At 42.3% G+C, this 57,671-nt stretch carries 57 protein-coding genes and 3 tRNA genes (1 of these 60 cut by a window edge); 42 read left to right on the top strand and 18 right to left on the bottom strand.

Going from position 1 to position 57,671, the window contains the following annotated elements:
* The 3 genes from ACWQ4X_RS07020 to chrA all read right to left on the bottom strand — a co-directional run.
* A protein-coding gene (locus tag ACWQ4X_RS07020; RefSeq protein WP_457903208.1) for an ABC transporter ATP-binding protein crosses the window boundary here: on the bottom strand, positions 1–574 show its 5' portion. The gene continues 311 nt to the left of window position 1, outside the view; the window shows 574 of its 885 coding nt (coding positions 1–574); its start codon is at positions 572–574; its stop codon lies off the left edge, out of view.
* On the bottom strand, positions 574–1,518 hold the full coding sequence (locus tag ACWQ4X_RS07015) for an ABC transporter permease (protein ID WP_457903207.1): 945 nt from the start codon (positions 1,516–1,518) through the stop codon (positions 574–576). The genes ACWQ4X_RS07020 and ACWQ4X_RS07015 overlap by 1 nt, the downstream gene beginning before the upstream one ends.
* 181 nt (positions 1,519–1,699) lie before the next feature.
* Entirely contained in the window at positions 1,700–3,052 is a 1,353-nt protein-coding gene (gene chrA / locus ACWQ4X_RS07010; protein ID WP_457903206.1) for a chromate efflux transporter, read from the bottom strand.
* A 472-nt stretch (positions 3,053–3,524) separates the two neighbouring features.
* On the opposite strand from chrA, the gene ACWQ4X_RS07005 reads away from it, so the two are divergent.
* Entirely contained in the window at positions 3,525–4,403 is an 879-nt protein-coding gene (locus tag ACWQ4X_RS07005) for a homocysteine S-methyltransferase family protein (RefSeq protein ID WP_457903205.1), read from the top strand.
* 9 nt (positions 4,404–4,412) lie between these two features.
* Positions 4,413–5,735 carry a basic amino acid/polyamine antiporter gene (locus tag ACWQ4X_RS07000; RefSeq protein ID WP_457903204.1) on the top strand — a complete coding sequence of 441 codons (1,323 nt, stop codon included), beginning with the start codon at positions 4,413–4,415 and terminating at the stop codon, positions 5,733–5,735.
* Positions 5,736–5,813: 78 nt separating this feature from the next.
* Here the strand turns inward: ACWQ4X_RS07000 and pcaU are convergent, their stop codons facing one another.
* Positions 5,814–6,638 (bottom strand): IclR family transcriptional regulator PcaU, encoded by an 825-nt coding sequence (gene pcaU, locus ACWQ4X_RS06995; RefSeq protein WP_457903203.1) that lies wholly within the window; start codon positions 6,636–6,638, stop codon positions 5,814–5,816.
* A 280-nt stretch (positions 6,639–6,918) separates the two neighbouring features.
* Between pcaU and ACWQ4X_RS06990 the strand changes: the two genes are divergently transcribed.
* The 16 genes from ACWQ4X_RS06990 to ACWQ4X_RS06915 all read left to right on the top strand — a co-directional run bounded on the left by ACWQ4X_RS06990 (position 6,919) and on the right by ACWQ4X_RS06915 (position 25,728).
* The gene (locus ACWQ4X_RS06990; RefSeq protein WP_374527459.1) at positions 6,919–7,599 is read left to right on the top strand and encodes a 3-oxoacid CoA-transferase subunit A; all 681 of its coding nucleotides are present in this window, start codon (positions 6,919–6,921) and stop codon (positions 7,597–7,599) included.
* A 13-nt stretch (positions 7,600–7,612) separates the two neighbouring features.
* Positions 7,613–8,266: a 3-oxoacid CoA-transferase subunit B gene (locus ACWQ4X_RS06985; protein ID WP_457903202.1), complete on the top strand. Its 654-nt coding sequence runs from the start codon at positions 7,613–7,615 to the stop codon at positions 8,264–8,266.
* Between the two features lie 71 nt (positions 8,267–8,337).
* The gene (gene pcaF, locus ACWQ4X_RS06980) at positions 8,338–9,543 is read left to right on the top strand and encodes a 3-oxoadipyl-CoA thiolase (RefSeq protein WP_457903201.1); all 1,206 of its coding nucleotides are present in this window, start codon (positions 8,338–8,340) and stop codon (positions 9,541–9,543) included.
* Positions 9,544–9,577: 34 nt separating this feature from the next.
* The gene (gene pcaB, locus ACWQ4X_RS06975; RefSeq protein WP_457903200.1) at positions 9,578–10,933 is read left to right on the top strand and encodes a 3-carboxy-cis,cis-muconate cycloisomerase; all 1,356 of its coding nucleotides are present in this window, start codon (positions 9,578–9,580) and stop codon (positions 10,931–10,933) included.
* An 8-nt stretch (positions 10,934–10,941) separates the two neighbouring features.
* On the top strand, positions 10,942–11,718 hold the full coding sequence (gene pcaD / locus ACWQ4X_RS06970) for a 3-oxoadipate enol-lactonase (protein WP_457903221.1): 777 nt from the start codon (positions 10,942–10,944) through the stop codon (positions 11,716–11,718).
* A 41-nt stretch (positions 11,719–11,759) separates the two neighbouring features.
* Positions 11,760–13,115 (top strand): MFS transporter, encoded by a 1,356-nt coding sequence (locus tag ACWQ4X_RS06965; RefSeq protein WP_100243157.1) that lies wholly within the window; start codon positions 11,760–11,762, stop codon positions 13,113–13,115.
* A gap of 14 nt (positions 13,116–13,129) precedes the next feature.
* Positions 13,130–13,564, top strand: a complete 435-nt coding sequence (pcaC, locus tag ACWQ4X_RS06960) for a 4-carboxymuconolactone decarboxylase (RefSeq protein WP_100243156.1) — start codon at positions 13,130–13,132, stop codon at positions 13,562–13,564.
* A gap of 27 nt (positions 13,565–13,591) precedes the next feature.
* On the top strand, positions 13,592–14,317 hold the full coding sequence (gene pcaH / locus ACWQ4X_RS06955; RefSeq protein WP_142768988.1) for a protocatechuate 3,4-dioxygenase subunit beta: 726 nt from the start codon (positions 13,592–13,594) through the stop codon (positions 14,315–14,317).
* A gap of 15 nt (positions 14,318–14,332) precedes the next feature.
* Entirely contained in the window at positions 14,333–14,962 is a 630-nt protein-coding gene (gene pcaG / locus ACWQ4X_RS06950; RefSeq protein ID WP_457903199.1) for a protocatechuate 3,4-dioxygenase subunit alpha, read from the top strand.
* 150 nt (positions 14,963–15,112) lie between these two features.
* Positions 15,113–15,973 carry a type I 3-dehydroquinate dehydratase gene (gene aroD / locus ACWQ4X_RS06945; RefSeq protein ID WP_457903198.1) on the top strand — a complete coding sequence of 287 codons (861 nt, stop codon included), beginning with the start codon at positions 15,113–15,115 and terminating at the stop codon, positions 15,971–15,973.
* Between the two features lie 29 nt (positions 15,974–16,002).
* Positions 16,003–17,463, top strand: a complete 1,461-nt coding sequence (locus ACWQ4X_RS06940; RefSeq protein ID WP_457903197.1) for a NosD domain-containing protein — start codon at positions 16,003–16,005, stop codon at positions 17,461–17,463.
* A gap of 60 nt (positions 17,464–17,523) precedes the next feature.
* Positions 17,524–18,840 carry a carbohydrate porin gene (locus tag ACWQ4X_RS06935; RefSeq protein WP_457903196.1) on the top strand — a complete coding sequence of 439 codons (1,317 nt, stop codon included), beginning with the start codon at positions 17,524–17,526 and terminating at the stop codon, positions 18,838–18,840.
* A 179-nt stretch (positions 18,841–19,019) separates the two neighbouring features.
* Positions 19,020–21,449, top strand: a complete 2,430-nt coding sequence (locus ACWQ4X_RS06930; protein ID WP_457903195.1) for a glucose/quinate/shikimate family membrane-bound PQQ-dependent dehydrogenase — start codon at positions 19,020–19,022, stop codon at positions 21,447–21,449.
* Between the two features lie 94 nt (positions 21,450–21,543).
* Entirely contained in the window at positions 21,544–23,682 is a 2,139-nt protein-coding gene (locus tag ACWQ4X_RS06925) for a TonB-dependent receptor domain-containing protein (protein ID WP_457903220.1), read from the top strand.
* 142 nt (positions 23,683–23,824) lie between these two features.
* Positions 23,825–24,859 (top strand): DUF1311 domain-containing protein, encoded by a 1,035-nt coding sequence (locus tag ACWQ4X_RS06920; RefSeq protein WP_457903194.1) that lies wholly within the window; start codon positions 23,825–23,827, stop codon positions 24,857–24,859.
* Positions 24,860–24,948: 89 nt separating this feature from the next.
* Positions 24,949–25,728 (top strand): Rossmann-like and DUF2520 domain-containing protein, encoded by a 780-nt coding sequence (locus ACWQ4X_RS06915; RefSeq protein WP_457903193.1) that lies wholly within the window; start codon positions 24,949–24,951, stop codon positions 25,726–25,728.
* Positions 25,729–25,798: 70 nt separating this feature from the next.
* On the opposite strand, the gene trmB is transcribed toward ACWQ4X_RS06915, so the two are convergent.
* Positions 25,799–26,515, bottom strand: coding sequence for a tRNA (guanosine(46)-N7)-methyltransferase TrmB (gene trmB / locus ACWQ4X_RS06910; protein ID WP_100243162.1), 717 nt, complete (start codon positions 26,513–26,515; stop codon positions 25,799–25,801).
* Positions 26,516–26,729: 214 nt separating this feature from the next.
* On the bottom strand, positions 26,730–28,178 hold the full coding sequence (locus tag ACWQ4X_RS06905) for a SulP family inorganic anion transporter (RefSeq protein WP_457903192.1): 1,449 nt from the start codon (positions 28,176–28,178) through the stop codon (positions 26,730–26,732).
* A gap of 215 nt (positions 28,179–28,393) precedes the next feature.
* Here ACWQ4X_RS06905 and ACWQ4X_RS06900 point away from each other — a divergent pair, with 215 nt between their 5' ends.
* Positions 28,394–29,005 (top strand): glutathione S-transferase N-terminal domain-containing protein, encoded by a 612-nt coding sequence (locus tag ACWQ4X_RS06900; RefSeq protein WP_457903191.1) that lies wholly within the window; start codon positions 28,394–28,396, stop codon positions 29,003–29,005.
* A 46-nt stretch (positions 29,006–29,051) separates the two neighbouring features.
* On the opposite strand, the gene ACWQ4X_RS06895 is transcribed toward ACWQ4X_RS06900, so the two are convergent.
* From ACWQ4X_RS06895 to ACWQ4X_RS06870, 6 genes are all read right to left on the bottom strand, one after another.
* Entirely contained in the window at positions 29,052–29,741 is a 690-nt protein-coding gene (locus ACWQ4X_RS06895) for a hypothetical protein (protein ID WP_457903190.1), read from the bottom strand.
* Between the two features lie 72 nt (positions 29,742–29,813).
* On the bottom strand, positions 29,814–30,599 hold the full coding sequence (locus ACWQ4X_RS06890) for a thiazole synthase (protein WP_457903189.1): 786 nt from the start codon (positions 30,597–30,599) through the stop codon (positions 29,814–29,816).
* A 12-nt stretch (positions 30,600–30,611) separates the two neighbouring features.
* Entirely contained in the window at positions 30,612–30,809 is a 198-nt protein-coding gene (gene thiS, locus ACWQ4X_RS06885; protein ID WP_457903188.1) for a sulfur carrier protein ThiS, read from the bottom strand.
* Between the two features lie 26 nt (positions 30,810–30,835).
* Positions 30,836–31,201 carry a DUF423 domain-containing protein gene (locus tag ACWQ4X_RS06880; protein WP_142768977.1) on the bottom strand — a complete coding sequence of 122 codons (366 nt, stop codon included), beginning with the start codon at positions 31,199–31,201 and terminating at the stop codon, positions 30,836–30,838.
* A 140-nt stretch (positions 31,202–31,341) separates the two neighbouring features.
* On the bottom strand, positions 31,342–32,211 hold the full coding sequence (rpoH, locus tag ACWQ4X_RS06875; protein WP_016167620.1) for an RNA polymerase sigma factor RpoH: 870 nt from the start codon (positions 32,209–32,211) through the stop codon (positions 31,342–31,344).
* Between the two features lie 141 nt (positions 32,212–32,352).
* Positions 32,353–32,586: a sulfurtransferase TusA family protein gene (locus tag ACWQ4X_RS06870; protein ID WP_457903187.1), complete on the bottom strand. Its 234-nt coding sequence runs from the start codon at positions 32,584–32,586 to the stop codon at positions 32,353–32,355.
* A 384-nt stretch (positions 32,587–32,970) separates the two neighbouring features.
* On the opposite strand from ACWQ4X_RS06870, the gene ACWQ4X_RS06865 reads away from it, so the two are divergent.
* Positions 32,971–33,183, top strand: coding sequence for a cold-shock protein (locus tag ACWQ4X_RS06865; RefSeq protein ID WP_005177104.1), 213 nt, complete (start codon positions 32,971–32,973; stop codon positions 33,181–33,183).
* A gap of 98 nt (positions 33,184–33,281) precedes the next feature.
* Complete coding sequence (rhlB, locus tag ACWQ4X_RS06860) at positions 33,282–34,433, top strand: ATP-dependent RNA helicase RhlB (protein ID WP_100243140.1); 1,152 nt, start codon at positions 33,282–33,284, stop codon at positions 34,431–34,433.
* 76 nt (positions 34,434–34,509) lie between these two features.
* Here the strand turns inward: rhlB and ACWQ4X_RS06855 are convergent, their stop codons facing one another.
* Entirely contained in the window at positions 34,510–34,884 is a 375-nt protein-coding gene (locus ACWQ4X_RS06855) for a hypothetical protein (protein WP_457903186.1), read from the bottom strand.
* Positions 34,885–35,082: 198 nt separating this feature from the next.
* On the opposite strand from ACWQ4X_RS06855, the gene ACWQ4X_RS06850 reads away from it, so the two are divergent.
* The 14 genes from ACWQ4X_RS06850 (at position 35,083) to ACWQ4X_RS06785 (ending at position 48,342) form a co-directional block, all read left to right on the top strand.
* Entirely contained in the window at positions 35,083–35,658 is a 576-nt protein-coding gene (locus tag ACWQ4X_RS06850) for a nitroreductase family protein (RefSeq protein WP_457903185.1), read from the top strand.
* Between the two features lie 31 nt (positions 35,659–35,689).
* Positions 35,690–36,763 carry an NAD(P)H-dependent glycerol-3-phosphate dehydrogenase gene (locus tag ACWQ4X_RS06845; RefSeq protein WP_457903184.1) on the top strand — a complete coding sequence of 358 codons (1,074 nt, stop codon included), beginning with the start codon at positions 35,690–35,692 and terminating at the stop codon, positions 36,761–36,763.
* Between the two features lie 118 nt (positions 36,764–36,881).
* Positions 36,882–37,337, top strand: coding sequence for a phosphoglycerate mutase family protein (locus ACWQ4X_RS06840; protein ID WP_457903183.1), 456 nt, complete (start codon positions 36,882–36,884; stop codon positions 37,335–37,337).
* A gap of 27 nt (positions 37,338–37,364) precedes the next feature.
* A complete protein-coding gene (gene gspL / locus ACWQ4X_RS06835; protein ID WP_457903182.1) occupies positions 37,365–38,507 on the top strand; it encodes a type II secretion system protein GspL in 1,143 nt (380 codons plus the stop codon).
* A complete protein-coding gene (gspM, locus tag ACWQ4X_RS06830; RefSeq protein WP_142768972.1) occupies positions 38,507–38,986 on the top strand; it encodes a type II secretion system protein GspM in 480 nt (159 codons plus the stop codon). Before gspL ends, gspM begins: the two co-directional genes overlap by 1 nt.
* Positions 38,987–39,076: 90 nt before the next feature.
* Positions 39,077–40,087, top strand: coding sequence for a quinone-dependent dihydroorotate dehydrogenase (locus tag ACWQ4X_RS06825; RefSeq protein ID WP_457903181.1), 1,011 nt, complete (start codon positions 39,077–39,079; stop codon positions 40,085–40,087).
* Positions 40,084–40,668 (top strand): CvpA family protein, encoded by a 585-nt coding sequence (locus ACWQ4X_RS06820; RefSeq protein WP_142768970.1) that lies wholly within the window; start codon positions 40,084–40,086, stop codon positions 40,666–40,668. The genes ACWQ4X_RS06825 and ACWQ4X_RS06820 overlap by 4 nt, the downstream gene beginning before the upstream one ends.
* 24 nt (positions 40,669–40,692) lie before the next feature.
* Complete coding sequence (gene purF, locus ACWQ4X_RS06815; RefSeq protein WP_100243131.1) at positions 40,693–42,234, top strand: amidophosphoribosyltransferase; 1,542 nt, start codon at positions 40,693–40,695, stop codon at positions 42,232–42,234.
* 100 nt (positions 42,235–42,334) lie between these two features.
* The gene (locus tag ACWQ4X_RS06810) at positions 42,335–44,215 is read left to right on the top strand and encodes a M48 family metallopeptidase (protein ID WP_457903219.1); all 1,881 of its coding nucleotides are present in this window, start codon (positions 42,335–42,337) and stop codon (positions 44,213–44,215) included.
* Positions 44,216–44,312: 97 nt separating this feature from the next.
* Entirely contained in the window at positions 44,313–45,005 is a 693-nt protein-coding gene (locus tag ACWQ4X_RS06805; RefSeq protein WP_457903180.1) for a hypothetical protein, read from the top strand.
* Complete coding sequence (locus tag ACWQ4X_RS06800) at positions 44,998–45,963, top strand: 2-hydroxyacid dehydrogenase (protein ID WP_457903179.1); 966 nt, start codon at positions 44,998–45,000, stop codon at positions 45,961–45,963. The genes ACWQ4X_RS06805 and ACWQ4X_RS06800 overlap by 8 nt, the downstream gene beginning before the upstream one ends.
* Before the next feature lie 120 nt (positions 45,964–46,083).
* Positions 46,084–47,487, top strand: a complete 1,404-nt coding sequence (locus ACWQ4X_RS06795) for a M48 family metalloprotease (RefSeq protein WP_457903178.1) — start codon at positions 46,084–46,086, stop codon at positions 47,485–47,487.
* Positions 47,488–47,539: 52 nt separating this feature from the next.
* Complete coding sequence (locus ACWQ4X_RS06790; RefSeq protein WP_457903177.1) at positions 47,540–47,905, top strand: GFA family protein; 366 nt, start codon at positions 47,540–47,542, stop codon at positions 47,903–47,905.
* A 71-nt stretch (positions 47,906–47,976) separates the two neighbouring features.
* On the top strand, positions 47,977–48,342 hold the full coding sequence (locus tag ACWQ4X_RS06785) for a hypothetical protein (protein WP_457903176.1): 366 nt from the start codon (positions 47,977–47,979) through the stop codon (positions 48,340–48,342).
* A 72-nt stretch (positions 48,343–48,414) separates the two neighbouring features.
* Here ACWQ4X_RS06785 and ACWQ4X_RS06780 read toward each other — a convergent pair whose 3' ends face one another.
* Both ACWQ4X_RS06780 and rpsU read right to left on the bottom strand, forming a co-directional pair.
* Positions 48,415–48,861, bottom strand: coding sequence for a GatB/YqeY domain-containing protein (locus tag ACWQ4X_RS06780; RefSeq protein ID WP_100243125.1), 447 nt, complete (start codon positions 48,859–48,861; stop codon positions 48,415–48,417).
* A gap of 37 nt (positions 48,862–48,898) precedes the next feature.
* Positions 48,899–49,114: a 30S ribosomal protein S21 gene (gene rpsU, locus ACWQ4X_RS06775; RefSeq protein WP_001136722.1), complete on the bottom strand. Its 216-nt coding sequence runs from the start codon at positions 49,112–49,114 to the stop codon at positions 48,899–48,901.
* A gap of 145 nt (positions 49,115–49,259) precedes the next feature.
* Here rpsU and tsaD point away from each other — a divergent pair, with 145 nt between their 5' ends.
* Both tsaD and ACWQ4X_RS06765 read left to right on the top strand, forming a co-directional pair.
* On the top strand, positions 49,260–50,276 hold the full coding sequence (gene tsaD / locus ACWQ4X_RS06770) for a tRNA (adenosine(37)-N6)-threonylcarbamoyltransferase complex transferase subunit TsaD (RefSeq protein ID WP_457903175.1): 1,017 nt from the start codon (positions 49,260–49,262) through the stop codon (positions 50,274–50,276).
* A gap of 541 nt (positions 50,277–50,817) precedes the next feature.
* Positions 50,818–51,168, top strand: a complete 351-nt coding sequence (locus tag ACWQ4X_RS06765; RefSeq protein WP_457903174.1) for a GNAT family N-acetyltransferase — start codon at positions 50,818–50,820, stop codon at positions 51,166–51,168.
* Positions 51,169–51,478: 310 nt separating this feature from the next.
* Here ACWQ4X_RS06765 and ACWQ4X_RS06760 read toward each other — a convergent pair whose 3' ends face one another.
* On the bottom strand, positions 51,479–52,351 hold the full coding sequence (locus tag ACWQ4X_RS06760) for an ATP-binding protein (protein WP_457903173.1): 873 nt from the start codon (positions 52,349–52,351) through the stop codon (positions 51,479–51,481).
* A gap of 181 nt (positions 52,352–52,532) precedes the next feature.
* Here ACWQ4X_RS06760 and ACWQ4X_RS06755 point away from each other — a divergent pair, with 181 nt between their 5' ends.
* The 5 genes from ACWQ4X_RS06755 to ACWQ4X_RS06735 all read left to right on the top strand — a co-directional run bounded on the left by ACWQ4X_RS06755 (position 52,533) and on the right by ACWQ4X_RS06735 (position 55,269).
* Positions 52,533–54,044, top strand: a complete 1,512-nt coding sequence (locus ACWQ4X_RS06755) for a DUF3336 domain-containing protein (RefSeq protein ID WP_457903172.1) — start codon at positions 52,533–52,535, stop codon at positions 54,042–54,044.
* On the top strand, positions 53,950–54,858 hold the full coding sequence (locus ACWQ4X_RS06750) for a serine/threonine protein kinase (RefSeq protein ID WP_457903171.1): 909 nt from the start codon (positions 53,950–53,952) through the stop codon (positions 54,856–54,858). Before ACWQ4X_RS06755 ends, ACWQ4X_RS06750 begins: the two co-directional genes overlap by 95 nt.
* A gap of 107 nt (positions 54,859–54,965) precedes the next feature.
* Positions 54,966–55,050 (top strand) — tRNA-Leu (locus ACWQ4X_RS06745).
* Positions 55,051–55,081: 31 nt separating this feature from the next.
* Positions 55,082–55,155, top strand: a tRNA-Trp gene (locus tag ACWQ4X_RS06740).
* Between the two features lie 29 nt (positions 55,156–55,184).
* Positions 55,185–55,269 (top strand) — tRNA-Leu (locus ACWQ4X_RS06735).
* 312 nt (positions 55,270–55,581) lie between these two features.
* On the opposite strand, the gene ACWQ4X_RS06730 is transcribed toward ACWQ4X_RS06735, so the two are convergent.
* A complete protein-coding gene (locus ACWQ4X_RS06730; RefSeq protein ID WP_100242376.1) occupies positions 55,582–55,785 on the bottom strand; it encodes a hypothetical protein in 204 nt (67 codons plus the stop codon).
* Positions 55,786–56,135: 350 nt separating this feature from the next.
* Positions 56,136–57,302, bottom strand: coding sequence for a methionine adenosyltransferase (gene metK, locus ACWQ4X_RS06725; protein ID WP_100242377.1), 1,167 nt, complete (start codon positions 57,300–57,302; stop codon positions 56,136–56,138).
* Positions 57,303–57,671 lie beyond the last annotated feature (369 nt).

The raw sequence follows: 57,671 nt of genomic DNA, 5'->3' as shown, positions 1-57,671 counted from the left end.
TTTTTTGTCGGGTATGTGGGTCAAGTGCACCAAAAGGTTCATCCATCAGCAAAATTTTCGGTTGATTGACCAGTGCACGGGCAATCGCAACCCGTTGTTTCATTCCACCTGAAAGCTGGTGTGGATACTGATTTTCATATTTTTCCAGCCCGATGATATTGATCCACTCCCGCGCATGTGCTTCGGCAGAGGCATGACTGGCACCTTTCATCAGCGGACCGAACATGACATTTTCTTTCACGGTTTTCCACGGGAACAGGGTATAGCCTTGAAACACCATGCCACGTTCTGGACTTGGTCCTGTAATTGGCTGACCATCCACTAGTAATTCACCACTGTGATACGGATCAAGTCCTGCCACAACTCGGCTAAACGTGGATTTTCCGCAACCTGAAGGACCAATCACACAGATAAACTCGCGTTTATGAATTTTTAAATCCAGTTGATTCAGAATGGTTCTTTGGGTTTTGCCATGCTGAAACACTTGCGTGAGTTGTTTGGCTTCCAAAATGACAGGACGTTGATAGATCTGTTCAAAATACTGTTTGGCATCATAATTTGAGTGGGTTGTCATTATTTTGCTCCTGCTTTCCATTTGAACATGCGTTCGCCCAGTTTCATTAAAATTACGTCACAGACCAATCCAATCACGCCAATAATCAAAATAGCTGCATAGACATTGTCAAAGTTTTGGTAACGCGCTTGTTGGGTAATAAACCAAGTAATCCCCGAAGTGGTGCCAATCAATTCAGACACAATTAAATAAGTCCACGCCCAACCGAGCAGGACCCGTAAATCACGGTAAATATCAGGCAAGGCAGCGGGAATCACCACATGGAATAGGCTTTTCATTTTGCTGGTGCCGAGGGTATAACCTGCTTCAACCAAACCACGATCGACCATGCGTGTGGTATTGGCAATAATCAGGATTTGTTGAAACAATGTACCAATGACAATAATCGCCACTTTGGGTGCATCATTAATCCCCAGAATGGCAACTGCCAGTGCGCCAAAAGCAGGTGCAGGTAAATACCGGAAGAATTCGACAAAAGGTTCAGTCAGTTTTGAAATTTTCAGTGAGAAACCACACAAAATGCCTAAAGGAATCCCAACCAAAGACGACAGGAAAAAAGCAGTAAACACCAGCTTGATACTGTGCCACAGGCTTTGATGAAACCACGGGGCATCGGCTTGAACAGGTGGCGTGGTAAAAGCAGTAAATAATGCGGTTGCAACTTGATCAGGTGCAGGCAGATAAATCGGATTGACCAGTTTGCCTTGAGGTGGCGCATCGCCATGATTGACGGCATTTTGTGCTTCATTATAGAACAGGGTTTTATCAACCCGACTGTCCACTTGGAAGTAAGACACACTGCCAGAATCGGTTATTTGGACTTGAGGATGCCAAATAAACGGTAAATAGCTCACCGCGCACCAGATTAAAATTGGAATAAGAAACGAGCAAAAGCCCAGAATCAGCTTGTTTTTGTGGTTAAGTTCAGTTGCAACATAGCCCATAGTGCTTGCCCGCCTAGTATTACGAATTTTTAAAACCGTAATACTTTTAAGCAAAATGGATGCCAAAGAGTTAAAAAACAAACAAGTGGGTTTACCTCAATGCAGGTTCGGGCAATGTGGAGCCGATGTTTGGTCTAATGTTAGATCTTGGTTGAATGCATGTTTAGACTGAATCCATCCTCTAAACTAGATAAACCAGCAAGCCAAAACCCGCAGAGATGAACAGCACTTTCATCACATTCCATTCAAAATAGAACAGTAAGATGGTTGCCATTAAAGTTAAAAGTAAGGCAATGACATCAAGTTCTGCTGAAAACCCTTGTGGCCACAACACATGGTAGGCAAAAAACAGCGCCAGATTAAGAATCACACCAACCACTGCCGCGGTTATGGCCGTTAAAGGTGCAGTGAATTGAATGTGTTGATGCGTGGATTCAATGATGGGTGCGCCTGCAAGAATAAACACAAAGGAAAATAGGAAGGTAAACCAAGTAGCAATACAGGCACCGATGACCCCCGCTAAAAAGATATGCTCGCTCCCCAGTAGCGCTTGACTAAAGCCGCCCAAGAAACCCACGTAAGCCACAATCATAATTAAAGGACCCGGGGTGCTTTCACCTAAAGCCAGTCCATCGATCATCTGATTGGCACTAAGCCAGCCATAATGATGCACCGCACCCTGATATACATAAGGCAAGACTGCATAAGCACCCCCAAAAGTCAGTAATGCGGCTTTGGTAAAAAACCATGCCATTTGGGTATAGTGATGTTCCCAACCCAAGCTCAGTGTGAGCATAATCATTGGGGTACACCAAAAAATTGCGCCAAACAGCACCACCTTTAACAGTCTTGACCATTTAAAATGGGCGTGTTCGGGTGTAGGAGTATGTTCATCAATATAGGCGGGACCATAATCTTTGCTCTGGGTAGAATGCTGTGGGGCATTCTTTAACCATTGCGGGTAATAACGGCCCAAGAGAAAGCCCACAACTGCGGCACTCAGAATAATCAGCGGGAACGGAATTTTCAGAATAAAAATCGAGATAAAAGCCAAAATGGCAATCATCCACAAGATCTTATTTTTTAAGGAGCGTTTGGCAATCCGATAGGTGGCGTGGAAAACAATCGCTGTGACTGCGGGCTTAATGCCATAAAATAGGCCTGCAATGAAGGGTATATCTCCAAACTGGATGTACACCCAAGATAGTCCAATGATCAAAAATAAAGAGGGCAGAATAAACAGGAGACCTGCAACCAGTCCGCCTATGGTTTTATGCATTAACCAGCCAATATAGGTCGCCAATTGTTGCGCTTCTGGACCGGGCAACAGCATGCAGTAATTGAGCGCATGTAAAAAGCGCTTTTCAGAAATCCAGCGTTTATTTTCTACCAACTCCTGATGCATTAATGCAATTTGCCCCGCAGGACCACCAAAGCTGATCCAACCTAATTTCCACCAAAACTTTAAGGCCTGCCAAAAGGGAATAGCCTGTATATCTGTAATTTCGCTTGGTGGTTGATGAGGTGGATTCATGGGGTTGCCTGAAGGGTCATAACGTGTGATTTAGGTTGAAATATTTTACTTTCTATTGATTTAGCAAGTGTTTCAGTTGGTTGAATACATTCTGCTGCAAGATTCTTTCACTATGAAGAAAAGCAGCTTTCCGATTTCGCCTTTGTCATTATTGTCTCCATCTTATTATTATTCGACATCTTGTATCAGTTCCGATTAGCACCATAATTCATCATCAAGGAACCCTTTATCCAAGCCTTATCCAGTATAGAGAAGTAATATTCCATATCAATCTCATGGAGCTTCCAGCATTATTTTTTGAATGGTAATTTTGAATGAATTAACAGCGTTCTGCATACACATTAACAGCTTTAATTATTAGAAAAATGAATTTTGATTAGCTGAAATAAAGATATTGTTTGGAGGTTTCAAGCATTAATTCTCTTTAGATATTCTCTATAATTGCCATCTTTCTTTAATATAACTTAACTTTATGAAAATTTTAGATGGTGGTTTTGGTCGTGAACTTGCACGTAGAGGTGCACCTTTTAGACAGCCTGAATGGTCGGCTTTGGCTTTAACTGAAGCCCCTGAAATTGTAAAACAAGTGCATTTGGATTTTATTCAGGCAGGTGCAGAAGTCATTACCACCAATAATTATGCAGTGGTGCCATTTCATATCGGCGAGCAACGCTTTGCAAATGAAGTGACGAGCTTGGTAAACGTTGCGGTAACGCAGGCAAAAAATGCCGTTGCGGAAAGTGGTAAATCGGTTCGCATTGCGGGGTGTTTGCCGCCGTTATTTGGTTCTTACCGTGCCGATCTATTTAAAGAAGATGAAGCAAAAGCTTTAGCAACCCCCATTATTGCAGCACTTTCGCCAGATGTTGATTTTTGGCTGGCAGAGACACAATCTTGCCTTAAAGAAGTTGAAACAGTGCATGCCTTATTACCTAAAGATGGGCGTGAATTTTGGGTGTCATTTACCCTGCAAGATGAAATTCAGCTTGAACATCCGTTATTGCGTTCGGGTGAAAGCCTTGAACAAGCTGCTGAGCTGATTACACGTTTAAATGCCAATGCCGTATTATTTAATTGCTGTCAGCCAGAAGTGGTCTTACAAGCTATTCGAGAAATTAAGGCGCTCTTGCCTGAGACAGTGCAAATTGGCGCTTATGCCAATGCCTTTCCACCACAAAACAGCGAAGCCACAGCCAATGATGGTTTAGATGAAATTCGTGCCGATCTGAATCCTGAGTTGTATCTGAATTTTGCTAAGCAATGGCAAGGTGCGGGTGCAACTTTAATTGGGGGCTGCTGTGGTATTGGTCCTGAACATATTGCAGAACTTTCTCAATTTTTTAAACAGTAATACTTTCTTATGTCTACAGCTAAAATTGGCTTACTTTCCCTGACCGCCTTAGTGTTTAGTTCGATGGTGGGTTCGGGGGTATTTAGTCTCCCGCAGAATATGGCGGCAGTGGCAAATGGTCAGGCATTATTAATTGCTTGGCTCATTACTGGCGTCGGTATTCTTTTTCTGGCTTTTGCACTGCTATTTTTAACACGACAACGCCCAGATCTTGATGGTGGTATTTATAACTATGCCCGTGAAGGTTTTGGCGAGCTGATTGGCTTCTGCTCTGCGTGGGGCTATTGGTTATGTACCACCATTGGCATTGTCGGTTATGTCGTGATTGCTTTCTCTGGTTTGGGTTTATTTACTGATAGTCCAGAACATGTCTATTTTGGTGAAGGCAATACACTCTATGCGCTGATCGGTTCATCCATTTTTGTCTGGATTGTGCATTGGCTGGTCAGTCAGGGCATTAAAGAAGCAGCATTGGTGAACTTGATTGCAACCATTGCCAAGATTGTACCTTTGGTCATCTTTATTGCTTGCAGTTTTGTTGCGTTCAAGCTGGATCTATTTAGACTCAATTTTATTGATTTCACTTTGCAAGTACCAGTTTGGGAGCAAGTCCGTAATCTGATGCTCATTACCTTATGGGTGTTTACAGGGATTGAAGGGGCGGTGGTGTTATCCTCGCGCGCCAAGAACCGAAGTGATATTGGTCGTGCCACCGTGCTGGGGGTGTTGTTGGCGCTGAGTTTCTATGTGATGGTGACGGTGCTGGCTTATGGGGTAACAGGGCGCGCTGAAATTGCCAATATGCATAATCCGTCTATGGCAACCATTTTGGAGCAACTGATTGGGCTGCCAGGCACCATTATTATTACCCTTGGTTTGATTATTTCGGTAAGTTCATCTTATTTGAGTTGGACTTTGTTCGCTACGGAAATTCCATTCTTAGCAGCGAAAAACAAAGCCTTCCCAGCCGTGTTTTTAAAGACCAATACCAATGGTGTGCCGATTGCATCGCTGTGGTTGACATCAATTGTGGTGCAGGTTTCGCTTATTGCCGTGTGTTTCTTTGACAAGAACTACACCCAATTGTTGCTGATTTCATCGGTGATGATTCTTTTGCCTTATTTCTTGGTTTCAGCATTCTATTTAAAAGAATCGGTCAGGAATAAACGCAGCAAGCATATTTGGATTGCCTCAGTCGCTGTGATTTATGCTGCATGGTTGTTGTATGCAGCAGGTGTTTCATTGCTGTTATTGTCAGGGTGTCTATATTTACTGGGCCTATTGATCTTTTTCTATAGTCGATTGAGCCATAAAAAAGTGGCATTCGAGTAAAACTAAAAAGACCGCTTAAAGACGCGGTCTTTTTTCTTTTTAATGAATCATCAGCATCACAATCAGAGTTCTGGATTTTTATAAGATATTGCGTAATTCGCGTGCTGTTTCCTGTAGTAAAGGCAGAATATGTTGAATCAGATACTCCTTGGTGGTGCGGGTAGTAGGAGACACGATATTGAGCGCGGCAATGACTTTGGATTTTTGCTCATAAATAGGGACCGCCAGCGCATGTACACCCAGTTCATGTTCTTCACAGGAATAGCACCAGTCTTGCTCTTTAATTTCATGCAGCAAGTTTAAAAATATTTCATTGTCGGTATGGGTATATTTAGTCAAGCGTTGCAGCGGATATTTTTCTAACCATTCCCGTTGTTCATGCGGCTCTAAATGTGCCAATAAAATTTTGCCTGCTGATGTCGCATGTGCAGGCAAGCGGTTGCCTAAATGCAGGCCATAAGGATTAACACGGTCAGTCTGTTGATGGGCTGCACTACGGGCAATGGTAATCGCTTCATAACCATCCAGCACCATCACAGAAAAAATTAACGAGGTTTGATTGGTGAGCAGATTCAACAAAGGCTGAGAGATTTTGGGAAGTTGAGCACCACCAAGATAGGCACCTGAAAATTTCAGAATTTTAGGGGTGAGATAAAAATAATGTCCATCCGACTCTAAATAGCCCAAATATTCAAGGGTCAGTAAGTGACGCCGTGCTGCAGCGCGGGTCATACCTGTGCGTTCAGCCGCCATGGAAATATTCAAACGATGACGGTCGGCACCAAAACAGTCGAGAATTGCCATGCCTTTACTAATGCCTGCCACAAAGTCTTCATGTCGAATGATTTTTTTATTGTCTTTATTTTCAAGAAGTTTCTCTGTTCTCTGCAATTCCTCATCCATCTTAATGATTCCCTTCAGTGCTGTTGTCTTTATATTTTTTACTATAGCGTGAAATCAGACTGAAAAAATCAGGTTTTGTTCGATAGTAAGTGAAAAAGTTCGATCATCGAACAAAAGCTGGTCTGACCATCTAGTCTTATGTAGGGAAATGATAAAAAATGAACACATAAGGAAATCAAACTAAAAGACTAGGGAATGTTGTTTTAGCTGAATTGTTCTCCAGTATACGTGAGGTTTCCGCGCCTTTTCAAATTTGCATGATGCACAATGGAGTTATCTAATGATAGATAAAAGTGCAGCGACCTTAACGGAAGCGCTCTCCCAAATCACCGACGGCTCAACCATCATGATTGGTGGTTTTGGTACAGCAGGACAACCTGCAGAACTGATCGATGGCTTAATTCAACTCGGCATTAAAGACCTCACCATTGTCAGCAACAACGCAGGCAATGGTGATTACGGTCTGGCGAAACTGCTTAAAGCGGGTGCCGTGAAAAAAGTCATCTGTTCTTTCCCGCGTCAGTCAGATTCTTGGGTTTTCGATGAACTCTATCGTGCAGGCAAAATCGAACTGGAATTGGTACCTCAAGGCAATTTAGCCTGTCGTATTCAAGCTGCGGGCATGGGACTCGGTGCAGTCTTTACCCCAACAGGCTACGGGACTTTATTGGCTGAAGGCAAAGAAACCCGTCACATCGACGGTAAAGATTATGTGTTGGAATATCCCATCAAAGCCGACTTCGCTTTGATTAAAGCACAGCAAGGCGACCGTTGGGGCAATCTGGTCTATCGTAAATCTGCACGTAACTTTGGTCCAATCATGGCCATGGCAGCAGGTGTGACCATTGCGCAAGTCTCGGAAGTGGTGGAGCTCGGTGAGTTAGACCCAGAACATATCATCACCCCAGGCATCTTCGTTCAACATGTGGTGCAGGTACAACCTGAACCTGTTGCTGTGTAAGTAGGAGACTTTCATGAGCTATCAAAAACTCAGCCGCAACCAGATTGCTGAACGTGTGGCACAAGATATTCCGGATGGTGCCTATGTGAATCTTGGGATTGGTTTACCGACCAAGATTGCCAGCTACCTTCCAGGCGACAAAGATGTGTTCTTACATTCTGAAAATGGCTTATTGGCTTTTGGTCCACCACCAGCCGCAGGTGAAGAAGATCCTGAGCTGATCAATGCCGGTAAAGAATATGTAACCATGCTGCAAGGCGGTGCCTTTTTCCATCATGGTGATTCTTTTGCCATGATGCGTGGCGGACACTTAGATATTGCAGTATTGGGGGCTTTCCAGATTGCGGCCAATGGTGATTTAGCGAATTGGCATACCGGTGCGCCTGATGCAATTCCTGCTGTAGGTGGTGCCATGGATTTAGCTGTGGGTGCCAAGAAAGTGTTTATCACCACCGATCATGTCACCAAACAAGGTGAACCAAAGATCGTGGCGGAACTGACTTATCCAGCAACAGGCTTGAAATGTGTTGATCGGATCTACACGGATCTATGTGTGATTGATGTTACGCCTGAAGGCTTAAAAGTAATTGAAAAAGTGGACGGCTTGAGCTTTGCAGAATTGCAGGCGATGACGGGTGCTCCGCTGATTGATGCGACACAGGGATAATTAATCTCCCCTAACCCCTCTTTAAGAAAGAGGGGGAAATATAAGGGGGGATTCACAGGACAAGATTAAACATGAAAGACGCTTATATCATCGATGCCATCCGTACCCCATTTGGTCGTTATGCTGGAGGTTTAGCCCCAGTTCGTGCCGATGACTTGGGTGCATTGCCTATTCAAGCCTTGATGCAACGTAATCCAAGCGTAGATTGGAAACAGGTGGATGATGTGATCTACGGCTGTGCCAACCAAGCCGGTGAAGATAACCGTAATGTCGGTCGTATGTCGGCATTGTTGGCAGGTTTGCCAGTTGAAGTTCCTGCGACCACCATCAACCGTTTATGTGGTTCATCTTTAGATGCGATTGCGATTGCAGCCCGTGCCATTAAAGCGGGTGAAGCCAATCTGATAATTGCAGGCGGTGTGGAAAGCATGTCACGTGCGCCCTTTGTGATGGGTAAATCGGAAAGTGCTTATGGGCGTAGCCAGAAGATTGAAGACACCACCATGGGCTGGCGTTTTATCAATCCAAAACTGAAAGCCATGTATGGCGTAGAAACCATGCCACAGACCGCAGAGAACGTGGCACAACAATTTAATATTGATCGTGCAGATCAAGACCAGTTTGCCTTGACGAGTCAAAAGCGCACAGCAACCGCGCAAGCTCAAGGCTTTTTTAAACACGAGATCATCCCAGTGAGCATTGCTCAGCGTAAGGGTGATCCGATTGTGGTGGACACCGATGAACATCCACGTGCATCGACCACACTCGAAGGTTTGGCGAAACTGAAGCCAGTCGTCACAGCAGAAGGCACCGTCACAGCGGGAAACGCGTCAGGCATAAACGACGGTGCTGCTGCTGTACTGATTGCTTCTGAACAAGCGATTCAAGAGTACAACCTTAAACCGCGTGCCAAGATCATTGCTTCTACGGCTGTGGGCGTAGAGCCACGCATTATGGGCTTTGCTCCAGCACCTGCCATCAAGAAATTGCTGAAACAAGCCAATCTCAGCATCGAGCAGATGGATGTGATTGAATTGAATGAAGCCTTTGCTGCACAAGCTTTAGCTGTTACCCGTGATTTAGGTCTGGCCGATGACACGACTCAAGTGAATCCAAATGGTGGTGCGATTGCGATTGGTCATCCACTCGGTGCATCGGGTGCACGCTTAGTGACAACGGCACTGAATCAATTGGAACAAACGGGTGGGACTTATGCCCTGTGTTCAATGTGTATTGGTGTCGGTCAAGGCATTGCAATGATAATTCAGCGCGTTTAATTGGAATAGCAAAGCGGATTAGGGAAAGACAAACATGAGCCAGTTATATGCCAGCTTATTTTACCAAAATGAAGTGACTGAAATTTTCAGTGATCGCGCTTTGGTATCTTACATGATTCAAGCTGAAGTCGCGTTAGCGCAAGCTCAGGCTCAAGTGGGTGTTATTCCAGAATCTGCTGCAACAGCAATTTCAAACATTGCAGCAACTGCACTCGATCAAATTGATTTTGATGCTTTGGCTGTGGCAACAGGCTTGGCGGGCAATATTGCGATTCCATTTGTAAAGCAATTGACCGCAATTGTGAAACAAAGCGATGAAGATGCTGCGCGCTATGTGCACTGGGGTGCAACCAGTCAGGACATTTTAGATACCGCATGTATTTTGCAATGCCGTGCAGCAATGACGCAGGTTGAAGCCTTAATTCAACAATGTTATCGCGCTGCTTTGGCTCAAGCAGAACAGTATCGTGCACAAGTCATGATTGGTCGTACTTGGTTGCAGCAAGGTTTACCAATTACCTTGGGTCATAAATTAGCGCGTTGGGCTTCGGCATTTCATCGTGATTTAGCCCGTATCGAAGCCATGAAAACGCGTGTGTTTACTGCTCAATTGGGTGGTGCAGTCGGTTCATTGGCATCTTTGCAACATCAAGGTACAGCCGTGGTTCAAGCCTTTGCAGCACAGCTACAACTTTCAGTTCCAAGCTGTACGTGGCATGGCGAGCGTGACCGTATTGTCGAAGTGGCAAGTGTGGTTGCCATGGTGACAGGCAGCTTGGGCAAAATGGCACGTGATTGGTCGTTGATGATGCAAACCGAAATTGCAGAAATCTTTGAGCCTACTGCAAAAGGTCGTGGTGGTTCATCCACTATGCCACATAAGCGTAATCCAGTTGCGGCGGCATCGGTATTGGCAGCGGCGAACCGTGTACCTGTGTTGATGTCGAGCTTGTACCACAGCATGGTGCAGGAACACGAACGCAGCTTAGGTGCTTGGCATGCAGAATGGCTGGCGATTCCAGAAATTTTCCAACTTTGTGCAGGTGCTTTAGCGCGCACATTGGATGTATTGCAGGGGATGCAAGTCAATGCCGAGAACATGCAGCGTAATTTGGAATGTACCCAAGGCTTAATTATGGCAGAAGCCGTGATGATGGCTTTGGCACCCCATATGGGACGTTTACAGGCGCATCATGTGGTGGAAGCTGCCTGTAAAACAGCGGTTGCCCAAGGTGTGCATTTAAAAGATGTGATTGCAGAATTGGATCAAGTCAAAGATTTGTTTAGCGCAGCGCAGATTTCAGAAATTTTTAAACCCGAATCTTATCTTGGCAATATTCAAGACCAGATTGATGCGGTGTTGCAGGAAGCAAAAGGAGAGGCAAAGTGAATATTACGATGACCAATCGTCAGGGCAAATGTTTGGCTGTGCAAATTAGCGGTCAAGAAAATGCACCTGTAATTGTATTTTCAAATTCACTCGGCACAGACAAGGGCATGTGGCAACCTCAAGTTGCGGCATTTGAACAGCATTTTAAAGTCGTGACCTATGACACTCGTGGTCATGGTCATAGCGATGTAATTGAACATACGACTGTACAAAATCTTGCTGAAGATGTGATTGATATCCTCAATGGTTTGAATATTGAAAAAGCCCATTTTTGCGGGATTTCCATGGGTGGTATGACCGCGTTATGGTTAGGTATTCATCATGCAGCGCGTTTTCATAGCATTACTGTAGCGAACTCGGCAGCCAAAATCTGGACTGCGGAAGGCTGGAATGCACGTGCAGATGCTGTGACTGAAAACGGTGTTGCGGACTTGGTTAAGACGACGCATACCCGTTGGTTCAGCGAACAGTTTGATTATCAACACGATGCTTTGGCACAACGCACGATTCAGTCTTTAGCAACGACCCCAGCATTGGGTTATGCAGAATCTTGCCGTGCATTGGCACAAGCAGATTTGAGCAACGAGATTCAAAACATTCATATTCCAACTTTAGTGATTGCAGGAGCATTCGATCCTGTGACCACGGTTGCTGATGGCATTTTCATGCAACAACAGATTCAAAATAGTGAACTCGCGGTGATTGACGCATCGCATCTTTCCAATATTGAACAACCTGAGCTGTTTAATCAAACCCTCAGTCAATTCATTGGTTCGCTTCAATAGTTTAAGGATTTAAAAAGGACTTTCAGCCTAAGGAGGCAGGTATGGCGTCTCAGGAATACGCTACTCAAAAAACGAGTATAGACGCACAGGCACTGATCAATGATGCACCTCTAAGTAAGTATCAGTGGCTTATCGCAATTGTATGTTTTTTCATTGTTTTTGTTGATGGTATTGATACTGCAGCAATGGGTTTTATTGCGCCAGCCTTAGCACAAGACTGGGGTGTAGACCGTTCACAATTGGGTCCTGTGATGAGTGCGGCATTAGGCGGCATGATTATTGGGGCTTTGGTGTCTGGTCCTACGGCTGACCGTTTTGGTCGTAAAGTGGTGTTAAGTGTTTCAATGCTGATTTTTGGTGGTTTTACGCTGGCATCTGCTTATGCACCTGATTTAGATACTTTGGTGGTACTGCGCTTTTTAACGGGTATTGGCTTGGGTGCGGCAATGCCGAATGCAACCACATTATTCTCTGAATATTGCCCAAAACGTTCACGTTCTTTACTCGTAACCTGCATGTTCTGCGGTTACAACTTGGGTATGGCAACAGGTGGATTTATTAGTAGTTGGCTTATTCCAGCATTTGGATGGCACAGCCTATTCTTGCTTGGTGGCTGGTCGCCGCTAATTTTAATGCTTTTGGTGATTTTCTTCTTACCTGAATCGTACCGTTTCTTGATTGTAAAAGGTGGCGATAACGCCAAAGTTCATCAAATTCTGTCACGTATTGCGCCTGCTCAAGTTCAGGGTGTGACTGAATTTCATGTACCTGAAGAAAAAATTGATGGTGCAGAGAAGAAAGGCGTATTTGGCATGCTGTTCTCTAAGCAATATGTCAAAGGGACGGTTTTACTTTGGCTCACCTATTTCATGGGTTTGGTGATGATCTATCTACTCACCAGCTGGTTACCAACCTTAATGCGTGAAACAGGCGCAACCATGGAGCGTGCAGCATTTATTGGTGGTTTATTCCAGTTTGGTGGTGTACTCAGCGCTTTATTCATTGGCTGGGCAATGGACCGTTTCAATCCAAACCGAATTATCGCGGGCTTCTACATGGTGGCTGGTTTGTTTGCTGTTGCCGTGGGTCAGAGCTTAGCGAATCCAACCTTACTTGCAATTTTAGTGCTCTGTGCAGGTATCGCAATTAATGGTGCACAGTCTTCAATGCCAGCTTTAAGTGCTCGTTTTTATCCAACGCAATGTCGTGCAACGGGTGTAGCGTGGATGTCAGGGATTGGTCGTTTTGGTGCTGTGTTTGGTGCTTGGATTGGTGCGGTATTACTCGGCAACGACTGGTCATTTACTGCAATTTTAAGTTTGTTGATGATTCCTGCAACCGCAGCAGCTGTCGCAATTTTTGTTAAATCACTTGTTGCTCATACTGATGCAACTTAATTGAGGTTTCTCCCATGAATGATGAACAACGCTATGAACAAGGGATCAAAGTTAGAACTGAAGTGCTGGGTGAAAAGCATGTGAATCGTTCGATTGAGAACCTGAATGACTTTAACGCAGATTTTCAAAACTTCATCAGCCGTTTTGCTTGGGGTGAAGTGTGGTCTAGACCAGGTTTACCACGTCATACCCGTAGTTTAGTGACCATTGCGATTTTATTGTCGCTCGGTCGTGAAGACGAATTGCGTATGCATTTACGTGCTTGCTTTAACAACGGTGTGACCAAGGACGATTTAAAAGAGTTGATTCTGCATTGTTCATTGTATGCAGGTCTACCAGCAGCAAACGCAGCCATGCATATGGCAGAAGAGGTTTTTGCGGATTTGGGTATTGCACCCCAAAAACTGAGTGAAAAGCAGTTAAACCAAGAACAAACCAACCAAGAGTAAATGGAACAAGTTTAAGAGGGACTTCACATGTCGCAACTTATTTTAGGTGCATACGCACAACGTAATACCGATGATCATCCGCCAGCATATACACCCGGCTATAAAACCAGTGTATTGCGTTCGCCTAAAAATGCATTGATCTCAATTGCAGAAACTTTAACTGAAGTCACAGCACCACATTTTAGTGCAGAGCAGTTTGGTCCTAAAGACAACGATTTGATTTTGAACTATGCCAAAGAAGGTTTACCAATTGGTGAGCGCATTATTGTGCATGGCTATGTACGTGACCAGTTTGGTCGTCCAGTCAAAAATGCCTTGCTTGAAGTTTGGCAAGCCAATGCTTCAGGTCGTTACCGTCATCCAAATGACCAGTATATTGGGGCAATGGATCCGAACTTTGGTGGTTGTGGTCGCATGATGACTGATGCCAATGGTTACTTTGTATTCCGTACCATTAAACCAGGTCCTTACCCATGGCGTAACCGTATTAATGAATGGCGTCCTGCGCATATCCATTTCTCTTTGATCGCCGATGGTTGGGCGCAACGTCTTATTTCGCAGTTCTACTTTGAAGGCGATACCTTAATTGATTCGTGTCCAATTATTAAAACCATTCCTTCGGAAGAACAACGTCGTGCACTAATTGCTTTAGAAGACAAGAGCAATTTCATTGAAGCAGACAGCCGTTGTTACCGCTTTGACATCACTTTACGTGGTCGTCGTGCGACTTATTTCGAAAATGATTTGACTTAATTCAGGGAGAACAACATGAACAATTGGAATTTTCAAGAATTACATGAAACGCCATCTCAAACAGGTGGACCATACGTACACATTGGTTTATTACCCAAACAAGCCAATATTGAAGTCTTTGAAAATAACTTTAACAACCAGTTGGTTAAAGAAAATACTTTAGGCGAACGTATTCGTTTAGAAGGTCAAGTCTTTGATGGTTTAGGTTTGCCATTACGTGATGTGCTCATCGAGATCTGGCAAGCGGATGCCAATGGTGTATACCCAAGTGCTGCAGATAGCCAAGGTAAACAGGCTGATCCTCATTTCCTTGGTTGGGGACGTACAGGTGCAGACTTTGACACAGGTTTCTGGAGTTTCAACACCATTAAGCCGGGTGCAGTACCCGGGCGTAAAGGCACAACTCAAGCACCACATATCGCCCTGATCATTTTTGCACGCGGTATCAACATTGGTTTGAACACACGTGTTTATTTCGATGATGAAGCAGAAGCCAATGCGCAAGACCCAGTGCTGAAAAGCATTGAGTGGGCACCACGTCGTCAGACTTTAATTGCCAAGCGCGAAGAGCGTGATGGTGAAGTGGTTTATCGTTTCGACATTCGCATTCAAGGCGAAGATGAAACGGTGTTTTTAGATATCTAAACTCCCGAAAGCTTGTTGCAAGTCATTTTGTACGAGCCGAATAGATAAAAGTTTATACGTGGTGATTCCATGTCCCATTACATGAATCCCACGTATGTTTGCGGCTGATGACTAAAGTCAGGCAATAGTTTGAAAATACAAGGAACTGTAATGATTACCATCAAAAAATTAGCAATGCAATTATGCTTAAGCAGCGCTGTTCTTGCAACAATGCCAGCGACCTTTGCCGCTGAAGTGGCTCAATCAAACGCACAACACTATATGGTGAAAAACGTCAATATTGGCGACTTACCTGTTAAAACCATCGTACCGATTACCGCAAAAACGGTTGAACAAGCGATTGCACAAGCCAAAGTGATTGCCAACAATCCTGATGTCGATTTGGCTGAATTCCGTATCGATTTACTCGAATTTTCTGCTGACACGAAAAAAGTCATTGCACTTGGTCAGCAACTCAATCAAATTTTAAAAGACAAACCGCTGATTGCCACCATTCGTACCCATAACGAAGGCGGAAAAATGACGGTGTCTGATCAAGACTATGAAAAAATTTATCGTGAATATCTCAAAGCTCCATTTATGCAGTTGCTGGATATCGAGATGTTCCGTGATGCAGGAAGTGTCGCAAAATTGACCAAATTGGCGCATGATAAACATGTGTTAGTGATCATGTCGAATCACGATTTTAATAAAACTCCTGAGCAACAAGAAATTGAAAACCGTTTGCTGAAACAAGACCAAATGGGCGCAGATATTTTGAAAATTGCGGTGATGCCGAAATCTAAACAAGATGTCTTTACCCTGATGAATGCAACGCTTGCTGTAAGCCAAAAAAGTCAAAAACCATTACTGACCATGTCGATGGGGCAATTGGGCACGATCTCACGTGTCGCTACTGCGAATATGGGTGGCAGCCTCAGTTTTGGCATGATTGGTGAGGCGTCAGCACCGGGTCAAATTGATGTGACTCAACTTAAACAGTTGCTTAAAACTGTGCAGCCTACACCTTAAGACTTGAAGATATAAAAAAGGATTTGAACATGAAATTATCAGCTTTACGTTTAAGCACACTGGTTTTAAGTTTGGCGGCTTCTGGTGTTGCCAGTGCGGAAACTTATATTGTTGACCGCTATAAGGACGATAGTGCCAAGGGTTCATTACGTTGGGCAATTGAACAATCCAATGCCAATGCTGCGCAAGAAAATGAAATTCAAATTCAGGCAGTGGGCAAAGCACCTTATGTCATTAAGCTGAATCAAGCTTTACCGCCCATCAAATCTTCCGTGAAAATTATTGGTACGCAGTGGGATAAAACTGGTGAGTTTATTGCCATTGATGGTTCAAACTACATTAAAGGTGAGGGTGCTAAAGCTTGCCCGGGTGCAAACCCTGAACAGTATGGCACCAACGTCCGTACTATGACTTTACCGGGTCTGGTACTGCAAGATGTAAATGGCGTGACTTTAAAAGGTCTGGATATTCACCGTTTCTGTATCGGTGTCTTAGTTAACCGTTCAAGCAACAACTTGATTCAGCACAACCGTATCAGTAATAACTATGGTGGTTCAGGCGTGATGTTGACAGGTGATGATGGTAAGGGGAATCCAACCTCAACCACCACCAATAACAACAAAGTCTTGAATAACTTGTTTGTGGACAATGGTGATGGTTTAGAGCTAACGCGTGGTGCGGCATTTAACCTTGTTGCCAATAACCTGTTCACTTCAACCAAAGCTAACCCAGAGCCATCTCAGGGCATTGAAATTCTTTGGGGCAATGACAACGCGGTAGTCGGCAACAAGTTTGAAAACTATTCTGATGGTTTGCAAATTAACTGGGGCAAACGTAACTACGTCGCTTATAACGAACTGACTAACAACTCAATTGGTTTTAACCTCACGGGTGATGGCAACATCTTTGATAGCAACAAAGTGCATGGTAACCGTTTAGGGATTGCTATACGTTCTGAAAAAGATGCCAATGCACGTACTACCTTAACCAAAAACTCAATTTGGGATAACGGTAAAGATATTAAGCGTTGTGAAGCGGGCGGTTCATGTGTACCCAACCAACGTTTAGGTGCCATTGTCTTTGCTGTGCCAGCACTTGAACATGCAGGTTTTGTCGGTTCTCGTGGTGGTGGTGTAGTGATTGAAGATTCAAAACTTCAAAAAACTTGCACACAGCCAAACCAAGAAGGCTGTAATGCGATGCCTAACCAAAACATCCAAGCACCGCGTTTAAACTATAGCAAAGGACAAATTACCGCGACAGTTCAAGGTCAACCAAATCAGCGTTATCAGGTTGAATTCTTTGCCAACCATCAAGCGAATAGTCAAGAAGCAGAACAGTACTTAGGGGCTCAAGTGTTAACCACCAATGCACAAGGTCAAGGTCAAGCCTCTTGGAAAGCACTGAGTGGTGCTGCCAGTGTGACAGCCAATGTAACTGACCATTTGGGTGCAACTTCTGAACTTAGTACAGCCGTTCGCATTAAATAATAAAAACCGCATGGAATGCTCACTTGAGTTGAGCTTTCCTCACAAAAAAGGATGTTTGGTATGCAACAACTATTAAAACTTGGCACATTATCTTTGGCACTTTTAACTTGCCAACTGGCTTCTGCAAATGAATTTTATTCGGCTGATCGTCAATGGTTATTTGGGGATTGGAATGGTGAACGGAAGCAGCTGGAAGATCAAGGTTATAAATTTACAGCAGCCATTATGAGTCAGGCGGCAACCAATCTGGATGGTGGTTATAACGATGACAATACTTTGGAAAATGCAGGGCAGTTGACCTTAGGTGCTAATTTTGATTTGAACAAAATTGCGGGTTGGGAAAATACCACAGCAGGTTTAATGATCACCAAACGTGACGGTAATTCTTTAACGCTAGAGCGTATTAAAGATCCGCGTGCCAGCACATTAGGCAATACCCAAGAAATTTACGGACGCGGAAAAATTTGGCGCCTTACTCAAGCATGGATCAAAACTGGATTTGATGACAATAAAGTCCAATTCAAGATTGGTCGTATGGGCATGTCGGATGACTTTAACAGCTCACAATGCGAATTCCAGAACTTGCTGCTTTGTGGCGGTCAGTTAGGTAAATCGATTGGTTCAATCTGGTACAACTGGCCTGTCGGGGTTTGGGGCACAAACCTGAAGTATCAATTTGCCCCTGCATGGTCACTCGGTTTGGGCGTGTATGAAGTCAATCCTGACAATGTCAAAACACAATCCAACAGCGATGGCTTTAACCTCGATATGGACAATGTTGAGGGTGCCACCATTCCTTTAGAGTTGGCTTGGAAACCTAAGTTAGCGGCATTTAATAGCTTACCAGGAGAATATAAAGTTGGTGCTTTGTACTCTACTGCTGAAGCAAAAGATATTCGCAGTGGTGAAATGCAGGATGGCAAATACAGTTTCTGGCTGAATGCTCAGCAGCAACTCACGCAACACAGCACCGATCCGAAGCGCGGTTTATACATCAGCTTTAATGGCGTTGTGAACGATAAAGCCACGACTTCAGTGGAAAGTACACAACAACTGGCACTTTGGTATAAAGGTCCATTTGATAGCCGTCCGAACGACTCGATTGGTCTAGGCTTTGCAAATTATGTGGTCAATGATCGCGTAACAGATAAACAAATTGCCACCAATGAAGGTCGTGGTTATTACAGTTACGATGCCATTGCCAGCGACTATGTTCCGATTCAACGTGACGAGCTGAATGTCGAGCTGAACTATACCTATCAATGGTCACCAGCGGTCATGCTTAGACCGAACCTGCAATACATCTACCAACCCACAGGGGTTAAAGAAGTAGAGGATGCTTGGGTGGCGGGTTTAAGTATGAAAGTTAATTTTTAACAGCACTTAGATTAGAAAAATGCTTAAAATATAAACAGTAGTGCTGTTTTGTTTAAACACTTAAGTCATGGCTTTCGTAACCCAGTTGCGAAAGCACAAGAATTTATTCGTGAAGATAAATGATACTCAAAGGAGAGAGGGAGTGATCATTTAAACGCACGGCACTTGGAGTAAGATGTATGTCTGAAGCTCAATCTAAGCCAGGACCCATATTTAAAATATGGTGCTTTGTCCTTGGCTTGGCCTTATTATTAACAGGCCTATTTTATTTAATTGGCGGCGGAAAGCTTATCAGTTTAGGTGGCTCTTGGTACTTCTTTATTGCAGGCTTAGTGACCATCGTTTCAGCGATTTTCATTTTTAGAAAAAAAGCCCTTGGGGTTGGATTATTCAGTTTAGTCTTTATTGGCACTGTCATTTGGGCATTGATGGATACTGGCTTTGAATTCTGGCCACTGCATTCACGTTTGATGTTCCCAGCAGGACTCTTTGCAGCAGTACTGTTTACGCTGCCTTCTATCCGTAAATACCAGCAACAAGATGCAATGAACGCGCCGGCTTATGTCGTCGGTGGGTTAACCGTTCTGGGTATGATCGGTGGTTTGTATGGCATGTTTATTCCACATCCAACCGTTGAAGCATCGGGTCAAGAATTACCGCTTGTGCCTGTGGAACCAAGTAAACAGCAAGTGAATTGGGATCATTATGGCAGTGATGCAGGCGGTCGCCGTTTCGCTGCGCTTGATCAAATTAACCGTAATAACGTGTCTAAGCTCAAAGAAGCTTGGCGTTTCCAAACGGGTGATATGACCACAGGTTCGGGTAATGGTGCAGAAGATCAAATGACCCCATTACAGGTGGGCAACAAAGTCTTGTTGTGTACCCCGCATAACAACATCATTGCTTTGGATGCAGACACGGGTAAGCAAATCTGGAAAGCCGAAGTCAACTCTAAAGCGGATGCGTGGGAACGTTGCCGTGGTGTGGCTTATTTCGATTCGACCCAAGCATTGGTTCAGCCAACTTTGGCAGGTGCAACAGCCGTGACTGCTGTCGCGACCAATACAGCATGTCCACGTCGTGTCTATACCAATACCCCTGATGGTCGTTTAATTGCAGTGAATGCCGATACAGGTGAACGTTGTAAAGACTTCGGTGTCGATGGTACGGTAAATCTACTTGAAGGCTTAGGCGATGGCACCAAAGCGCCACGCTTTGAAGTCACTTCAGCACCGACCATTGCAGGAACCTCCATTGTCATTGGTAGCCGTATTGCCGATAACGTGGGTGCAGACATGCCGGGCGGTGTGATTCGTGCATACGATGTCATTACAGGTCAGTTGCGTTGGGCATTCGATCCGCGTAATCCAGATCCAAACTATGTGTTAAAGCCAGGTGAAACCTATAAGCGTAGTTCAGCCAACTCATGGGCTGCCATGTCTTATGACCCGCAAATGAATACTGTGTTCTTACCAATGGGAAGTTCTTCGGTTGACCTTTGGGGTGCAAACCGTCAGCCGCTGGATCATAAATACAATACGTCGGTATTGGCTTTAGATGCGACCACAGGTAAAGAGAAGTGGGTTTATCAAACGGTTCATAATGATTTATGGGACTTTGACTTACCAATGCAACCAAGTTTGGTGGATTTCCCGCTAAAAGATGGTTCGACTAAACCTGCTGTGGTGATTGGTACTAAGTCTGGTCAGTTCTTTGTGCTTGACCGTGTGACAGGTAAACCATTGACCAAAGTCGTTGAACAACCTGTTAAAGCCGCGGATATTCCAAACGAACAATATAGTTTGACCCAACCACGTTCAGTTGAAATGCCACAAATTGGCAATAGCACTTTAACTGAATCTGACATGTGGGGTGCAACGCCATTCGACCAATTGATGTGTCGTATCAATTTCAAATCGATGCGTTACGAAGGTCTATTTACTGCACCAGGCACGGATGTGTCATTGAGCTTCCCAGGTTCGTTGGGTGGTATGAACTGGGGTTCTATCGCATTCGATCCAACCCATCGCTATATGTTTGTAAATGACATGCGTCTAGGACTTTGGATTCAGTTGATCAAACAAACCCCTGAAGACTTGGCGATTCAAGCCAATGGCGGTGAGAAAGTGAATACGGGTATGGGGGCAGTACCAATGAAAGGTACACCATACAAAGTGAACAAAAACCGTTTCTGGTCAGCATTAAGCATTCCTTGTCAGAAACCACCATTTGGTACCATGACTGCAATTGACATGAAAACACGTCAAATTGCATGGCAGGTTCCGTTGGGTACTGTAGAAGATACAGGTCCTATGGGCATCAAAATGGGCTTAAAAGCACCGATTGGTATGCCAACCATTGGCGGTCCAATGGCGACACAAGGTGGTTTGGTGTTCTTCGCTGCAACACAGGATTACTACTTACGCGCTTTCAACTCTTCAAATGGTAAAGAGGTATGGAAAGCACGTTTACCAGTGGGGAGCCAAGGTACGCCAATGAGCTACATTTCACCAAAAACAGGTAAACAATATGTGGTTGTTTCCGCTGGTGGAGCACGTCAGTCACCTGATCATGGCGATTATGTGATTGCCTATAGCTTAGGCGAATAATCAACAACAAGACACGGAAAGCCCTTCTGTACTAGAGGGGCTTTTTACACTCTACCAGATGATAAGAAAAGGATATCTTGTGAGATTACTTAATATGACTCCATTTCCCTTTCAATATGCATTATTGACTGCTGTGATATTGCAATCGATGGCACTGCATGCGCAAGACACGACCGAATACCAGCAACTTCCCGTGATTAAAGTGCAAGCGGTGCGTACGGATAGTGAATTGTTGCAGACCTCAGCCTCAGTGCAGAAAATTCAAGTACCGCAGATGCAAGAAAATACCAATGTCAATCTTTCTGAAGTATTGCAAGGTGTCGCGGGCTTACAAATCAATAATCGTGAAAACTACGCGCAAGATTTGCAAATCTCCATGCGTGGCTTTGGCGCCCGTTCCACCTTTGGGGTACGCGGTATTCGCTTGTATGTCGATGGTATTCCTGCCACCATGCCAGATGGTCAGGGGCAAAGCTCCAATATTGATTTAGACAGCTTAGACAATATTGAAGTTTTGACCGGTCCATTTTCTGCCATTTATGGCAACTCATCTGGTGGAACCATTTTGACTCAGACCAAAGAAGGTCAAGGTCAGGACTCGATTCAAGTCGGTTTCAATGCAGGTAGCCATCACAAGCAGCAGGCCAATATTCAATTGCAAGGCGGTTCTGAGCAAGCCAATCAGCCTGCTTATGTAATTAGCTCTTCCTATTTTGATACAGACGGTTTCCGTGATCATAGTGCTGCGCGCAAAGTATTGAATAATGCCAAGCTCACTTGGAATTTGGAGGATGGCAGTAAAATTAATTGGCTGACGAACCGCACGAAAATTGAGGCAGATGACCCACAAGGTTTAAATCGAAGCCAATGGCAAGCCAATCCGGAACAGGTCAATGACAGTAACAATACTTATGATGTGCGTAAAAGTATTGATCAGACCCAAACAGGGCTGACATGGAGCAAACCGCTGAATGATCAGAACGAACTCTATGCCATGTTCTATTTGGGTAATCGTCAAGTGCTGCAATATCAGTCGATTCCAAGAAGTACCCAAGAGGCAAATGAGCGACATGCAGGTGGTGTGATTGATTTTGATCGGGACTACTACGGTGCTGATTTACGTTGGACAGGCAAAGACTTGTTACCAAATACCACTTTCATTGCAGGCTTGGCATTCGATCAAATGCGGGAAGATCGTCAAGGCTATGAAAACTTCGATTCGTCTGGTCGTTATGGTGTGAAAGGCGCGCTACGTCGTGATGAAATCAATACCTTATGGAATCTAGACCCTTACCTCCAAGCCTCGTGGCAGTTTTTACCCCAGTGGCATTTAGATGCAGGTTTGCGCTATAGCAATGTGCATTATGCATCGGATGATTATTACATCGTCGGTGAAAATGGCGATGATAGTGGTTCAACGGATTATCAAAAACTCTTGCCTTCGGTTGCTTTAGGTTGGAATGTATTACCTGAGTTGTATGCTTATGCTAGCTATGGCAAGGGTTTTGAAACGCCTACTTTTACTGAAATGGCGTATAACACAGATCCAGCTCTATCAGGTATAAACTTCGCGTTAAAAGCAGCGAGTAGCGATAATTATGAACTTGGATTGAAGTCGCAAAATTCCTTCGGTTTGTTTACTTTTGCAGTTTTTCAAACAGATACTAAAAACGATATTGTTTCTGCAGGTACACGAGATGGTCGAGCAACTTACCGTAATGCAGATAAAACAACTCGACAAGGTTTAGAACTCTCTTGGCAGCAACAGGTTTGGAAAGAACTAAGCTTACGATCTAGTTTTAGTTATCTCGATGCGGAGTTTGATAGTAATACACCAGAAATTGCGAACCCAAATAATCCAACTAAGCCATATGCGAAAGCAATTAATAAAGGAAATAAGATTCCTGGCATAGCTCAAAATCAGGCTTTTGCAGGTTTGGCGTGGCAACCAGAACAGGGCTTTCAGGCGGGTCTAGAAGCGCATTATATGGATAAAATCTACGTCGATGATATCAACTCGGATACTGCACCAAGTTATACCGTTGTAGCGGCAAACGTGGGTTATTTATGGGTGAATCAAGACTGGAAAATTAATACCTACGCGCGCGTCGATAATTTGTTTGACCGTAACTATGTCGGTTCAGTGATTGTGAATGACAGTAACGGACGCTATTTTGAACCTGCCGATGGACGTAACTTCAGTGTCGGTATGAGTGTAAACAAGACCTTTTAATTGAAACTTAGCTGGAACACAAAAGGGGCTAAGTTGCCCCTTTGTTATGGTTGAAAATCTTTCATGGCGGAGGTGCTCGTTTTTTTATTACAAATTTGCTTAAATACGCCTCGAAAAATAACAAACAGACATTAGGCTTTATATGAATAAATTTGCCAATACTTTGGTTTTTGCAACATTGTGTAGCAGTATGCTTTTAACAGGGTGTGATTTCTTTAAAGGAAAGAAAGACAGCGCTGAAGCAGAACAAGCTGTACCTGCAGTCAATGAATGGGACTGTAGCAATGAAGCAAAATTAAAAGAGATAAAGGCTGCGCTACAGCAAGACTATCTGAAAAAACTGGATAAAGCTTTACGTGACTCTAGTTACTATCAGGCAGATAAAAACCTGACCGATACCATCACCCAAAACATTCATTTTGAAGTGAAAAGCGTTACTACAGTGACTGAACAACCAGAAACCGCAAAGCAACTGGAATGCCGTAGCGAGCTGATTGTGAAAATGCCGAAAGGGTTGCAGCAACGTGCTGAAAATGGTTATGAAGCAGAAAGTTGTGATGATTGTGATCGCTATGGCACCTTGAATGATTTACTGGAAAGTGAATCGTATGGTTTGAGCTTGCAGAAAGATCAGTTGAAAGGATCATTTAATTATCAGTTGATTAAAACAGATAAAGAAGGTATTCAACTTCAGTTACCTAAAGAAAATACAGTGTTAAATGGTTTAGTCTATATCACTGAAAAAGCAGTTCAACTTGCCGCTTATGAAGCTGAAAATCGAGATATAGCTGAACGCCAAGACGCTTATGGTCAGCAACATGCTGAACAACAAGAACTGGCGCAGAAATCTATGGATATCCGTCAAAAAGAGCTGAATGATGACCAGTCGAAAGTGGTGGAACGCTTAAATCAAACTTGGGATCATTTTACCAGTGAGCAAAAAGCGCAGTTGCAACAAGATCAGTCCGATTGGTTTGAAAAACGGGATGTCGATTGTAAAGTGATTGCACAAGCAAGCATTTACAATATCCCTGAAAAGGATCGAGAAACCTACCAACAGCATTATAGCTATTGGGATGAGCAAATGAAGGAACAAAATCAGGAAATGCAATACACCAAATGTTTTAATCAAAAAACTTCAGAACGTATTGTTTATCTGAACAATGTTTTTAACTGATCAGAAACTACATTGAAATGGAAAGGACGAATTGCTTCGTCCTTTTTTTATTGGCATGCTTGCAGCAGACATGAAGAGTAAGAGCAGACATGCGAATTAGTTTTATTGGTGCAGGACGCGTTGCCTACCATTTGGCGTCCGTTTTGAAGCAGCAACATCAAATCGTACAGATTTATAGTCGGACTTGGGAAAAAACACAGCGTTTGGCAGAGCATGTGGCTGCACAAGCGTGTCCATCGCTTAGCGAGTTAAATCCAGAGATTGATCTGTTGATTCTTGCGGTGAGTGATCAATCGATTGCCACTGTGATTGAGGAAGTGGCACCGTTATTGCCAAATGTGCTGATTGTGCATACTTCTGGTAGTACTGATCTACAGCGATTGCAGCAATATCACCCACGTTCAGGTGTGTTTTATCCTTTACAGACTTTTAGCTTGGAACGCGAGATTGACTGGAAGCAAACACCGCTCTTTGTGGAAGCAGCAACTGAAGAGGATCAACAGTGTTTATTGCAACTGGCACAACAGCTTAGTGAGCGTGTCTATGCTTATAGTTCACAGCAACGTTTAAGTCTACATTTGGCAGCCGTGTTCGCCTGTAATTTTGCCAATTATTGTTATGACATGAGCAAGCAAATTGTCGATCAGACGCAGGTAGATTTTAGCTTACTCTATCCCTTGATCTTGGAAACAGCCGCTAAAGCCACACAGAATGATCCTAAAATCATGCAAACAGGACCAGCAGTACGTAGGGATGTAAATATTTTACAGATGCATCAGTCGATATTGGCGGATTTACAACGACCAGATTTGGCTGAAGTGTATGCCTTAATCAGTCAGCAGATTATGCAACGACATCAAACCAAGTAAATGACTGGATCTTGAGAAGGGAATCTCAAGCATGCATTGATCATGCTTGAGAAAATTTTACTGAAATGAATTACTTAATTTTCTTGAAAATAAAGTCATTAATTTTGTGACCAGCTTCCAAACCACGACGTTCAAATTTGGTTTGTGGACGCCATTCAGGACGCGGGTAGCTATTGCCTTTACCTGCCAGATTTTCAAGATTTGGACGGTTGTCTAATACATCCAGCATCCACTCTGCATACGGTTCCCAGTCAGTTGCTGCGTGGAATGTACCACCCATTTCCAACTTTTGCTCAACCAGCGGCATACGGTCATGTGAAACGAAACGACGTTTGAAATGACGTTTTTTCTGCCAAGGGTCTGGGAAATACAATTGTACGCAGTTAATGCTGTTGTCAGGCATCTCACGTAGTACTTGAATCGCATCAGCATCTAAAACGCGGAGGTTTTTCAGTTCAGCCATGCCTGCTTCATACACGCATTGTGCGATACCAGGAATGTGCACTTCAATCCCGACAAAGTTGCGTTCTGGGTTGGCTTTAGCCATTAGTACCAATGAGCGACCCATACCAAAACCGATTTCAACGGTCAAAGGACGTTCAGGATGTTCAAAATGCTGACGCAAATCACCTACTGGATATTCCAAAATTAAGTGACCATATTGTTCAAGCGCAGTACGTTGAGAAGTATTCAGCGGAGCAGAGCGACGCATATACGTCACAATTTCACGATGCTCATTTAAGTTGTCTAGCTCGACGACTTGCGGTTCTAATAGATCGGTTGACATAACTTTGGCAAATGTAAAAATTCGAAAGCGGTATTTTAAATCCTGAGACTGGCAAGTCAAATTTTTTACCGTTATTTCGGCAATTAAATTGTTTTTGATTTTGTCAGGGTAAATTTCAGGTCTAGGAAATTCACCCTGAGTATGATTTTCGATGATTAATTTTCGCAATGAAAAAGAGCTGGATAACCAGCTCTTTCCTCATACATCGTAAAATTTACAGTGGGTTGTAACGATCAATCAAGGTGCTACTGGCTTCATTTAAACCAACCACTTCAATCTCGATGCCCTGATCTCGAAACTTTTGTACGACAGTATTCAACATATTCACCGAAGTAATATCCCAGACATGCGCATGGGTTAAATCCAGAATGACACGCTTTGCAGAAGTTGAAAAATCAAAGAATTGATAGAATTTTTCTGAACTGCTAAAGAAGATCTGTCCTGAAATCTGGTATTGCAGCGTTTCAGTATTCAGTTGCTGAGCTTGCACCTTCACTTCACTTTCCAACTTGTTCACAAGGAACAGGGCAGAAAGACAGACCCCGACAAATACACCGAGTGCCAAATTGTGCGTTGCCAATACAATCACCACTACACTTAACATGACGATGTTACTTTGTTTAGGATGTTTACTAAACTGCTTGACCGAATCCCAGTTAAAGGTGGTAAACGACACCATAATCATAATCGCAACCAGCGCTGCCATTGGAATGTACGCCAGCCAGTCTTTTAAAAATACCACCAGACACAGCAAGAACACACCTGCGACAAGGGTCGAGAGTCGTGTGCGGGCGCCAGAACTCACGTTAATAATCGATTGACCAATCATAGCACAACCTGCCATACCGCCCATAAAACCACTGACAATATTGGCATAACCTTGACCACGACATTCTTTATGGCGGTCGCCTTCAGTACCAGTAACTTCATTGACAATGGTGGTGGTCATCATGGTTTCCAGTAAGCCCACAGTTGCTAAAGTCATGGCATAAGGGAAGATGATTTTTAAGGTGTCCAGATTCAGCGGAATATCTGGAATTAAAAAGGCAGGTAGTGTGTCTGGGAATTGTCCTAAATCACTAACGGTACGCATGTCTGCACCAAAAACCAGTGCCACTAAGCTCAGTAAAATGATACAAACCAGTGGGGCTGGCAGCAATTTGCCAATTTTAGGGATATAAGGGAATAGATAGACAATCACCAAGCCTAAAGCGACAAAGCCATAGCCGATATAGTCCATTTTTTGTATTTCAGGGATTTGCGCCACAAAAATCAAAATAGCTAAGGCATTCACAAAGCCGTAAACAACTGATTGCGAAACAAAGCGCATCAGTTTCGCGACTTTAAAATAGCCTGCAATAATCTGAATCAGACCAGTCAAAATGGTGGTTGCAAACAGGTACTGTAATCCGTGATCTTTCACAAGGGTAATCATCAGCAACGCCATGGCGCCTGTTGCCGCAGAGATCATGGCAGGGCGTCCACCAAAAAAGGCAATACTAACGGCTATACAGAATGAGGCATATAAACCCACTTGAGGGTCAACACCCGCAATGGCGGAGAAAGCAATCGATTCGGGAATAAGGGCTAAACCAACAACAATACCCGCAAGTACATCAGTACGAATATTTGATAACCATTCTGATCTTTTAAGGCTAATCACTACAACATTTCATTAAATTTAAAGAATGTGTATGTTAAAACATCTAACAATAAAAAAGCACACGAGATTGTCTTGAAAAATTGTAAAAATTGAACAATATTCAAGAAGTACTATTTATAAGTCGTTACGCTTTTTTGCAATTTACAGGTCTGAACGCTTGAAAGTTTGTCTGAAGGCATTTAAAAAATTAAAGAGTTAGATAACAAGGATTATATATGAAGCTTTATTATTCCCCAGGCGCTTCTTCATTGGCATCACATATTATTCTAAATGAAATTAATGTCGATTTTGATCTGGTTCGTGTAGACCTTAAGACTCATAAAACAGAAAAAGGCGAAGATTATTATGCCATTAACCCAAAAGGTTATGTACCTGCACTGGAAATTAATCCAGGGTTAATTCTTACTGAAAATGTTGCAATTTTACCGTTTCTAGCACAGCACGATCCAAAGCAAGACTTAATTCCACCATCAGGTTTAGGGCGTGCCAAAGTACTGGAATGGTTGGGTTATTTGAATTCTGAACTGCATGATGCCTATGCGGTGTTCTTCTGTGGAGCATTGTCGGATGAAGCTAAAACCAAAGCCTATGCTGAAATTGACCGTTTATTAACCCATATCGATCAAGCCATTGCGGAATCGGATCACGATTATTTGGTAGATGACAATTTTGGACCAGCAGATGCATACTTATTCGTACTGACAAACTGGTCAAACTACATTCATCATGATTTAACGCCGTATACGAATATTATCGCAATTCGCAATAAAGTGGCTGAACGTCAGTCTGTGCAAATGGCGATGCGCGATGAAGGCTTAACTCCTTAATTGCCTAAAAGTTTGGTTTAAAAAATGCCTCGTGAAGAGGCATTTTTTATTGATATTCAGCATATTCACTAAAATCTATGTCTTGTACTTGAATCTGATATTTATTTTTAAGTGTGCTCCACTGAACTTTCACAGGTTGTGAAGTGTCTGCAAATTCATTTTTACCTGTGGTAGTTTTCACTTTGCCAGTAGAAAAATTAATGCTCTTCTCGGTGATGTCACCTGAGGCTCGATGAAAATCATTGCTATCGAAACCAATCAAGCCCAAGTTGTTATTTTGATAGCGGAAAGTATAGCTGTTATTGGTAACGTACCATGAGCCACAACTTAACCAATAATGCAGGTTTATCTTGAGTAATCCTTTGGTTATGGACATGCCTCCATCTTCCAGTGGGTCAGCAAGGCAAGGGGATTCTTCGTCATTCTCAGTGGGAAGCGAGTCATTTTCAGTAATCAGTTGATAACCTTGCATTGTTTGAAAGAGGATTAATAGTTTTCTTGGATTCAGATTTAAGCGATCACTACCTAAACCATCATGGCTTTTGATATTGTTTGGGTTATTTTGCTGAATAATGAGCGCAGTATCTATTTTGCCATCACGGTTTAAATCGCCAGAGGCTGTTTCTAAAACGGTCCAGCCTTGGGGAACAAACTTTGCATAAGCTGATTTGTCTGGAACTGCTAAGGTGACTGTGCTGAAACAGATTAAAGTCAGTGGAAGTATTGTTTTTAGCATGTGATTCATAGCTTTATTATAAGAAACGTTTAAAGAAAAAATGGATTCCGAAGAATCCATTTTAGTCATTCATTATTTAAAGAAATAACCCGTTTCAGGCGAGCTGGCATTTGCCATACGCTTGCGTGGCATACGTCCCGCAAGGAAGGCTTCACGTCCTGCTTCAACGGCTTTTTTCATGGCAGATGCCATTAAAATCGGATTCTGTGCAGCAGCAATTGCCGTATTCATCAGCACGCCGTCACAACCAAGTTCCATCGCAATCGCTGCGTCACTAGCAGTACCTACACCAGCATCGACCAACACTGGAACTTTGGCATTTTCTTTAATAATTGAAATGGTGTGTGGATTTAAAATACCTAGACCTGAACCAATCAAACTCCCTAAAGGCATAATTGCGACACAGCCCATGCTTTCCAACTCTTGCGCCACAATTGGGTCATCCGAGGTGTAAACCATAATTTCGAAACCATCATCAATCAGGGTGCGTGCAGCTTTCAAGGTTTCGGTAATATTTGGATAAAGTGTTTTCTCATCACCTAAGACTTCCAGTTTCACCAGATTGTGACCATCTAAGAGTTCACGTGCCAACATACAGGTACGGATTGCACTGTTGGCATCAAAGCAGCCAGCTGTATTTGGTAAAATGGTGTATTTTTCAGGCGGAATGACTGAAAGCAAATTAGGCTGATCAGGGTGCTGTCCAATGTTGACACGACGAATCGCCACCGTGACAATTTCAGCACCACTGGCTTGAATGGCTAAAACAGTTTCGTTTAAATCTTTATATTTCCCCGTGCCCACTAATAGACGTGAGTGAAATGTTCTTGAACCTACAATAAGAGGGGTATCTTCCATGGGAGCTCCGAATTAGCCGCCACCAACGGCATGAATAATTTCAATGCGATCTTGATCACAAATGGGGGTTTGCTCGAGTTTAGATTTAGAAATAATCATTTCATTTTGTTCGACAGCAAAGCGTTTGTCTTCCAGTTCTAATTCTTGAACCAGTTGTAAAAGATTCAGGCAAGAAGTCTCTTGTGCTTCGCCATTTAGAAAAATTTGCATGTTTTAATTCCCAACAATCTGCGACTTTATTTGGCGTATTTATAAGCATTCCAAGCCAGAATCAGCCATCCAGCAATCATCAACGCACCGCCAATTGGTGTAATGGCACCCAAGCCGCGAGGTAAACCCAAAGCCATGACATACAAAGAACCGCAAAAGAAGAAAATTCCAATTTGAATGAGGGCGAAACTCACTTTAATTGGAAGTTGAGGAACGACTTTTGCCAAAATGGCGAGCGCCAATAAGCCCAATGCATGGTAGAAAAAATAATCTGTTGCAGTCTGCCACCAAGCCAATTGAGCTTCGGTTGCACGGGCTTTTAAACCATGAGCACCAAAAGCGCCTAACATGACAGCAATTGCTAAATTAAGTGCAGAGATTGCGATCCACATAAGCCATGATGACCTGAACAAATTTGCGCATAACCTTAGCATATTCTGCGTAGGGTAAAAAAGCGAAATGTGACATTGTTCAAAGCGTTCATACAAAAAGGGCACAACATGCAAGTTGTGCCCTTTAAGGATAGAAAGAATTAGTTGGATGACATCGCAACTTTAATTTTTTCCATCGCATTTTTCTCTAACTGACGAATACGCTCAGCCGAAACATTATATTCTGCGGCCAGTTCATGCAGAGTCGATTTATCATCATCTAACCAGCGGCGCTGCAAGATATTACGCGAACGATCATCGAGCTGTTCCATGGCTTCATGTAAAGCCGAGGTGCTTTGTTCTTCGTAGTCTTCACTTTCAACCAAACGTGCAGGGTCGTAGCGATTATCTTCTAAATACAAGGCAGGCGCGACATGAGTTGAACCCTCATCGTCATCATCGCCTTGGGCTTCAAAAGCTGCATCATAAGCCGTTAAGCGACCTTCCATTTCTAGCACTTGTTCTGGGGTCACGTTCAAATCATTGGCAATTGATTGAGCTTCCTCGAGCGTCAATTTTTTGCTGGATTTTTTCAGGCTACGTAAATTAAAGAACAATTTGCGTTGTGCTTTGGTGGTCGCAATTTTGACAATACGCCAGTTACGAATCACGTATTCATGAATTTCTGCTTTAATCCAATGCACAGCAAAGGAAACCAAACGCACGCCCATATTCGGATCAAAACGTTTAACGGCTTTCATTAAGCCGAGGTTTCCTTCCTGAATAAGATCACCTTGCGGTAAACCATAACCTGCATAACTGCGTGCAATATGTACCACAAATCGTAAATGCGACATGACCAGCATTTTTGCAGCATCAAGGTCTTGGTCGTAGTAGTAACGTTCAGCCAACTCTTTTTCTTGTTCGGCTGTTAAAATAGGAATCTGATTGACAGTACTAATATATGCCCCAAGGTTTACACCTGGTGCAGATAATGACAGGGGCATCAATTGATTGCTGCTGTCACTCATAGGTACTCCTTAATAAAATTGGACATTGATGTTCCACTACCTTTCATCTTAATGCCTATAGGCTCACACATTAAGGAAATTTGGGTAGTGTTATGTAATTTTTTATGCCAAATTGAAACCATCTAGTCTAATTGAAAATAATTAAGATTCAATTAAGTAATGGTATTCATGCTCTGAAATTTTTTGCACAACACAAGCCATTTGATACATTTGACAATATCGAGTGACATCAATTTGACTATGCGGATCGGAAGATTTAAGCAAGACCCGACCATGCGGAGAATTTTTTAAAGCACGCTTCAGCATGAGTAAGGGCATAGGGCAAGGCTTACCCATTGCATCAATGATGAGGTCGCTTTCGCGTTGATTCGACATATGTAGTGAGTAGTCTCAGAAAACACCGCCAAATCTTAGCAAATTTGATGCCAAATCCCAACTTAAAACACAGTAAAACTATATTTATGTTTATCTTGGTGTTAAATAAGTATCGAAAAAAAATTACTTAATTTGATGTGGAATAAGTAAAAAAAATTCTATTAATTGTCATAAACCCATGTTAAGCTCGATGCCGTATTGAGGATTTATCACAACTATAAATTGTTTTAAACCCATGCTCTACAATTGGATGTAACCGGGATTTTGTTAATAGTTATACAGAATGATTACAAGCTTAGAAATAATAAATGTTTTTAAACCTTGTTTGCTCTGCTGTTTGCAACACCGGGTGGTCCTTCTTTTAAATACAATGAGGATTAACTTATGACAGCTCGTGAACAAGGCGTAGTTAAATGGTTCAACGACACTAAAGGTTTTGGTTTTATTCAACGCAATGGCGGTGACGATGTATTCGTTCACTTCCGTGCTATTCAAGGCGAAGGCCACCGTTCACTTCGTGACGGCCAACGTGTTGAATTCAGCGTTGTAAAAGGTCAAAAAGGCTTCCAAGCTGAAGAAGTTCAACCTTTAGACTAATACGCTAAAGATTCTTCGAAACGCCTCAATGTATATTGGGGCGTTTTTTGTTTATAATGACCATGTTTTTCTATATTCATTAGTTTGAGCAAGTATTTATGTCATCTGGTTTTGAAACCCTAAATTTACATCCTCAACTTAAACAAGCGATTGATGCTTTAGGGTTTAAGGAAATGACGCCAATCCAGCAAAAGGTGCTCAAATTTACTTTGGCTGGGCATGATGCAATTGGTCGTGCACAAACTGGAACGGGAAAAACAGCCGCCTTTCTAGTCAGCGTGATTAATGACTTGTTGAATAATCCAATTCAAGAACAGCGCTTCCGTGGTGAGCCGCGTGCCTTAATTTTGGCGCCAACACGTGAATTGGCTTTGCAGATTGAAAGTGATGCGAAACATTTAACCAAATTTTCCGACTTGCATTTGGTGACGTTATTGGGTGGGGTGGATTTTGATAAGCAAAAAGCACAACTCGATAAAAAACCAGTTGATATTATTGTCGCGACACCAGGGCGATTAATTGATTTTGTAGAGCAAAAAGAAGTTTGGTTAGATCAGATTGAATTTTTGGTGATTGATGAAGCTGACCGTTTATTGGATATGGGCTTTATTCCATCGGTTAAACGCATCGTGCGTTATTCACCACGTAAAGAACAACGTCAAACCTTGATGTTCTCTGCAACCTTTAGCTACGATGTTTTGAATTTGGCACAACAATGGTTATTTGAACCTGTGACTGTTGAAATTGAGCCAGAAAAGAAAACCAATGCGGATGTAGAACAGCGTGTGTATATGGTGGCGAAGTCGGACAAATATAAATTGCTGCAAGATATTCTGCATGATGAGCCGATTGAAAAAGTCATGATTTTTGCCAATCGCCGCGATCAAGTACGTAAGTTATATGACAGCTTGAAGCGTGATGGTTATAAAGTGGTGATGCTTTCGGGTGAAATCGCACAAGATAAGCGTCTGAAAATGTTGGACCAATTTAAGAATGGTAAACATAACATCATGATTGCAACCGATGTGGCAGGACGCGGCATTCATGTGGATGGCGTATCACATGTTGTGAATTTCACACTACCTGAACAGTCTGACGATTATGTACATCGTATTGGTCGTACAGGTCGCGCGGGTACACGTGGTGTCAGTATCAGTTTCCTTTCGGAAGATGATGCATTCCACTTGCCAGAAATTGAAAAGGCGATTGGTCAGAAATTGCCATTAACCCGTTTGGAAGGTTATTGCTAATTTCATCCTTCGCGTCAAAAAAAGGTTAGTTTAAATACTAACCTTTTTTATTGCTTAGACATTCTGCTGCCTAGACTTAACTTTTACAGTAAAACGTCACCACGGTTTGATAATCGGTATCTTTGGCAATACTGGTATTGGTGCCTGCAATACTGCCAATCACATCTGCGGCAGATTGAATCATTTGCCCAGTTTGATCATCGACCATGCCTTTGAGTGCACCATTGTATTCAGTTTTGTCACTCACAATGATCGGAGTTGAGTTTTTACAGGTTTTATTCGCAGCCTCTATCGCATTGTTTTTAGAGATAATGCTGGTTTTGCCCAAGCCTGTAACTTCAAATTGATTATTCTCTTTCTGAATTACTGTCGAAGAAGTTGGCGTAGATGCACAGGCAGAAAGTAAAAGTGTGAAGAATGCTGTGGTGCCTAAAGTTAAAATTTTATTCATCTTTTCCCCATTCATTAGAACTAAGTACTGCCGAATAGTGTTAATGATTAATCATCATGGTGTTGTATAAAAAATGCAGTTTTATTTTATTGCTATGTGAAAATAACCGTTGAAATGACTATTTATTCAGTGGGCTAGAGCATTCGGAAAATATTGTGATACTCTTGCTAAAGTATTTATGTATAGATCTAAAAGTCAATGACGGATTTAACAGCAGACCTTATTCATCAAAATATTCATCAACGTCAGTCTATTGGACATTTGGTTGAACCTGCACCGAATGCAGCGCAATTAGAGTTAGCATTTCAGGCAGCCTTGACGGCACCGGATCATCATCGTTTAAAGCCTACAAAATTTGTGGTGATTGAGTCGGAACAGCGTGAAGCATTTGGTCAGCTATTATCACAAGCACTTGCTGATTTGGGTGAGCAAGATCAGGTGCAGTTAGATCGCGTTAAGCAACATCCATTTCGTGCACCGTTGTTAGTTCTTGCGCTAACAAAGTTCCAAGAGCATGCCAAAGTACCTAATTTTGAGCAGACCCTAAGTACGGGTGCGGCGATTCAGAATTTCCTATTGTCTTTGCAGGCACAAGGTTTTTCGACCATGTGGCGTAGTGGAGCAGTGGTTGAATCCAAACTATTAAAGCAAGCTTTGGGACTGACCGAGCAAGATCTGATTTCTGGCATAATCTATGTTGGTACAGCAGCAAAAGCCATTCCGCCTCGTGCTGAGATCAATACTGTTGACTATGTAAGTACTTGGAATAAATAAGTTGAATCCATGCTTTGGGATATAAAAATAAATGTCTGAATTAAATTTTAGTGATTTCGTTGACCCTGTGATTATTGATCGCAAAACTGCTTTACGTGTAACGGTGTTGGGTGGGGGAAGTTTTGGCACTGCCATGGCGAATACCGCTGTCCGCAATGGCTGCGATACCAAGATTTGGATTCGTGACGAAGCAGTTGCTGAAGAAATTAATCGTACTCATGTCAATCAGCGTTATTTACCAGACTTTCAACTTGAGACTGGCTTGGTTGCAGTATCGGATGTAGAACAAGCAGTACGTGATCGCGATATTATTTTGGTGGCAATCCCGAGTCATTCATTTCGTGATGTGCTGAAGCAGATTCGTCCATTTATCAGTTCGCAAGCGGTAGTTTCGCTAACCAAAGGTATTGAAGCAAATACCTTTTGCTTTATGAGCGACATTATTCAGCAAGAATTACCTGAAGTACCTTTTGGAGTGCTGTCTGGTCCTAACTTGGCAAAAGAAATCGTTGCAGGTCAACCCGCAGGTACGGTCATTGCCAGCGATTCGGAATTGGTGCGCTATGCCGTACAGCAATCCTTGCACAGTGCTTTATTCCGTGTCTTTGCCAGTGATGATGTACACGGAGTCGAGTTGGGTGGTGCGCTTAAAAATATTTATGCAGTCGCTATGGGGATGGCGGCTGCCTATAATGTAGGTGAAAATACCAAGAGTATGCTTTTAACCCGAGCTTTGGCTGAAATGAGCCGTTTTGCTGTGAAGTTGGGGGCAAATCCTTTAACTTTCTTGGGCTTATCGGGTGTGGGTGATTTATTTGCTACCTGTAACAGTCCACTCAGTCGAAACTATCAGATAGGTTTCGCGTTGGGTAAGGGAAAAACTTTGGAGCAAGCCACCAAAGAGTTGGGGCAAACTGCGGAAGGGATTAATACCGTGGTTCAGGTGCGGGCGCGAGCAGAAGAGCTAGATGTGTATATGCCAATTACCTGCGCACTCTACGATGTGATTTTTGAAGGTGCACCACCTTTATCTATTGCGGTTTCTTTAATGAAAAATGGTCATCGTAGCGATGTGGAATTTGTTTTGCCACATCATGAAGTCTAAGTTTAATTTATTGAATGCATTAGAATTGTCATAAATATTGTATATACTTCAAAACTGAGCACCTGCTGATTTTAATTTTACAATACAGCGGTGTGCTCTGAAATAATAAGGAAATTTTATGCAACTTACTTTGGTCCGTCATGGTGAAGCTTCGCCAGCACTGGATGGAAATGATGTCAAGCGCCCGTTAACAGCACGTGGTCATCAGCAAGCTCAAGAAACCGCAAATTATTTAAAAGATTTGGTTCAGCCTGATATTTTTATTGTGAGTCCATTATTAAGAGCCCAAGAGACACTCGCGCATATTCAAACCCATTTTAAAGGCGTGCCTGTTTTATTGTGTAATGCGATTAAACCAGATGATGATGCGCGCGTTGCTGTGGAATGGTTATCGCATCTGCCTTATGAGTCGATAGTAGTCGTTTGTCATATGAATGTTGTGGCGCATATTGAAGAACTACTCACCAATGAGCCATTTCATCCCTTTGCGCTGGCTGAGGCACGTTGTTACGAGCAAACGGTGATTGCGGCTGGTTTATCAACAGTACAAAAGCGTTTTATTCCTCAAGCTTAAATGATACCGAACGGCAGATAAAAATAAATGTTGTATATATGGATGCCAGAAGCGAATGAGGCGTGGCAGTGGTCGCTGGGGGAATCTTGGCAAGCTGCTGCAAGTCTTGAACAATTGATTCAGGACTTACAGCCTTTTGCACAGCAAGAAGCGACGGTTTTTTTCCCGAGTCGCCATGTGCAAATGCTGCAACAGACATTGAACAAAGTGCAATATAAGCAGTTGGGGCAAGAAGGCATTAAATATCTGTTGGAGGAATATATCGTATTTCCAATCGACAGTATGAAAGTCTTGCATCACTTTCAAAATCCAGACCAGTTGACCTTATTGGGTATTTCGCAGCATCTGGTTGAAACATGGCAGCATTCGCTTTCATTATTGCCAATCAAGATTGTAGCGCTTATTCCAGATTTTTATGCAGCGCCGCAGCCTGTGAATGAGGATCAAACCGTTCTACTTCATTTACATGGTCGTTTACTGGCACGTGAAAGCGAGTGGATGGGCTGCTCTATAGATGATTTGCCACTGTATTTGGACTATCAGCTCGCTACGCATCATTATCAAGTGTCGAATATCAGTGATACAGAGTTGAATAGTTTGCAAGCTCGATTGACTCAAGATCAAATTACGAGTTTTCAATACACTTTTGAACCATTAAAGAAGACCAAACAACACCCTTTTAATGTATTGCCAAAATTGAAGTCAGATACTCAGTTTTCGGGATATTGGAAGGCTTGTGCTGCTATATTTTTGACAATTTTAGTGGTTCAGTTTGGTTATGATGCCAGTCGTTGGTATAAGAATAAAAAAGTCGCAGATGAAACGGCTGTTCAGGCTGTCTCTCAATTTAAATACTGGTTTGGGCAAAATTACCCAGTGACGGAACAGACCTTGAAAAGTCAGTTTGAATTTCAGATGCGCAGTAATCAAATGGGGCGAAATGCAGGACTGCAATTGCTCAGTCGGGTCGGTCCTGTGTTAATGCAGAATAAAATTATTGCGGATCGTGTTTCTTACGATGCTAATGTGCTGAATTTAGATCTCAAGGCAAATTCATCGGCTGTTTTACAGAATCTGACACAACAACTGACTCAACAAGGGTTTAAGGTAGAGTTGGGGAATATTCAGCCGAATGGTTCGGGAGTCATTGGCTTGGTGAAAATACAATAATGAAAGCATTAGAAAAAATTCAAAGCTCTTTCGATTCATATGCAGAGCAAATTGCACAATATTTAGAGCGCTTGTCACTTCGTGAACGCATTATGGTGATCTTTACCGTCATCTTTGTTTTGGTTGCAGCTGTTGGTTCGGCGTTGTGGTACATGCATAAGGCTGCGGAGTATCAGCAACAGCGGGTGAGCGAGCTAAAAGATTTGGTGGTATGGATGCAAAGTAATGCCGTGACCATGAAACCAGCAGGGGATGTCCAGTTAAGTGCGGCAGACAAAGTACAGCGTGCTGCACAGCAGCAAGGCTTAGGTGTGGCTTCGCAACAAATGGGTGAACAAATTCAAGTGGTTGTAAGTCATGCCAATTACGCCATTCTTGCAAATTTTCTAACGCAATTGGCGCAGATGGGCTTAAGCATTGAAAAAATGGAATTTCAGTCCAATGCAGGACAGATTAAATTAACAGCGACACTACAATAATAGGTCAAAATAAACAGTTGCCAAGCATGGCGTTTTTGGTGGGCTACGCCTATAATATACCGACTTAAAAAGCCGTAGACTTTTCTAGATATGTTGTATTCTCTAGCCCGCCCTTTGTTGTTTTCTTTAGCACCAGAGCGTGCACATGAGCTAACATTATCCTTACTGAAATCAGCCCATGCGATGGGGATGATGCGTCAGCATGTTGCAGCTAAACCTGTGACCTTTATGGGTATTGAATTTCCAAATCCTGTAGGATTGGCTGCTGGTTTAGATAAAAATGGTGCTTATATTGATGCCTTAGCTGCACTTGGCTTTGGCTTTATTGAAATTGGAACCATTACCCCACGTCCACAAGCGGGCAATCCGCAACCTCGTCTTTTCCGTTTGCCACAAGCAAAAGCCATTATTAACCGTATGGGCTTTAATAATGATGGTGTGGATAAACTGATTGAAAATGTCAAAGCGGCAAAATTCAAAGGTGTACTTGGGATTAATATTGGTAAAAATGCCGATACTCCTGTAGAAAATGCGGTAGATGATTATCTAATCTGTTTGGAAAAAGTCTATAACTATGCTTCATACATTACCGTCAATATTTCTTCTCCAAATACAAAAAATCTACGTAGCTTGCAAAGTGGTGATGCGCTGACTGAGTTGTTAGTTACCTTAAAGAAACGTCAGCTTGAATTGGCGGATGAACACCAGCACTATGTACCTTTAGTGCTTAAAGTAGCTCCAGATTTAACTCCAGAAGATATTGCATTTATTTCGCAGCAACTGATTGCCAATAAAATTGATGGTCTGATTGTGACCAATACTACTTTGTCACGCGAAGGCGTAGAAAATCTACCACAAGGTGATGAAGCGGGTGGTTTATCTGGTGCGCCAGTCTTCGAGAAAAGTACGGCGTGTTTATCGGCTTTTGCTCAAGCATTAAATGGTCAAGTCCCACTGATTGGTGTTGGTGGAATTTTGGCGGGTGAACAAGCGCTGATTAAACAAAATGCAGGGGCAGCACTTGTACAAGTCTACAGTGGCCTCATATATACAGGACCTAAACTGATTAAAGATTGTGTCGATGCTATGCTTGCAAAATGAATACCATTGATATATTCATCCTGATCATTTTGCTCATTGGAGGGCTAAACGGTTTGCGACAAGGATTTGTTAAAGCCTTTGCGAACTTGGTGGGTTGGATTTTTGCACTGATTGTCGGTGCTAAATATGCCGCACTCATTGCTCCTTCAATGGGGGTGCTCAGTCAAGATCCAGTGGTTCAGAAAATAGCAGCATTTGCATTCATTGTCTTGGTCATCATCGTATTTACTTGGTTAGCCACAGCATTGTTAAATGGTGTGTTAAGCACCTTGAAGTTGGGTCCGCTCAATCGCCTTGCGGGTGGAGCGTTTGGAACACTGAAAGGGTTGATGGTGGTTTTAATTACTATGCAGGGCTTAAGTCCATGGGTGGAAAGTTCTCCACATTGGAAGCAGTCCAAAGTCGTTCAATCCTTATTGCCTTATGCGCCATGGGCTGCCCAGTTATCGAAAGACGCAGCGCACGAAGCGCTTGAACATATTCAGTCGGAAGGTACACAGCAATCTTCCCACTCCTTGTCTGAACCAACGCCAAAAGATCATTCGCGTTCAGGCAATTCAACAAATAATCCTTTTTATTAATCCTAGCTTGTCTGCGAGGTTGCTATGTGTGGAGTTGTTGGTATAGCTGGTAAATCACCCGTTAACCAAATGTTGTTTGATGCATTAACGATGTTACAACATCGTGGACAAGATGCAGCTGGGATCGTAACTTGCCACGAAGGACGTTTATTTCTTCGCAAAGACAATGGCATGGTGCGTGATGTTTTCCATACTCGTCACATGCGTGCCTTACTGGGTAACTATGGTATTGGCCATGTGCGTTATCCAACAGCAGGTTCTTCGAGCAGTGCTGAAGCGCAACCATTTTATGTAAACTCACCTTACGGTATTACTTTGGCACACAATGGTAACTTGACCAATGCTGAAGAAATTCATGATGACCTGTTTAAAACAGATTTACGTCACATGAATACCGATTCGGATTCAGAAGTGTTACTTAACGTTTTTGCGCATGAGTTGCAAAAGCGTAGCAAATTAGTGCCGACTCCTGAAGATATTTTCCATGTAGTTTCGCGTGTACATGAGCGTTGTAAAGGTGCTTATGGCGTGGTTGCGATGATTACGGGTCAAGGTCTGGTTGGTTTCCGTGATCCAAATGGTATTCGTCCACTCATTTACGGTTCTCGTGTAACAGAAACGGGTGAGATGGAATATATCATTGCATCAGAATCTGTTGCGATTACGGCACTTGGCTTTAAAGTTGAGCGTGATATTGCACCTGGTGAAGCGATTTTCATCAACGCAGATGGTGAAATGTTCACACAGCAATGTGCTGAAAATCCACAATACCGTCCATGTATTTTTGAATATGTGTACTTCGCGCGTCCAGATGCAACGATTGATGGTATTTCTGTGTATAAAGCCCGCTTGAAAATGGGTGAGAAACTTGCGCACAAGATTCTGAATGAATGGGGTCAGGAACACGACATTGATGTGGTCATTCCTATTCCTGATACTTCACGTACTTCAGCATTAGAGCTGGCTAATACGTTGGGTGTGAAATTCCGTGAAGGATTTATGAAAAACCGTTATATCGGTCGTACCTTCATTATGCCAGGTCAACAGCAACGTAAAAAATCTGTTCGTCAAAAACTTAACCCTGTAGAGCTTGAGTTTAAAGGTAAAAATGTGTTGCTGGTGGATGACTCGATTGTACGTGGTACGACGTGTAATGAAATCATTCAAATGGCACGTGATGCTGGTGCTAAAAAAGTATTCTTCGCTTCAGCAGCGCCAATGGTGAAATATCCAAACGTTTACGGTATTGATATGCCTGCGAAGAAAGAGTTGATTGCTTCTGAACGTAGTGTTGAAGAAATCCGTGAAATTATTGAAGCAGATCGCTTAATTTTCCAAGACTTGGAAGACCTTAAAGCGGCAATCCGCACCAGCAAAGTACCAGATTTACAAGAATTTGACTGTTCTGTATTTGATGGTGTATACGTGGCTGGCGGCATTGATACTGCGTATCTGGATGAGTTGGAACAAAAGCGTAGTGACACAGCGAAAAAATCGAAAGATGGCTATATTGATGTCAACATCGATGCGGCTTCAGTAGATTTGACGGGTGTGACCGAGCAATAATTTTCAAAGGTTATGCGTGAAAAAGGTGGGTAATTCCCGCCTTTTTCATTTATGATGTGGCTGAATTACAATGTAATAAAGGAACTTTACATTGAAAGAAATGGGTGGCTTTTTGATCAAAAATAAAAATATGATGTGGTCTGCCAGTATCTGTGCATTGGCTGTTCTTTTGACCATGTTTATCCTCAATACAGTGTTGGGGTTGTTGGTCTATTATTTTGATCAAAGCCAATCTATTTTTTGGCATGAACTCAGTCCCTATGTCATCGCTTTATTGTTGCTGATCATCGGCTCTTCTATTCTGTATGAATTCTATGTCTTTCGTTCTGGTGGTCATTCACTGGCGAAACAATTGCGTGCAAGACGTTTAAGCCTAATTGAAAGTACACCTGAAGAATTTGCAGCGCTCAAAATTACCGAACAACTCTCCGAACGTTTTCTCATTGATACACCTGCTGTTTATGTGCTGCCTGATGAAGTGGGGGTGAATGCACTGACTGCGGGTTTCTTGCCTCGCGATATTGCAATTATTTTGACTTGGGGGGCATTACAAAATTTGGATGAGTCTGAATTGTTTGGCTTATTAAGTCATGAGTTTAATCAGATTTTGTCAGGCGAAACTACGGACAATACCCGATTGAAAATTTTGTATAGCGGTCTCACAACCTTTAGCCAATGGGGTAGTAAAGTTGCGAAATTGGGCTTCAGTCGTCAGGGTTATGATCAACCGCAAAAATTTGAAACCATTTTAGTGGCTTTGGGTGGTGTGATTTGGCTGGTTGGGAGTATGGGGGTGTTAATGACGCGCTTCATTAAATACCTGACGCTAGGCAGCCGTACCTTTAGAAATGATTTAAAGACCAAACGTCTGATTCAGAACGATGCCAATATTCAAACCTTGTTGCGTATTTATGTGCATCATGCGGGTTCGCAAATTCACAGCGAATATTCAGAATCGATTTCACATATGTGTTTTGCTAACTCATTGAGTCCGCAAAGCTGGATGAATATTCATCCAGATATTGAGCAACGAATTTATGAGTTGAATCCTGGTTTGGTGCAAGACCTACAATTGGAAAATCTAAAAAGATTAAGAAATCAGCCATTATTTAGTCTGTTTCGTTCATTGGAAGAAACCAATGCGGAATATTATACCCCGTGGAGTTCACCGCAACCCTTGCCTTTATTGCGTTTATCTCCAATAAGCTTTGCAATTAAAGATGCGATTAAGCCTTTAAATCCAGAAGTGCGCAGCACCATGCAGCGCCCAGAGTTGATTGAGCGTGCATTACAAACTGCCACGGGTTCGCGCGAGGTGATGGTGGCGATTTTGATGATTCGTCAATATCGCGAGTTTATTCCTGCTGAAGCTGAAGTTAGTCGTGCCATTATTGATGCATTGCTACATTTAGATGGTCGAGTCCATTTATCTATTTTTCATGAAGCATGTGCCAACATTGGTGGTATGCCAGCAACCATTGCACGACAATTTGTGACTAAGCTTGCGCGGATTATTCAGGAAGATGGAGAAATTGGCTTGTTGGATGCGTTGTTGTTGGAGCGGGTTAAATTTGAATTAAACCTGTTACCAGTACATACCCCAACGGCCTTGGATGAAGTAAAACCGCAAATTGTACGTTTGATTGATGCCTTACTGCATGTCCAGCAGATTAATAGCGATAACCAACTTACGGTGCGTGAGCGCATATTAAAAAAGATTCTGACCATAGATGAGTTGGATATTTACGAAGAAATATCTGATGAGCCGATTGATCTTGCTGAGATCGTGCATGATATTTCGGGGTTGCTGTTGCGCGATCGTCTCATTATTTTGGGCATTGCAGAGCTGTGCCTATGGAATGACCGTATCATTACTCAAGATGAATTGGATGTTTTGGAGCTGTTGTATTGGCGATTTGGCTTTGAAACTTCAGAAATTGTCGAGCAGATGCAGAAGAAAAATAGTTTAATGATTATGTGATTAAGGTATAAATGTAGAGTTTAAAGGTATCAATAAGTGTTTTAATAAAGCACAGCAAAATAATGCGAATGTCGTTAGAATAGCGACAAAGATTGAGATGTTGAACATAAAGATGATGGGGCACCAGCGAGATATATTGGCAACAATGGGAATCGATATTTGGATTCCTAGAACTCTCGCGCGTGTACAACACTTTCAGCCATCTGGTTTATGGCGCGATCAAGCGCAACCCGAAATTATTACTGAGTTAGCCCTAAGTCAAGTTGAGCTTCCTGTCTCTGGTGAATCTGATATTCCTGAAATAGATGATGCTTTAACTCAGTTTGTTGAAATTGAAAAGGAAAATGCTCAACAAACACCTAAGCCAGTCACTCCAGTCGCAGCCGAATTACAATCACAACCTGCTATTCAAATTGAAGCTTTTGAATTACAGGCAGTAAGTCTTGCTACCTGTCTCATCGTGTTGGATGCTTCTCAGTTAACTGAAGCTCAGGCAGAACTTTGGGCTAACATTCAGCAGGCTATCCCCGTAGAATATCATGAATTAAAGTGGCCATTTCCTTTGCTTGAAATGCAAGATGGACGAGGCGCTGGCAGTTATGTGCAGGGCTTTATCGATGCAATTGGTGTAGACAAAGATCTGATTGCGTTGGGGGATATCCCTCATTTACAACAGGTGGAGTTACATCGTTTGGCGAGCTTGCAGGAAATGCTGGAGCAGCCCATTTTGAAAAAACGGTTGTGGCAGTTCATGCAAAAATCACTCAATACACGGATGAATGATGAATAAAAAAGTTGTTGTTTTTAGCCAAATTGACCCTGAAATTTTAACCCGCTTACAAGCTCAATATGATGTGGTGGTGATTGATCCGAAGCAAGGCGACGTCAATCAACAGATTCAACAGCATGTTCAACATGCGGATGGCATGATCGGGGCTGGGCGTTTGCTCAATGAAAGTAATCTCGCTGGCGCACAACAACTTAAAATCATCTCGAGTGTCAGTGTGGGTTATGACAACTATGATGTGGGTTATTTAAGTCAAAACCAGATTTGGTTAAGCCATACGCCGCATGTTTTAACGGAAACCACTGCAGATTTGGCGTTTACATTATTAATGAGTGCGGCGCGTAAAGTGCCGTATTTAGATCAATGGACCAAAACAGGCGAGTGGAAGCGTACCGTTTCTCAAGCTCAGTTTGGACAAGACATTTATGGGAAAACACTGGGAATTATAGGTCTAGGCAATATTGGTGCTGCGATAGCACGTCGCGGCTTATACGGTTTTAATATGAATATTCTGTATCATAACCGTCGTGAAAAATTAGAAATGGCACAGCCGTTGAATGCGCAATACTGTAGCCTTGATGAATTATTGCAACAGTCTGACTTTGTCATGGTTGCGGTAGATTTGAATGCAGAATCAAAAGCATTAATTTCTACTGAGCAGTTTGATTTAATGCAGCCACATGCGGTGTTGGTGAATATAGCCCGTGGTTCTGTTATTGATGAGCAAGCCTTAATTCAGGCACTGAAAGAACGCAAAATCTTTGCTGCAGGATTGGATGTATACGAAAAAGAACCACTACAAGATTCAGAGTTATTCCAACTAGATAATGTGGTGACCTTGCCACACGTGGGTTCAGCCACTACGGAGACGCGTAAAAAGATGGCGGAACTAGCTTATCGTAATTTGGTTGATGCTTTGGAAGGGCGTCAGCCAGCTTATTTGGTCAATCCTGACTTTTAAAATATTGATAACACATCATTGCAAATCCCTTGCTGTTTCAATGTTATAGTCTGCTCAGAACGAATAAGATTTTGAGATGTAGTATTGAAACGGTTTTTCGTCATTGGTAGTTTGTGTGCAATGGCTCATATCACATGGGCGGATGCAATGCATTTTTCATCTAGCCCTCAGTTTAATGTTCCTGAAATTGGCAGTGGAATAGGCTTAATTGATCGTCAAAATGAAAAAATGATTGGCGAAAAAGTCTATCGTGAAGTGCAGCATCAGTTACCGATTGCACATAATGCTTGGCTGGAAGATCAGCTCTTATTGGTATTTTCAAATATTCTCAGCCAGACCCAGCTCGGGCAGCCGATTGGTTTGGTCTTGGTCAATGATGCTCAAATTAATGCTTTTGCTGTGCCTGGTGGTTTGTTTGCATTAAATACTGGCATGATTACTTCTGCACGTAATATGGATGAGGTTGCAGGGGTGATGGCGCATGAGATTGCTCATGTGACCCAGCGACATTACAGTCGCTCACAGGAAGCATTTAAGGGGCAAAGTCTGTTGGCCTTGGCAGGTATTATTGTGGGGGCTTTGGTCGCCTCACAAGCCGATGGTAATGCGGGTGCTGCAGTGATGATGGGGTCGCAAGCTGCATTGCTAGATAATCAGTTAAGCTATAGCCGTAACCAAGAACGCGAAGCTGATCGTATAGGTATGCAGTATATGTACGCAGCGGGTTATAACCCTCAAAGTATGGCGGATTACTTCGAGGTGATGCACCGTGCCACCAGTCGAGTCAGTTTTCTGCCTGATTTTTGGCTGACGCATCCTCTTACGACTGAACGAATGAGTGAGGCACGTCTTAGGGCGAATCAGTTGCCACAAGTGAAAGGCAGTATGCGCGATGAAAATTTTGAAATATTAAAGTTGTACACATTGGTGGTGTCAAATCAGGCGACAGAACAGCAATTACAAAACTTGGCGAAGCGTGGGGATTTTGCAGGACAATTGGCCTTGGCTGCATTTTATAGCCAGCAAGGTGATTTTGTATTGGCGCAAGCACAATTGGATCAACTTAAAAAACAAAATAAGTTACACAATTTACTCACTTTAATTCAAACAGATGTTTATCTTGGGCAAAATAAATTAGATGATGCTTATCAGATTATTGCTTCGCCTGCACGGATTATGCCTGAAAACCGTGCTTTAGCCTATAAACTGGCGGAAGTGCTGATTCGTCAAAAGCAACCCGCACAAGCCAGTGCACTGGTACAAAACTTTGTGAACCAAAATCCACGTGATATCACGGGATGGCGCTTACTGCAACAAGCGGCGAATATTGATGTGGCTTCACCTTTGCGTGCAGTGAATGTATTGCGTTATCGTGCAGAGGTGGAGTACTGGAGTGGATTGGAAGAAGGTGCTATAAAATCATTATTGCATGCACAGCGTTTAGCGAAGGACAATACGGCAATGTCTGAGCTGCTCAAGCAGCGAATTGATCAGATGCAAAAGGAACGCCAGTTAAAGATTTAAGCATTAAATAGACATCATCCTTGTATAACATAACAACAAGAGGAGAGATAAAATGATTGAAGGACAGTGTTTATGTGGTACGGTCAGTTACCGTTATCATGGGGAAATTGAAAAAACAATTCTATGTTATTGTCAGCATTGCCAACGAGCACAAGGTGGTTTTGCAGGGTGGAACAGTCCATTGCAAAAGTCACTGTTTGAAATTGTGCGTGGTGTAAAAGTATTGAAAGAGTATTTTCATAGTCCAAATAAGGCGCGTGTTTTTTGTCAGGAGTGTGGCAGTCCTATTTTTTCATACCGTGTAGACTTGCCTGATGTGATTCGATTACGCTTGGGCACAGTAACTCTGGGGAAGATTCCTGCGCCCACTGAAGAGGCATATAAGCAATATAAGCCTGAATTTATTCAAATAAAATAATCAGCGCTAGTTTTGCATGAGTCCGCGCTGTATCATGATGTTCAATCATTTTTTTGATTTTAATGGTTCTAATGAAGAATAAAGTCCAGTTTCTAGCAGCACTTTGGCTTGCTGTTTCTTGTGGTTCAGCTTTTGCAAGTGTCGAAGATTATGTGGTTGCAGTGGATAAAATTAATCGCACATACAAGGCAGATGTTCGTCAGTTTTTTGGGCAACTTAATCCGCATCAAACCAGTTTTACCGCAGAGCAACAAACACGTTATTGTGGCATTGTGGGGCGTTATGTTGATCAGCTTTATACTGCGGCAGATAAAAATAGAAGTTCTTTAGATGCGCAATATCGTAATTTGACTAAGCGAGATGTAATTCAACAGGTTATGTCATCAAAAGAAATGATGATTTTAAAGAAATATAATGTGCAGTGTAATTTGACTTAAAAGGCTGTTATCTATGAACTGTCTTGTTTACGTAAAGGCAGTTCAACGATAAAGAAAGAGAGTTTTGAAAGATTAAGCGAGTTTTGCTTTGATTTTTGCAGAAACTAAAGCAGGATCGGCGCGCCCGGCTATGAGCGGACGCAGAGAGTTCATCACCTTACCCATATCTTTCATGCTAGTAGCTTCTTGAGCAGTAATTGTTTGCCCAATGATAGAATCAAGCTCTTCCTCAGTCATAGCTTCTGGTAGAAATTGAGATAAAACATCAATTTCGGCTTGTTCCTTACTAGCTAAATCATCACGACCAGCACCTTCAAAGGCTTTGATCGATTCTTTACGTTGTTTGATTTGCTTTTCAATGACCGCAAGAGTTTGAGCATCGTCAAGCTCTTTGCGCTCATCGACTTCGATTTGCTTGATTGCTGCTTGTAGACTACGAATGACCGTTAACTTATCCATTTCTTTAGCACGCATAGTTGCTTTTAAAACTTCAGTTATTTGGTTTTTTAAAGTAGTCATTTATTTTTCCAAGTCGTCAATCAATCACAAATTAATCTTAGTAAAGGCGTGTAGTACGAACTGATTCGCGCGCCAATTTCTTTTGGTAACGCTTAACAGCAGCAGCTTTTTTGCGCTTACGTTCTTGAGTTGGTTTCTCATAGAATTCACGCTTACGAACGTCAGCTAAAACACCTGCTTTTTCGCAAGAACGTTTGAAACGACGGATAGCTACGTCTACTGGTTCGCCTTCTTTCAATTTAACTTGTGGCATGAAGAATCCTCATTAAGTTATGGATAAGATCTCGGCATGATTGCCTTGATCACAAGTGAAGGTCAGTATTTTACTCATTTACATCTCATACCACAAGTCTATAATAGGTTTCGCTTTGGATTTGATATAGGTTGTAGGCAGTTTAATGATCGTTTTAGGCTTAGAAACATCGTGTGACGAAACAGGTTTGGCACTGTATGACAGTGAAAACGGCTTACGCGGGCAAGTTTTATATAGTCAAATTAAGCTGCATGCAGAATATGGTGGTGTCGTACCAGAATTGGCGTCACGTGACCATGTGCGTAAACTGATTCCTTTATTGGATCAACTACTTTTAGATAGTGGTGTGAAAAAATCTGAAATTGATGCGGTTGCCTATACCCGTGGACCGGGTTTAATGGGCGCACTCATGACAGGTGCTTTGTTTGGTCGAACTTTGGCTTTTGCACTAAACAAACCTGCAATTGGTGTGCATCATATGGAAGGACATATGTTGGCACCTTTATTGTCTGCGACACCGCCTGAATTTCCTTTTGTTGCACTGTTAGTGTCTGGTGGACATTCTCAATTGATGGCTGCCTATGGTATTGGTCAATATGAATTGCTTGGCGAGTCGATTGATGATGCTGCGGGCGAAGCCTTTGATAAAGTTGCGAAAATGATGGGCTTGCCATATCCGGGTGGTCCAAATATTTCTAAATTGGCAGAGCAGGGTGATCCAAACGCTTTTGCTTTCCCGCGTCCGATGTTGCATCAAGGCTTGGAGTTTTCATTTAGCGGTCTAAAAACAGCCGTATCTGTACAAATGAAAAAATTAGGTGATGAAAACCGTGATGCGGATATTGCGGCAAGTTTCCAAGAAGCGATTGTGGATACTTTGGTTAAAAAATCGATTAAAGCCTTAAAGCAAACAGGTTTAAAGCGTCTGGTTATTGCAGGTGGTGTAAGTGCAAATAAGCGTTTACGTGAACGTCTGGAAGCAGATTTGGCTAAAATCCGTGGACAGGTCTATTATGCAGAACCTGCTTTGTGTACGGATAATGGTGCCATGATTGCATTTGCGGGCTACCAACGTTTAAAAGCGGGTCAGCATGATGGCTTGTCTGTAACGACTACACCACGTTGGCCAATGACAGAATTAACGCAGCCAGCAGAAATTTAAAAATAGATTATTTGCTTGAAGTATACAAATTAAAAAAGCCCGACATCCTGTCGGGCTTTTTCGTATGGGTTGCTAGGTATAACTCCTGTCGTACCTCACGTCCTGGTGCTGAACTTATGATTATTGTTTTATGTTTTGGAACATCCTGTTCTCTATGGCTTCATCATATGAGTTTAGTGGGGAATTGAATAGCAGAGATCTGCCTAGATTGGTGTAAGCCAAGGCTTACAGAGTTGTAATACACTTACCCCTAGGGTTATCCACAGAAATTGCGGATAAAATTAAGGGTGCTAAGTGTTGATTTATTTGGATTTAATGAATTTTAGCGTGTTTTTTGTTCTATTTTTCCTGTTAAAAGTTTCAAACGTGTTTAAAGGTGGAGGTGAGAGTAATCGTTTTATTTAAAGGGATGACTTATCTTTGGATATAGTAAAAATCTTGTTGAAAAGCCATTATGTTAAATGGATTTTGGTGAGCTAGAATTTGGTTGCTATTTGGTATATTAAAACACTAATTTAATTAATGATTAAAGGATGATTCGATGGACTATAGATGGATCGACGAAAAACATGCAGAAGACATATCTAAACTCGCAATATGCTTAACTGAAGAAATTATACAAAGAACTGGGATTCCGAGCTTTGATATTGATTTGCCGTCAACCATAAAGTTATGTAATGAGTTTTTAGAACAAAATAAATATTCAGTGATTGCAGCCTTTCATGATGAAAAGATTATTGGCTTCGGGGCTTTATGCGAAAGTTTTTCACTTTATGCTGATGGGAAGTTTGGAATTTTACAAGAATTTTATGTGTTACCTGAATATCGCTCAGAAAAAGTAGGTCATGGACTTCTGGAGTCTATAAAAAAGCATGCTAAAAAAAATAGCTGAAAACGAATTGAACTATGTACTCCTTCTCTTCCTGCATTTGATCGTACGGTGTCATTTTATAAAGAGAATGGATTTGATCGGACAGGTGGTTATAAAATGCGATGTTTAATTCAATAAGAATCATTGTATTTTAACCGCTCATCTGAAGGTTTGCTAAAATTAGCACAATATATCTGATGTTTTAATTTTATTGATAAATAAATCATGTATTTATAATTGTAAAAAGCCCAATCTTCACCGATTGAGCTTTTTTTATAAAAGAATTTTCGAATAAAAGTTTGACATTGTTCAACTAAACAACTTTAAAAAACTAAAGTTGGTTTAATTGTTGAGATCCGACCCAATGTTTCGAAAATTGATAGGCTGCACGCCCTGAACGTTGTCCACGTGCCTGACACCATCTGAGGGCTTCGCCACGTGCTGCATCGGTCATGGGCATATTCGACTTAGCTAAATAGTGTTCGACAATTTCTAAGTAAAGCGCTTGATCCATAGGGTAGAAAGATAACCACAAGCCAAAACGGTCAGACAGAGAAATCTTTTCTTCAATCGCTTCTTGTGGATGTAGCTCTGTGTATTGTGGCACATCGACTCGCGTTACAGGCGTATTTTCATGCATGAACTCAGGTAACAAGTGGCGACGGTTACTGGTGGCATAAATAACAAAATTACTTGAGCCAGACTGTAATGAACCATCTAGCACACTTTTTAAGCTGCGGTAGTTTTCATCTTCCGCGTTAAAGGCCAAATCATCACAATAGACAATAAACTTTTCAGGACGGTTTTGAATAATTTTCTGAATTTCGGGTAAATCAGACAAATCATCACGTTCAATCTCAATTAAACGTAGACCTTGTGCTTCGTATTGGCTTAAGAGCGCACGAACAATGGAAGATTTACCAGTACCGCGTGAACCTGTGAGCAAGACATCATTGGCAGGTAAGCCTTTAAGGAACTGCAGTGTGTTTTGAATGACTTTGGCTTTTTGACGTTCAATCCCTTTCAAATCATCCAGTTCGATTTTCTTGGGATGAAAAATTGGAATGAGTTGCTGGTTTTGCCACTTAAATGCTGGGGCAGAGAAATCAGGTTCTTGCTTGAGTGTCGGGAGTGTCTGTTGTAATTGCGCCAGAACTTGAGTGAGGGATTGTAAAATGGTGTCAGGTAATTCGATAGTTGCCATAGTCATTCAGCTTATAATTACGATAAAGTAGCAAATAAGACCAACATCAGCCTTGGTTTTAGACTGTATAGTATTATGACCATGATTGCTAATCGAATCGTAATTCGCTTAAGTCAAATTTTAAAATTGAAAATGAAGAAGTTAAGTTAATGTATTTAAGCGCAGGTGTTTGAGGGAAGCTATGTTATTTCAAGAATTCATACAGGACATGAATCCGTGTCAAGCCTATCGTATAAAAAAACTAAAACGACAATTAGAGCAAGCGGAAAGCTATGCCGAGTGGAAGAGTATTGCGCTCAAGATTGACCAAGAGTCAGGGGCGCAAGAGTGGAAATATGACAATTGTTCTCCTTACTTTGATGCGGAAATGATTTCGTATCGTCTTAAATTACTCAAGCGCTATCGTTATCAGCACCGTACCCGTGACTTAATGTATTTGTTACGTGAAGGTTTAACCTACGATATTGCCAATATTGCACATCCGATGCTGTTTGCAGCAACTTTGGTTGGCACTAAAACCATCATTGAAGATTATGTGGAAGAGGTGAGTGCAAGTTTAGCGTTTATTGCCTCGGATTCCTGTGAATGTCTTGCCTATGCGGAAAAACTGGACTTTTTCAAGCATTGTGAACGGGCTTATGGTCAGCCAGCCTTGATGTTTTCTGGAGGGGCAACCTTAGGGCTTTTTCACACAGGTGTATGTAAAGCACTACTTGAGCAGGATTTGATGCCAAAAGTGCTTTCAGGCTCCAGCTCTGGTGCGATTATGACTGCCATGTTGGGTGTCTCGGAGCCTAGCAATGTTTCGGGCATATTGAATGGTGAGAATTTTTTTAGCGAAGCTTTTCACTTTCGAAAATTGCGAGATTTATTAAAAGGCAATGGTGGTGTTGCAGACGTTAAATACTTAAAGAACTTCCTTGTCGAAAATTTAGGTAATTACACTTTTGAGGAAGCCTTCAAGAAATCAGGACTGTATATCAATGTTGCAGTCGCCCCTTATGATGCAGTGCAAGATGCCCGCATTATGAATACCTATACCTCACCTGACTTATTGGTGTGGAGCGCAGTGCTTGCGTCATGTGCGGTACCTATCCTGTTTCCGCCTGTAAAGCTCACCAGTAAGCGTTACGATGGTGAGCATACACCTTATATGGCAACGACCCGTTGGGTGGATGGTAGCGTGCGTAGCGACTTCCCACAGCAGAAAATGGCACGCTTATATAATTTGAACTACAGCATTGCCAGTCAGGTCAATCCTCACATTGTGCCATTCATGCAAGATGATATTTCGCGTTTCCGACGTGATATGTTGAGCTGGCCAGAGCGTATTATTCGTCGCCAAGGAAAAGTTCTTGCCAAAGGGGTGATGGATTTCACTCGTGAACGGGCAGGAAAAATACCATCAGTACGCCGTTTACTCGATCATGGTTATGGTGTGGTCGATCAGCGCTACTATGGGGATGTCAATATTATTGGCAGTTATAGCATGCGCCATTACAGTTATATGTTACAAAACCCGCGTCCACACCTGTTCAAGTTGTTACAGCGAGAAGGTGAGCGTGCAACCTGGCCGAAAATTTCCAGTATTGAAACTCATGCGCGAATTGGTAAAACCATTCAACACGCATTGGAACTCCTTAACTATCAGCAATTGCATCCACAACCGCATGTCCAAGCTCATACTGCCTGATTTTAAATATATCGAAGGCTTAGTCCTTAAAAGCAAACCGAATAGCCTGCGATACGGACGCAGGCTTTATTCATTTGAGTGTCAAAGAAAAGGATACTGGTTAAAAATACAGTTACAGCAGGGGCATCCTAGTTATCTCATGGGATTTCAGCGCGAATTAGCGTTTTATCAGCAATGTCTAGGGTCTGAAGGGCTATCTAAGATCACATTGCCCCCTAAAATCGTGTCTAAGGCGTTTTTAGGTGAAATAGGGCTAGAAGTCGAACAGGAGCAATCCTTAACACATACGTTGCTTCTACCAGAAGCTACGCCATTTTTTGCAGTTAGCCCACAGTCATGGTCTGTGCAGATGATTCAGCATCATTTGCTACGTGCTTTAGATGTACTTGATGATTTAAATGAAGCGGGGTGGTTGCATGCCGATTTAAAACCAGAACATTTTGTGGAATATGATGGAGAGTTAAAGTTAATTGACTTCGAGCAGGTACAGTCGATAGGGCAGTCTGCACAAACTGAAATGAATGCAACCCCGCGTTATATGGCACCCGAACTTTTTCATGGCGAAGCCAAAACAGTATCAACAGATATTTATGCTCTGGGTATTATTTTCTATGAATGGCTGTCTGGACAGCGATTAAAGGCAGAAAATTATACAGATTGGGCATATTTACATTGTCAGCGCCTAAATATTGAGCTTCCTGAGAAATTTTTAGTATTTCAACCGCTTTTGTCGAAGATGTTAGCAAAGCATAAAGCGCATAGATTTGACAATTTTTATGCAATAAAACGTGCCTTAGTGACTGAAATTGCTTAAGAAAAGTACATAATCGCGGTTTTTGTTTTATATTTAATCAAACAAGAGGTTTTTTCATAAAAAGGGCTTGCCAGAGGGGAGTGATCTCTATAATATACACAGCCATCGGGGGCGTGGCGAAATTGGTAGACGCACTGGATTTAGGTTCCAGCGCCGCAAGGTGTAAGAGTTCGAGTCTCTTCGCCCCCACCACTTAATCATCAGTTGATGGTGTTTAGGTAACAGAGGATTGGTGTAATGGTAGCATGACGGTCTCCAAAACCGTTCGTCAAGGTTCGAGTCCTTGATCCTCTGCCAAATTTTTCACTTAGTGTGAAACCCAGTATGGGGGCGTGGCGAAATTGGTAGACGCACTGGATTTAGGTTCCAGCGCCGCAAGGTGTAAGAGTTCGAGTCTCTTCGCCCCCACCACTTAATGAACTGGGAAGATTAAAGCAAGGTTAACACCTTGTTTTTTTTCGTCTAGAGAAAAGTAAATTCAAAAATGACTGTCAATATGAAACATCATCTAGATGCTTTTGAAGATCTTGCTGTGCTTTTTAAAAGGATGAGGAGTTGGCTTGAATTTGTTACTGTCTTTGTGGCTTAAAGGTTTGTGATGATGTTGATGAAAACTGGATTTCTTGTTGATCAATAAAAAAAGCCCCGAAGGGCTTAAAAATATAGGAATAGCGACTCGATGAACTGTGAATACGTGTACAAGCTATTGAATTGCTTTTATTGTTAAGCTTTTAAGTGATCTTCAAACTCTTCGCCAAGCTGCATAGCCAACGAATTACCTGCTAAATCACAAGTAACTAAACCATATTCTTTTTTAAAACTAAAAGTAAAACCACGATCATCAGCGAGGGTTTTGACTGAGTAACCTAATTTTTCTAACCAAATACGAAATGCGATTAAATTTTTTGCTTTTACAACCTTCTTCACGAGACAACTCCTGTAAACATATAAATATTTAATAGGGATAGGCTAAATTTTTTAAAGGGCAAAAACCTATTTTTTTATTTATATGCTTTTTTTTGCCTAATTTCTATGCTGATCTGTAAATCGCTCTGAGTTGTGGAATGGGGCTGAAGGTTAGTAGTTCGACGTGCTTTTGAGTGATTGTATTGAGCTAAATATTGGATTTATCTTCAATTCTTATTTCGTGTCACCAATGATGTGCAACTTGATTATTTCTCAAGGTTTAGCATGCTTGAAATATTTTGTTATGAGAAATAATTTTCAAGTAGCAATTAAAAAGCTCACCGAAGTGAGCTTTTTTTACAAAGGAAGGATTAGAGACCAGCAGAAGACTTAAGCGCTTCAACTTTGTCTGTTTTTTCCCAAGTAAATGCAGTATCAGAACCTTGGCGACCAAAGTGACCATATGCAGCGGTTTGCTTGTACATAGGTTGAATTAGGTCGAGCATACGAGTAATGCCGTATGGACGTAAGTCAAAGTGTTCACGAACCAATTGGATAATCAATTCATCAGCCACTTTGCCTGTGTTGAAAGTGTTGATAGAAATAGAAGTAGGCTCAGCAACACCAATTGCATAAGACACTTGAATTTCACACTTGTCTGCCAAGCCAGCAGCAACAATGTTTTTCGCAACATAACGACCAGCATAAGCAGCAGAACGGTCAACTTTAGATGGATCTTTACCAGAGAAAGCACCACCACCGTGACGCGCCATACCGCCGTAAGTATCTACAATGATTTTACGACCAGTTAAACCACAGTCACCTACAGGACCGCCAATCACAAACATACCTGTTGGGTTGATGTGGAATTTGGTGTCCGCATGGAACATTTCAGCAGGAATAATTTTCTTCACGATTTCTTCAATCACAGCTTCTTTTAAGTTAGCTTGTGAGATTTCTGGATCGTGTTGAGTAGACAATACAACAGCATCTAAACGTACTGGTTTGCCATTTTCATAAGCAAAAGTCACTTGGCTTTTTGCATCTGGGCGTAACCACGGTAATGAGCCATTGCGACGCAATTCAGCTTGCTTTTCCATTAAGCGATGCGCATATGAAATTGGCGCAGGCATAAGTACGTCAGTTTCACGGCTTGCATAACCAAACATTAAGCCTTGGTCACCCGCACCTTGATCTTCAGGCTTCTGACGGTCAACACCTTGAGCAATTTCAGGTGACTGTTTGCCAATCATGTTGATCACGGCACAAGTCGAACCATCAAAACCTAAGTCAGAGTGGTGGTAGCCAATACCATTAACAGTTTGGCGTACAACCGCTTCAACGTCGATATTTGCAGTTGTTGTGATTTCGCCAGCAAGTACGACAGCACCCGTTTTTACAAGCGTTTCACAAGCAACCCGCGCATATGGGTCTTCTTTTAAGATTGCATCCAAGATAGCATCACTGATTTGATCAGCCATTTTATCTGGATGGCCTTCGCTTACAGATTCCGAAGTAAATACAGCGTACTCGCGCATAAGTCCTATCACAGTTAATTTTAAAGACGCAATATGTTACATCGAGTTAGACTTTAGGACTAGCTCATCTTGTATAAAAAAGGATGAATTTATTTCAATTCAATGACTTTTTATTTGATATAACCATCTATAAAACTGATAAAGAAGGAATAAATAAAAAGATACTCAATATTTAGAGCAGATAAATTACACAATTAGATGCGATTATTTTAGATACAAATCATGGTCTATTTGCTCCAAACCAGTCAAATGACTAACCTTAAGTTCAGTTATAGCAACTTAATCTTTCATTTATATTTAAAAATAGTACAGTTTGAATGTGTTTGGCGTTAGCGCAGAGTTCTGCTTTAGGGTTAAGGGATTTTTACT

The organism is Acinetobacter sp. NigerLNRRAM0016, assembly GCF_054112845.1.
Note: the sequence above shows the minus strand (reverse complement) of the source record. Positions and strands in the feature narration are given on the sequence as shown.

Coding starts and splice junctions, on each gene's coding strand:
- ACWQ4X_RS07015 (WP_457903207.1), bottom strand. CDS start 1,518: ATGGGCTATGTTGCAACTGAACTTAACCACAAAAACAAGCTGATTCTG.
- chrA (WP_457903206.1), bottom strand. CDS start 3,052: ATGAATCCACCTCATCAACCACCAAGCGAAATTACAGATATACAGGCT.
- ACWQ4X_RS07005 (WP_457903205.1), top strand. CDS start 3,525: ATGAAAATTTTAGATGGTGGTTTTGGTCGTGAACTTGCACGTAGAGGT.
- ACWQ4X_RS07000 (WP_457903204.1), top strand. CDS start 4,413: ATGTCTACAGCTAAAATTGGCTTACTTTCCCTGACCGCCTTAGTGTTT.
- pcaU (WP_457903203.1), bottom strand. CDS start 6,638: ATGGATGAGGAATTGCAGAGAACAGAGAAACTTCTTGAAAATAAAGAC.
- ACWQ4X_RS06990 (WP_374527459.1), top strand. CDS start 6,919: ATGATAGATAAAAGTGCAGCGACCTTAACGGAAGCGCTCTCCCAAATC.
- ACWQ4X_RS06985 (WP_457903202.1), top strand. CDS start 7,613: ATGAGCTATCAAAAACTCAGCCGCAACCAGATTGCTGAACGTGTGGCA.
- pcaF (WP_457903201.1), top strand. CDS start 8,338: ATGAAAGACGCTTATATCATCGATGCCATCCGTACCCCATTTGGTCGT.
- pcaB (WP_457903200.1), top strand. CDS start 9,578: ATGAGCCAGTTATATGCCAGCTTATTTTACCAAAATGAAGTGACTGAA.
- pcaD (WP_457903221.1), top strand. CDS start 10,942: ATGACCAATCGTCAGGGCAAATGTTTGGCTGTGCAAATTAGCGGTCAA.
- ACWQ4X_RS06965 (WP_100243157.1), top strand. CDS start 11,760: ATGGCGTCTCAGGAATACGCTACTCAAAAAACGAGTATAGACGCACAG.
- pcaC (WP_100243156.1), top strand. CDS start 13,130: ATGAATGATGAACAACGCTATGAACAAGGGATCAAAGTTAGAACTGAA.
- pcaH (WP_142768988.1), top strand. CDS start 13,592: ATGTCGCAACTTATTTTAGGTGCATACGCACAACGTAATACCGATGAT.
- pcaG (WP_457903199.1), top strand. CDS start 14,333: ATGAACAATTGGAATTTTCAAGAATTACATGAAACGCCATCTCAAACA.
- aroD (WP_457903198.1), top strand. CDS start 15,113: ATGATTACCATCAAAAAATTAGCAATGCAATTATGCTTAAGCAGCGCT.
- ACWQ4X_RS06940 (WP_457903197.1), top strand. CDS start 16,003: ATGAAATTATCAGCTTTACGTTTAAGCACACTGGTTTTAAGTTTGGCG.
- ACWQ4X_RS06935 (WP_457903196.1), top strand. CDS start 17,524: ATGCAACAACTATTAAAACTTGGCACATTATCTTTGGCACTTTTAACT.
- ACWQ4X_RS06930 (WP_457903195.1), top strand. CDS start 19,020: ATGTCTGAAGCTCAATCTAAGCCAGGACCCATATTTAAAATATGGTGC.
- ACWQ4X_RS06925 (WP_457903220.1), top strand. CDS start 21,544: ATGACTCCATTTCCCTTTCAATATGCATTATTGACTGCTGTGATATTG.
- ACWQ4X_RS06920 (WP_457903194.1), top strand. CDS start 23,825: ATGAATAAATTTGCCAATACTTTGGTTTTTGCAACATTGTGTAGCAGT.
- ACWQ4X_RS06915 (WP_457903193.1), top strand. CDS start 24,949: ATGCGAATTAGTTTTATTGGTGCAGGACGCGTTGCCTACCATTTGGCG.
- trmB (WP_100243162.1), bottom strand. CDS start 26,515: ATGTCAACCGATCTATTAGAACCGCAAGTCGTCGAGCTAGACAACTTA.
- ACWQ4X_RS06900 (WP_457903191.1), top strand. CDS start 28,394: ATGAAGCTTTATTATTCCCCAGGCGCTTCTTCATTGGCATCACATATT.
- ACWQ4X_RS06895 (WP_457903190.1), bottom strand. CDS start 29,741: ATGCTAAAAACAATACTTCCACTGACTTTAATCTGTTTCAGCACAGTC.
- ACWQ4X_RS06890 (WP_457903189.1), bottom strand. CDS start 30,599: ATGGAAGATACCCCTCTTATTGTAGGTTCAAGAACATTTCACTCACGT.
- thiS (WP_457903188.1), bottom strand. CDS start 30,809: ATGCAAATTTTTCTAAATGGCGAAGCACAAGAGACTTCTTGCCTGAAT.
- ACWQ4X_RS06880 (WP_142768977.1), bottom strand. CDS start 31,201: ATGTGGATCGCAATCTCTGCACTTAATTTAGCAATTGCTGTCATGTTA.
- rpoH (WP_016167620.1), bottom strand. CDS start 32,211: ATGAGTGACAGCAGCAATCAATTGATGCCCCTGTCATTATCTGCACCA.
- ACWQ4X_RS06870 (WP_457903187.1), bottom strand. CDS start 32,586: ATGTCGAATCAACGCGAAAGCGACCTCATCATTGATGCAATGGGTAAG.
- ACWQ4X_RS06865 (WP_005177104.1), top strand. CDS start 32,971: ATGACAGCTCGTGAACAAGGCGTAGTTAAATGGTTCAACGACACTAAA.
- rhlB (WP_100243140.1), top strand. CDS start 33,282: ATGTCATCTGGTTTTGAAACCCTAAATTTACATCCTCAACTTAAACAA.
- ACWQ4X_RS06855 (WP_457903186.1), bottom strand. CDS start 34,884: ATGAATAAAATTTTAACTTTAGGCACCACAGCATTCTTCACACTTTTA.
- ACWQ4X_RS06850 (WP_457903185.1), top strand. CDS start 35,083: ATGACGGATTTAACAGCAGACCTTATTCATCAAAATATTCATCAACGT.
- ACWQ4X_RS06845 (WP_457903184.1), top strand. CDS start 35,690: ATGTCTGAATTAAATTTTAGTGATTTCGTTGACCCTGTGATTATTGAT.
- ACWQ4X_RS06840 (WP_457903183.1), top strand. CDS start 36,882: ATGCAACTTACTTTGGTCCGTCATGGTGAAGCTTCGCCAGCACTGGAT.
- gspL (WP_457903182.1), top strand. CDS start 37,365: ATGTTGTATATATGGATGCCAGAAGCGAATGAGGCGTGGCAGTGGTCG.
- gspM (WP_142768972.1), top strand. CDS start 38,507: ATGAAAGCATTAGAAAAAATTCAAAGCTCTTTCGATTCATATGCAGAG.
- ACWQ4X_RS06825 (WP_457903181.1), top strand. CDS start 39,077: ATGTTGTATTCTCTAGCCCGCCCTTTGTTGTTTTCTTTAGCACCAGAG.
- ACWQ4X_RS06820 (WP_142768970.1), top strand. CDS start 40,084: ATGAATACCATTGATATATTCATCCTGATCATTTTGCTCATTGGAGGG.
- purF (WP_100243131.1), top strand. CDS start 40,693: ATGTGTGGAGTTGTTGGTATAGCTGGTAAATCACCCGTTAACCAAATG.
- ACWQ4X_RS06810 (WP_457903219.1), top strand. CDS start 42,335: ATGGGTGGCTTTTTGATCAAAAATAAAAATATGATGTGGTCTGCCAGT.
- ACWQ4X_RS06805 (WP_457903180.1), top strand. CDS start 44,313: ATGTTGAACATAAAGATGATGGGGCACCAGCGAGATATATTGGCAACA.
- ACWQ4X_RS06800 (WP_457903179.1), top strand. CDS start 44,998: ATGAATAAAAAAGTTGTTGTTTTTAGCCAAATTGACCCTGAAATTTTA.
- ACWQ4X_RS06795 (WP_457903178.1), top strand. CDS start 46,084: ATGGCTCATATCACATGGGCGGATGCAATGCATTTTTCATCTAGCCCT.
- ACWQ4X_RS06790 (WP_457903177.1), top strand. CDS start 47,540: ATGATTGAAGGACAGTGTTTATGTGGTACGGTCAGTTACCGTTATCAT.
- ACWQ4X_RS06785 (WP_457903176.1), top strand. CDS start 47,977: ATGAAGAATAAAGTCCAGTTTCTAGCAGCACTTTGGCTTGCTGTTTCT.
- ACWQ4X_RS06780 (WP_100243125.1), bottom strand. CDS start 48,861: ATGACTACTTTAAAAAACCAAATAACTGAAGTTTTAAAAGCAACTATG.
- rpsU (WP_001136722.1), bottom strand. CDS start 49,114: ATGCCACAAGTTAAATTGAAAGAAGGCGAACCAGTAGACGTAGCTATC.
- tsaD (WP_457903175.1), top strand. CDS start 49,260: ATGATCGTTTTAGGCTTAGAAACATCGTGTGACGAAACAGGTTTGGCA.
- ACWQ4X_RS06765 (WP_457903174.1), top strand. CDS start 50,818: ATGGACTATAGATGGATCGACGAAAAACATGCAGAAGACATATCTAAA.
- ACWQ4X_RS06760 (WP_457903173.1), bottom strand. CDS start 52,351: ATGGCAACTATCGAATTACCTGACACCATTTTACAATCCCTCACTCAA.
- ACWQ4X_RS06755 (WP_457903172.1), top strand. CDS start 52,533: ATGTTATTTCAAGAATTCATACAGGACATGAATCCGTGTCAAGCCTAT.
- ACWQ4X_RS06750 (WP_457903171.1), top strand. CDS start 53,950: ATGCGCGAATTGGTAAAACCATTCAACACGCATTGGAACTCCTTAACT.
- metK (WP_100242377.1), bottom strand. CDS start 57,302: ATGCGCGAGTACGCTGTATTTACTTCGGAATCTGTAAGCGAAGGCCAT.